Raw genomic sequence first — 42,553 nt, 5'->3', positions numbered from 1 at the left:
GCCGATGGTACTGCGACCGGGAGGTCGTGGGAGAGTAGGACGCCGCCGGACATTCACACTGTTAAGGGCCACCCCAATGGGGTGGCCCTTAACATATGTCCGGATCTTTGGGCCGTGGGATCACGGTCTGCGCCACTATGTCCGCGGGAGCCCCTCGATGGGGCTGTCTGGCATCGGTGGCGGTAAGTTTGTGCGGTTGCAGCACACCATCGTTAGGAGTCACCCGTGGCGACGCCACCTCGCAATTCTCACTCCGGCTCAGGGGACCGTCGTGGTTCCTCCGGAGGCGACGGCCGTTCCGGTGGCTCCGGTGGTGGACGTTCGAACTCGGGCTCAGGCCGCTCCGGCGGGTTCAGTTCCGGTCGCGGCGGCTCGAGCGGCGGTAGTCGCGGAGGTGCCGGCGGATCTGGTCGTTCGGGGCCTGGTGGAGCCGGTCGTGGTGGGTCCGGTGGCGGTCGCGGTGGTGAAGGCGGTCGTTCGGGCTCGGGTTCGGGTTCTGGTGGATCTGGGTTCAGCGGTGGACGTTCCGGTGGAGCCGGCGGTCGGTCCGGTGGAGCTGGCGGGTCTGGCGGTGGGCCGCGGTCTTCCGGTGGTTACCGAGGGCCGTCGAGTCGCGGGGATTCGCCTCGTGCCGGTGGGCCGCGGGGTGGTTCGCGGTCTGGGTCTGGCCGGGATGGCGATCGGGACGAGACGCGTTATGACAACCGGCGTGGGTTTGCGCGCGGGGATGACAAGTCGGAGCGGGATCCGTTCGGCGGTCAGATGCCGGGTCGCGGTGAGCGCGACGACCGCGGTGACCGTGGTCGGGGCGCCGGTCGTGACGACCGGTCCGGTGGATACCGGCGCGACGATCGCGCGGGATCAGACCGTGGAGGTCCCCGCAGAGACAACCGCACCGGCTACCAGGCCGGGAACGACCGCGGCGGACCCCGACGAGACGACCGCAGTGGCTATCAGGCCGGCGGAGATCGCGGTGGACCGCGACGAGACGACCGCACCGGCGGAGACCGTGGCGGCTACCGCCGTGACGACCGCGCCGGCGGCGACGACCGTGGTGGCTACCGCCGTGATGAGCGTGCTGGCGGCGACCGCGGTGGTTACCAGCGTGACGACCGGGCTGGCAGTGGTGACCGCGGTGGTTTCCGTGGTGGCGACCGTGCTGGCGGTGGCGACCGCGGTGGTTATCAGCGTGACGACCGTGCGGGTGGTGGCGACCGCGGTGGTTTCCGTGGTGGCGACCGTTCCGGTGGAGGCGACCGTGGTGGCTACCGGCGCGATGAGCGTGCTGGCGGCGACCGCGGTGGCTATCAGCGTGACGACCGTGCTGGTGGTGGTGATCGCGGTGGTTATCGGCGCGATGATCGTGCGGGTGGTGGCGATCGCGGTGGGTTCCGTGGTGGTGAGCGGTCTGGTGGCGGTGAGCGTGGTGGGGCGCGGGGGAGTGGGCCGGCTCGTGCTGGGCGGCGGGATGAGCGTGGGGGACGGGATGAACGGCGGGGTGGGCCTCGTCGGGATGATCGGGGTGAGGAGAAGGCTGGGCCTCGGCGCGACGATCCGGTGATTCCGGAGGGGATCACCGGGGCTGAGTTGGATCGAGGGGTCAAGGCTGAGCTGCGGTCGCTGCCGCGGACCTTGGCTGATCTGGTCGCTCAGCATCTCGTGGCGTCTGGTCGGTTCCTCGACGAAGATCCGGAGCGGGCGTACGAGCATGCCCGGACGGCTCGGCGGCTGGCTGCGCGGCTTGGCGGCGTACGGGAGGCTGTGGCGATCACGGCGTACCTGGCTGAGCACTACGACGAGGCGTTGACCGAGTTCCGGGCGGTACGGCGGATGACCGGGAACCATGAGGTTCTTGCGATGATGGCCGACTGCGAGCGGGCTCTTGGGCGGCCGGACAAGGCGCTGGCGCTGACCAAGGACAAGCATGTGCATGACTTGTCGGAAGGTACGCAGGTCGAGCTGCTGATTGTGGCGGCTGGGGCGCGGCGTGACATGGGGCAGACGGCTGCGGCTATTCAGACGCTTGAGGTGCCGGAGCTGACCAAGCGGACTCGGGCTGAGTGGTTGCCTCGGTTGCGTTATGCGTACGCCGATGCACTCGAGGAGGCTGGGCGGACGGAGGACGCGCTCGTCTGGTTCCACCGGGCGGCTGGAGCGGACGCCGACGGTGAGACCGGTGCGGCTGAGCGCGCAGCCCGACTCGAGGGTCTCGAGTTCACCGACCTCGACGACGAGGACGAGGCGGACGAGGACGACGACGTCCTGGATGAGGACCTCGCAGACGACGAGCGCCTCGAACGAGAGGACGCTGCGCGCGAGGAGCTAGACGAGCGGCTCGAGCAAGAAGATGCCGCGCAGGAAGAGCGAGACGAGCGGCTCGAGCAAGAGGACGCTGCGCAGCAAGAGCGAGACGAGCGCCTTGAACGAGAAGACGCTGTGCGTGAAGAGCGAGACGAGCGCCTCGAAGAAGAGGACGCTGCGCGCGAAGAGCTAGACGAGCGCCTTGAGCAAGAGGATGCCCGCGAGGAGCAAGAAGAAGAAAAGCTTGAGGACTCCGAAGAACAGGACGAGGAGCCCGACGTAGAGCTTGAGAAGCTTGACGTAAAGCTCGAGCCTAGAGAAAGGCCCGAAGACTAAGAGAATCCCCCCGCGCCTGGCGCGGGGGGATTTTTCTTTAGGGAGAATGGCGGGATGGGCGTTCTTGGGTGGGATGGGCCGCTGACGGCCGATGCTCCGGTGGGGGTGTTGGTGGCGAGTGCCCTGGTACGTGGGGTTGGACGGTTGCGGGGCGCTGTGGGGATGGTGGAGGCGCAGAAGGATGACGCCATTCACCAGGTGCGGGTCTCTTGTCGTCGATTGCGCAGTGATCTGAAGTTGTTCCGGAAGTTGCCGGCGGGCGACTGGGCCGGTGAGTTGCGCAGTGAGCTGGCCGCGTTGGCCCAAGCCTGTGGTGAGGCTCGGGATCTGGAAGTGATTGCTGGGCTGGTTCGCGAGACGGCGAACAGCGAGGACGACGAGGAGCACGTCGAGACGATCCTGACCACGCTGACCATCGGCCTGGACCGAGCTGCTGCACGTTCCGCCGAGATTGTGCTGGGCGAGTCCACCGCTGAGCTGCTGGAGACTCTGGAAGCCGTCGCAGCGGCGCCTGACCTCAAACCTGCGGCCGGCAAGCCGTGCGGTGAGGTCCTGCCCAAGCTCCTGGACGCGGCCAACCTCAAGTTCGGCCAAGCGGCCAACAAACTCAAGCCCTGGACCCCAGACGACGACTGGCACGAGGTGCGACTGCTTGCGAAGCGCGTTCGGTACGCCGCCAGCACCAGCGCATCCGTACTGGGTGAAGAGGCCAAAGCCACCGCAACCCAAGCAGCCAAGTACCAAGAGCTACTCGGCCAGCACCAGGATCACTGCGCCGCGGCTGATGCCCTGACCGCGATGGCAGCAGACGCCGCAGCTCAGGACGACCCAGAGCTCTCCTTCACCCTCGGACGCCTGACCGAGCGGCACCGCGCCGCCCGCAAGCCCCTCCGCGAAGAGTTCCTCAGCCTGTACCACCGGCCCTAACAGCTACAGCGTCCGGAACAACAACCCCACGCGCGGCTTGGGCCCGAACGACGTCGCCTTCTGCGGCAGTACGACGCCTCTCACCGCGGATCGCAGTACCTGGTCCATCCGGGGCGCCACCAACTCCACAGCCGCCTGCTGAGGCCCAGCGAGCGCCAGTGCGTCCGGCAGCGTGTGATGGAAGCTGATGTCCGCCTCCACCACACGCCACGCCGGCAGCAGCAGGTCATGCAGCATCGAGACCGTCGGCGTCTCCTGCCCACGCGTCGACCGCAGCGTCACCCAGCTCGTCCCATCCGTCACCGCGATCCGGTCCGGCACGCGCTCGACCCGTCCAGGGAGCACCTGCCAACCCTCCGGCGTACGCGATCGCACTGTGGCGAGGTCAAGGCCCGGTACCACTCGGTGGATCGGGTCCAGCGTCAGCGGGTGCCGGTTGTAGTCGACCAGCATCGCCAGCCCCACGTCCGTACCCAGGCGGCCCGGCTCACGCCGCCGACGTTCCAGGTACGCCGCATACCGGTGATGCCCGTCGGCGATCAACGCCTCGTGCCCCGCCAGCTCGGCCTCGATCGCCGCCAATACGACCGGATCCTCGATCCGCCAGATCCGGTGCTGCGCGCCACCCGCGTCGGCCTCCAGCCACGGTTCGCCGGATCGCGCCGCGTCGACGGCATCGCTTGCCACTCCACCATCGCCGTACGCGAGCAGGATGGGCTCCAGATCAGCGTCCGTGGCCTCCATCAGCTCGAGCCGGTCGTCGACCCAGTGCGGCATCACGTCCTCGTGCGGCAGCACCACGCGCCGCTCCGGATCGAGGCCGAGTGAACCGACCAATCCGCACAGCACGGCGTCTCCCAACTGCTGCTCGTACACGTACAACGCGGGCACCTGGTCCTGCACGACCACCCCGGCCTGTTGCCACCCGGTGAGCCTGCGCGCGGGTTCGTCGTACCGGCCGGGGCCGAGCTCCGGATCGCGTGGAAGGATGAGCCTCACCATGTTGTGCAGATCAGAGTCAGTCAGCCGCCGGACGATGGCGGGTTCGAGCACGTCGTACGGCGGTGACGTGACGGCGCCGAGCCCGCTCACCTTGCCGGCCACGAACCGCCAGGCGCGCAGCGGGTCGAGCCGCAGAACGCTCGGCTCCGGCCGCGGTGATGGCATGCGCGGAATCGTACGGGGAGAAGCATGAGCACGGCACGGAAAGCGCCTTCACCGCTCTCGGCGTGTGACGAACCACTCGCCGGCCGGTACGACGTGGCCCTGCTGGACCTCGACGGCGTCGTGTACGTCGGTCCCGATCCGGTCCCGGACGCCCCGGAGAACCTCCGCAAGGCCGCCAAGGAAGGCATGCGGATCGGCTACATCACCAACAACGCGAGTCGGCCCGCGCAGGTCGTTGCCGAGCACCTCGCGTCGTTCGGGCTGGATGTGATCGCCGATGACGTGGTGACGTCCGCACAGGCGGCGGCGAAGCTGATCGCGAGCGAGTTCCCCAAGGGGTCGCCGGTGCTCGTGGTCGGCGGTGAGGGTCTGTACGCCGCTCTCGAGGAATACGGGCTGAAAGCGGTCCAGAGCAGCGATGCGCACCCGGTCGCCGTCGTACAAGGGTTTCACCCCGACGTGAACTGGGTGATGCTCGCGGACGGCGCGCACGCGATTCACGAAGGCGCGAAGTGGTTCGCGACCAACCTGGACCTCACGATCCCCACTGCGGCTGGGAAGGCGCCGGGGAACGGCACGCTGGTGCAGGCGATCCGGGCCGCCGTCGACGTGGATCCGGTCGTGGCAGGCAAGCCCGAGCCGCCGTTGCTGGAGACGAGCATCGAGCGCCTGAAAGCCAAGCAGCCGTTGATGATCGGGGACCGGTTGGACTCCGATATCGCCGGCGCGCACGCGGTCGGGATCGCGAGTCTGTGGGTGGCGACGGGTGTGAACGACGCCCATGACCTGGCCCAGGCGCCGCCGAATCAGCGACCGACGTACATCGCTCCTGACCTCAGCGCGCTGGCACAGAAGCAGCCTGGCGTCACGGTCGAGGGTGCGAAGCACACGTGTGCGGGCTGGACGGCCGAGATCGTCAACAACTCCGTGTCGGTGAAGGGCGAGGGCGAGCCGTACGACGGTCTGCGCGCGATCCTGTCCGCGGTGTGGGCCGCCGTCGATGCGCCACCGAAGCCCACGACGAAGGCGGCCAAGACCGCCGGTCGCGCCCGGCGCCCACTCCCGAAGCCCGCTCCGGCTCCCGGCACCATCACCATCGACGCCGCCCTCCACCGAGTGGGCCTGGATCAGTAAGCATTCCGGCAAGTAGGCGGTGCTGGGTGGTATTGCTGCGGTGAGGCGATACCGTTGCTGGAACGAAGCGAGGAGGCAGTCATGGTGATGGACGCACTGCGCGGCTACGTACAACTGGCGAACGGCCTGACGGAGGTCAGCCGGCAGAAGGCCCAGGCGGCGGCGAAAGCGCTGCTGCAGCAGACCGGCGCGGACGCGCTGACGAGCGGGCTGACCACCAGAGTGAGCGACCTGGCCGACGAGATCGTTGCCACCAGCAAGAGCAATCGTCAGCTCCTGGAAGCGATCGTGACGAACGAGGTCGAGGGCGCGGTCGCACGGCTCGGGTTCGTCCGCTCGGAGGAGGTCGCGGCGCTGACCCGGCGGGTGAAGACGCTGGAATCCGAGCTCGCCGACGCCCGCACTGCCGCAGCCGCTCCGGCTGCGCCCGCACCGGCCGCCGCCGCGAACCTTGCGGCCCAGGCGCCTGCCGCCACGGCGAAGAAGACCGCGCCCGCCAAGAAGTCGATTCCGGCCAAGAAGATCGCCGCGAAGAAGGCAGCGAAGAAGGCAGCAGCCAAGAAGATCGCGGCCAAGAAGGCTGCGGTCACGAAGTCGCCGGCGAAGAAGGCTGCCGCGAAGAAGACGGCGAAGAAGGCATGAAGTGACCGAGCATCCCGGCGAGCAGTTCCCACCGGACGTCGACCCTGACGTCGAGCCGTATCCGGCCGAGGAGGAGACGCCCGCGCGCCCCGACTACGACGCCGAGCCCGGGTCCCAGAACGCGCATGTGGACCCGGCCGAGGTGGAGTTCGGACCAGAGTTCGCCCGCGCACCGGGCGAGGAGCACGAACACTCCTTCGTCGCCGAGTCCGCGGAGGACCCACAAGCCGAAGCCCCACAGGACCAGCAAGCCGAAGAACCCCAGGCCGAAGAGTTCCAAGCCGAAGAGTTCCAAGCCGAAGAGTTCCAGGCCGAAGAATCCCAGGCCGAGTTCGTGGAAGAGTCTCAAGCTCGGTCCGAGGATGGGCATCCGTTGGTCGAGGAGACGATGGACCGGCTGGACAGCCTGCGGGACCGGCCCGTGAGTGATCATGCCGAGGTGTACGCGGATCTGCACGAGCGACTGCAGAGTGCCTTGGTGGAGGCGGACGCCGAGCACGGCGATCGCGCCTAGACGGAAGTGGCGAAGGGAGTCAAGCGGTCGCGGCTCGACGCCGAGCTGGTACGGCGTGGTCTGGCGCGATCTCGTGAACACGCGAGCGAGCTGATCGCGGCCGGCAAGGTGAAGGTGTCGGGGACCGTCGCCAGCAAGCCCGCGACCGGTGTCGGCGCCGACGCGCCGATCCTCGTGGACACCTCGGAGACCGACGATCCCGGGTACGCGAGCCGCGGTGCGCACAAGCTGATCGGCGCCCTCGAGGCGTTCCCCGGCGTCCAGGTCAAGGGACGCCGAGTCCTGGACGCAGGTGCGTCCACCGGCGGATTCACCGACGTACTGCTCCGGAACGACGCGGCCCACGTGATCGCGGTCGATGTCGGATACGGGCAGTTGGTGTGGGCGTTGCAGACCGATGAGCGCGTGACGGTGATGGACCGGACCAACGTCCGTACGCTCACGCTGGATGCCATCGGTGCTGAACCGGTTGATCTCGTCGTCAGCGACCTCAGTTTCATCTCGCTTACCCTGGTTCTGCCGGCGCTGATCGGGGTGGTCAAGCCGGACGGCGAGCTGGTGCTGATGGTGAAACCACAGTTCGAGGTCGGCAAGGACCGGCTCGGCAAGGGCGGCGTCGTCCGGGACCCGGAGTTGCGGGCGGACGCCGTACGTGGGGTGGCGGGTAAAGCTGCCGAGCTAGGTTGGGGAATCGAAGGCGTCGCGGCCAGTCCGTTGCCTGGTCCGTCAGGAAATGTCGAATACTTCCTGTGGATACGCCGATCTGCGCCGCCGCTCGATGAGACGATGCTCCAGGACGCCATCGAGCGTGGACCGCACTAAGAGCGCGAAGGAGGCAGGGTGGCTGAGCAGGACCCGCGCAGCGTGCTGCTGGTCACGCATACCGGCCGCGAGGAAGCGGTCGAGGTGGCCCGGAACGCGCATCGGCTGCTGACCGACGCCGGGATCCAGGTCCGCCTGCTCGGCGGCGAGGCCGAGGCCCTGAAGCTCGACCCGGTCGAGATCGTCGACGACCACGAGAAGGCGGCGCTGGACGTCGAGCTGATCATGGTGCTCGGCGGCGACGGTTCGATCCTGCGCGGTGCCGAGCTGGCCCGCCCGCACGGTACGCCGGTGCTCGGGGTGAACCTGGGGCACGTCGGGTTCCTGGCCGAGGCCGAGGTAGACGACCTTGAGCGGATCGTCCAGGTCGTGGTCGACCGCACGTACACGGTCGAGGAGCGGATGACGCTGGCCGTCGAGGTCCGGTCGGCCGGCGAGCTGATCTTCGACACCTGGGCGCTGAACGAGGCGAGCGTGGAGAAGGCCGCCCGCGAGAAGATGCTCGAGGTGCTGGTCGAGGTCGACGACCGCCCGCTGTCCCGCTGGGGCTGTGACGGCGTCGTCGTCGCGACACCCACCGGGAGCACGGCGTACGCGTTCTCCGCGGGTGGTCCGATCGTGTGGCCGGAGGTCGAGGCGATCCTGCTGGTGCCGCTGAGCGCGCACGCGCTGTTCTCGCGGCCGATCGTGGTCGCGCCGACGTCGCGGCTGTCGATCGAGCTGGTCTCGTCCTGGCACGGTCGCGGGGTGCTCTGGTGCGACGGTCGCCGGATGGTCGAGGTGCCACCCGGTGCCGAGATCGAGGTGCGGCGCGGTACGACGCCGGTCCGGCTGGCCCGGGCGCACGAGGCGCCGTTCACCGACCGGCTGGTGGCGAAGTTCGATCTCCCGGTGCTCGGCTGGCGTGGAGCCGCCGAGCGCAAACGCAACGGCAACAGCCAACAGGAGACCTGATGCTGTCCGAAATCCGCATCACCGGGCTCGGCGTGATCGAGGACGCCACCCTTGACCTCGATCCGGGATTCACCGCGGTGACCGGCGAGACCGGGGCCGGCAAGACGATGGTCGTGACGGGCGTGAACCTGTTGCTCGGTGGCCGCGCCGACAGCGGCCTGGTCCGGCACGGGACGCGGCGGGCACGGGTCGAGGGCCGGGCGAGCGCCGTACCGAAGTCGATCGTGCAGCAGGCCGAGGACCGTGGCGGTGAGCTGGATGACGACGAGTTGCTGATCGCTCGCGAGCTGTCGTCCGAGGGGCGCTCTCGTGCGTTCCTCGGTGGCGCGTCTGTTCCGGTGTCGGTGCTGGGCGAGGTGTCTGGCGACCTGGTCGCGATCCACGGGCAGGCGGATCAGTGGCGACTCCTGCAGCCCGCGCGGCAGCGCGAGACGCTGGACACGTTCGCCGGCAAGCCGGTGCTCGTTCCGCTGCAGGAGTACGCCGCCGCTTACAAGCGACACCGTGAGGTCGAGGCGGAGCTGACGGAGCTGATCACCCGGCAGCGCGATCGGCTCGCCGAGGCGGACCTGCTCCGCTTCGGTCTCAACGAGATCGCCAAGGCCGAGCCGCTGCCCGGCGAGGACACCGAGCTGGCCGCCGAAGAGGATCGCCTCTCGTACGCCGATGGCCTCCGGACCGCTGCGAGCACGGCAGGCGACGCACTGGCGTCCGAGGAAGATCGCGACACCGCGCGGCCGAACGACGTACTCGGTCTGCTGGCGTTGACCAAGCAGGTGCTGGACGGCGAGCGTGAGCACGACCCCAAGCTGGCCGAGCTGGCGGACCGCGCAGGCGAGCTCGGATACCTGGCAGCCGATTTGGCCGGCGAGCTTTCGTCGTACGCCGCCGACGTCGACACCGACCCGGCCCGGTTGGCCGTGGTCAGCGAGCGACGGGCCTTGCTGACCAGCCTCATCCGCAAGTACGGCGCTGAGCTGGGCACGGTCGATGAGGTCATCGAGTGGACCAAGCGATCGGCCGAGCGACTGGCCGACCTCGACGGCAGCGATGAGAAGGTCGAGCTGCTGACCGGTGAGCTGGCCGAGCTGGACGCGAAGATCGCTGGGCTCGGCCGGCAGATGCGTGAGGCGCGGGTCGATGCGGCTGCGCGGCTCGGTGTCGCGGTGTCGGAAGAGCTGACCGGGCTGGCGATGCCGCACGCGAAGCTGTCGGTCGAGGTGCATGAGACCACGGCTGGACCGTTCGGGATCGACGAGGTCGAGTTCTGCTTCGCGGCGAACCCGGGGAGCCCGGCTCGTCCGTTGCAGAAGGCCGCGTCCGGTGGTGAGTTGTCCCGCGTGATGCTCGCGCTCGAGGTGATCCTGTCGGACACGCATCCGGTGCCGACGCTGGTCTTCGACGAGATCGACGCCGGGATCGGCGGCCGGGCCGCGGTCGAGGTCGGCAAGCGGCTGGCGCGGTTGGCGGAGCGGACGCAGGTGATCGTGGTGACGCACCTGCCGCAGGTGGCCGCGTTCGCGGACCGGCACGCGGTGGTGCTGAAGAGCGACGACGGTTCGGTCACCACCAGCGGTCTGGTCGCGCTCGACGACGACGCCCGCCTGAAGGAACTCTCCCGGATGATGGCCGGCTTGGAGAATTCTGACGCCGCCCAGGCCCACGCCGAGGAGCTACTCGCACTGGCCGCCGAACGCCACACCAAACCCAAGCGCAAGAAACGCTGAACAACCTGCTCAGCGTTTGATTCCCGGCTTGTCGGGGCCGTTGTTCACCCTGCTCCCGGTCACTTGACGCTCGGAGTCGGACACCCGACGGTCCGCTGTCGCCGGAGCTTCCGCGGACGTGGCGGCCTGCTGCCGCTGCTGCTGCGCGAGCACGTCGCTGAAGGCATTCAACCCGCCGGGATGCGACATGATCAACTCGTGCCGGCGGCCCTCGGCGGTGGCTCCGTGCAATTCGGGCGTCGCCGCCTGCAATTGTTCGTCGTCCATCGCCAGAACCGTCTCGACATACCGTCCCGCCGACTCCCGCGGGGCTGCCGGAGGCCGGTCGGGGTCGCCCTGATGACGGACCACCGCTCCTTCCGGGCCGGCGACCCCGCTCAGACCGGCGCGCAGGATGTTGCGCAGGTCCTCGGGCCGCTCTGGTGGTGTCTCCCGAGGAGGTTGTTCCGGCATGGCTGCTCCGATCTGCTGGGTTCCGGAGACCGTAGTCCGCGCGGGGGTGCAGGGGTCGTTCGAAAGGATGAAATGGCGCGGCGTCCACGCACAGTGACCGTTAATTCATTGCGTGAACGATGGCCTGGCCGGGTAAATGGCCAGGGAAGGGGCTCTTGACATGGCAGGATGAGAGCGCGATGAAATTGCCCAGCCTGCGGAGAGCACGACCGACTGAACTGCCCGGCATCACCGGAGTGGTCCGGCTGGATCGGCGTACCAAGAATCTCACGAAACGGCTGAAGCCGGGCGAGATCGCGGTCATCGATCATGTCGATCTGGATCGGGTCAGTGCCGAGGCGCTGGTCGACTGCAAGGTGTCGGCCGTGGTGAACGTGGCCGACTCGATCAGTGGCCGGTATCCGAACCTCGGTCCGGAGATCCTCGTCGAGGCCGGGATTCCGCTGGTCGACGGGGTCGGCCGCGAGGTGTTCTCGATCCTGCACGAGGGTGAGCGGGTCCGGCTGAACGAGGGCTCGCTGTATCGGGGTGGCGAGGTCGTCGCCAAGGGGATCGTCCAGGACAGCAACTCCGTCGCGGAGCAGATGGACGAGGCCCGGTCCGGGCTGTCCACCCAGCTCGAGGCCTTCACCGCCAACACTCTCGAGTACCTGCGGCGCGAACGCGACCTGCTGCTCGACGGTGTCGGCGTACCCGCTGTGCATACGCCGATGGACGGCAAGCATGTGCTGATCGTGGTCCGCGGGTACGACTACCGCGAGGACCTGGTCGCGCTGAGGCCGTACATCCGCGAGTACCGGCCGGTCCTGATCGGGGTCGACGGCGGCGCCGACGCCCTGGTGGAGAACGGTTATGTGCCCGATCTGATCGTCGGCGACATGGACTCGGTCAAGGACGACACCTTGAAGAGCGGCGCCGAGGTGGTCGTGCATGCGTACCGCGACGGCCGCGCGCCCGGCTCCGAGCGGTTGGAGCGGCTGGGCGTGGACTCGATCGAGTTCCCGGCGGCCGGCACCAGCGAGGACGTCGCGATGCTGCTGGCCGACTCGAAGGGTGCGTCGCTGATCGTCGCAGTCGGCACCCACAACTCGCTGGTGGAGTTCCTCGACAAGGGACGCGCCGGGATGGCCAGCACCTTCATCACCCGCTTGCGCGTCGGTGCCAAGCTGGTGGACGCCAAGGGCGTCGGCCGGCTGTACCGCAGCCGGGTCTCCACCCTTCAGGTGGTCGCGCTGGCCGTGGCCGGCCTGTTCGCACTCGGCATGGCGTTGGTCGCGATCGGCGCCGACGACGTGCTCTGGTCGATCCTGCGGGCGCGCTGGAGCGACTTCGTCTACTGGATCCGGGAGCTGTTCACGTGATCGACTTTCGCTACCACATCGTCTCTATCGTGGCGATCTTCTTCGCCCTGGGTGCCGGTGTGGTGCTCGGCGCCGGACCGCTGAAGGGCACCGGCAGCGAGATCGTGCAGAACCAGGCCAAGGTGGACCGGCAGCAGCTCGCCGACGCGCGGGCCGAGATCGTCGATCTGAAGGCGCTGGACAAGTACCGCGACGACTACGTCGCCAAGGTCACCGCGGGTCTCACCGACAACAAGCTGACCGGCAAGAAGATCGCGATCGTGACGATGCCGAGCGCGGACAACGACCTGACCAACGGGATCCAGGACGAGCTGGAGAAGGCCGGCGGCCAGATCACCACCAAGGTGGCCCTGGACGCGAAGCTCTTCGACCCCGGTCAGCGCCAGCTGGTCGAGACCCTCGTCCAGCAGTTGGTGACCGCGGATATCGGCATCCCCAAGGACAGCACGACGTACGAGCGGGCCGGCATGATCCTGGCCCGCGGGATCGCGGCCAAGGAGGAAGGCAAGCCGACCGACGCCGACGCGACCAAGGCGATCGGCGGGCTGACCGGTGCGAAGTTGCTGTCGCTGAAGCCTTCGCAGCCGCCGGAGCGGGCCAGCCTGATCGTCGTGGTGGCCGCGAATCCGCCGACGCCGTTGCCGAACAACTCGACGTACAGCGACTCGGTCGACTTCCTCGAGGGCCTGGACCAGGGCAGTGCGGGCACTGTCGTCGCCGGAGTGCCGGACACTGCGAAGGACGGCGGCCTGCTCAAGGCCTTGCGGAGTGACTCGGAGGCCACCAAGATCGTTTCCTCGGTGGACGTGGCCGACCTCCCCGCCGGCCGGATGACGATCGTCTTCTCGCTGGTCGAGCAGGCGAGTGGCAAGGCGGGGCAGTACGGCGCCATCGACGCGAAGAACGGCGTCGCGCCCTCGGCCGTACAGACGAAGGACAACTGACGTGGGAATTCTCAGCGCTGCCGTCGCGGCAGCCGCCACCGCAGCACTCGAACGCGCCGCGGAGAAGCTGCCGAAGGAGACGCGGGAGCCGTTCGAGCGGACCAACCACCGCGGCGAATCGGTCACCCTGCTCGAAGGCCCGATCGCGGTGCTCGGTGCGCTCGCCGGAGTCGCGGCGTCGCGGTCCGACGGCAAGGTCAAGGCCGCCGCACTGCTGGCCGGCTCGGTCTCAGGCGCGGTCGGTGCGTACGACGATCTGCGCGGAACCACGCAGGCCAAGGGCTTCCGTGGTCACCTCACAGCCCTGAAGCGCGGTGAGGTCACCAGCGGTGCGATCAAGATCCTCGGCGTCGGCGCGGCCGGTCTCGCGGCCGCGGTCCTGCTGCCCCGCAAGTCCCACGGCGCGAAGGCGATCGCCGGAATCGTTGCCGACGGCGCCTTGATCGCCGGTACGGCGAACCTGACCAACCTGCTCGACCTGCGTCCCGGCCGCGCGCTGAAGGCCGTCGCCGCCGTGAGCGCGCCGATGGCGATCATGAACGGCCCGGCCGGCGCGGTCGTCGGTGCGGCCGCAGCCTCGGCACCGTCCGACCTGGGCGAGCGCTCGATGCTCGGCGACTGCGGTGCGAACGGCCTCGGCGCCATCACCGGTACGGCGCTCGCCGCATCCCTCCCGCGCCCGTTGAAGACGCTGGTCCTCGGTGCAGTCATCGCCCTGAACCTGGCCAGCGAGAAGGTCAGCTTCACCAAGGTCATCGCCGAGACGCCGGTCCTGGACAAGATCGACCAGTGGGGCCGACGCCCCCGATGACCCCCCAGTGACAGCCCAGTGACCGCCGGTCGGGTCGCTCGGGCGGCGTTGCTCGTCGCCGGAGTGACGGTCCTGGCCCGCGTGGTCGGGTTCGGCCGCTGGCTGGTGTTCTCGAAGACTGTCGGTGCGGGCTGTCTGGCCGAGGCCTACACGACCGCGAACCAGTTGCCGAACATCCTCTTCGAGATCGTCGCGGGTGGAGCACTGGCCGGCGCTGTCATTCCCGTGCTCGCCGGTCCGGTCGCCCGTGGCGATCGGGCCGCGCAGGGCCGGATCATCGGCGCCCTGCTGTCGTGGTCGATGCTCCTGCTGGCGCCGTTCGCCTTGCTGTCTTGGCTTCTGGCGTCCAGCTATACCGACGCGATCCTGGATCCTGGCGCGGACTGTGGTGGTTCGGCGGCGACCGCGACCCGGATGCTGATGATCTTCGTACCGCAGGTCTTCGGCTATGCGATCGCGGTGATCGCAACGGCGGTTCTTCAATCCCACAAGCGGTTTGCGGCCGGTGCCTGGGCCCCGCTGATCTCGAGCCTGGTGGTCGTTGCCACGTACTTCCTCTTCGCGGCAGCCGCTCCGGACGCGGATGCAGCCTCCCGCGGGTCGACCGATCTGCTGGCGTGGGGCACGACGGCCGGCGTCGCCGCGCTGGCGCTCACTGTGCTGGTGCCGATGCTGTTCCTGCGCCTGCCGATCAAACCCACACTGCGGCTCGACCCTGGCGTAGGCCCGGTGCTCCGACGACTCGCACTGGCCGGTCTGGCTGTGCTGATCGCTCAGCAGCTCACCTTCGTCGTCACTACCTACCTGGCCAACCACAGAGGTGTTGCAGGCAGCATCGCGGTCTACACGTGGGCCAACGCCGTATACCTGCTGCCTTATGCGGTCCTCGCCGTACCGATCACCACCGCGGTGTTTCCACGGCTCGCAGCAGCTTTTGAGGCCGGGGAGCGGTTCGACGTCTATGCGGCCGCATCCACACGCGCTGTGATGCTGGCCGGTGGCGCAGGGGCCGCATTGCTCGTTGGTACAGCGGTTCCGGTCGCCCGCATCTTCGCGTACGACGATGGCGCGGTGCAGGAGGCGCAAGCATCGTCACTGGGCAACGGACTGATCGCCTTCGCTCCGGCCGCCATCGGCTTCGCCGTACTGATGCATGTGGGTCGGGTGCTTTATGCACGGCACTCCGGTCGCGAAGTGGCGGTGGTGACGTCTGCCGCCTGGGTGCTGGTTGCTGTCGCCGGTGTGGTGCTGACAAGCCAGTGGGATGCGGTGCCCGCGCTGGCTGCTGCGATGTCAGTCGGCATGGTGGTCGGGGCCGTAGTCCTGGTGGTCGTGCTGCGACGTGAGGCCGGCTCGACTGTGCTGACCGGAGTCGCCCGTGCCACGCTGGCTGCGTTGGTCGGTGCCGTGGTCGCAGGCGCTGCGGGCTGGGTGGTCGCCCTGCCCGCCGGCAACGCCGGAGTGGGCACGGCCGTCCTGTTCTCGGTGCTCTCCGGTCTGGCCGTCGTCATCGTGTACGCCGTGATCGCGGTAGCCCTGGACCGCGCGGACACCCGCGCACTACTGCGACGCAACCTGGTGGAGGAGAAGCAATGAGGATCGGGCTGCTGCTCGCGGAATCGCGCGGCGGGATCGGGCAGCACGTCGCCTCGCTCGTGCCCCGCTACCTCGAGGCCGGACACGAGGTGGTGGTCTGCGCACCTCCGGGTACCGCGGAACACTTCGACTTCGGCGCGGCAACGGTGGTCACGCAGGCCGCGGCGTTGCGCGGATCGGACGTGGTCCATGCACACGGCTACCGGGCCGGGATGGCCGCACTCCGAGACCGGTCGAGGCTGCGGCCGCTCGTGGTCACCTGGCACAACGCAGTGATCGCTCCCGGTCCACGCGGGCTCGTGATGCGACTTGGGCAGCGCTTGGTCGCCAGGGGAGCGGACCTGACCCTGGGCGCCTCGAGCGACCTGGTGGACCTCGCGAAGAGCTTGGGCGCCCGCCACGCCGAGCTGGCCCCGGTAGCTGCTCCGGCGATCCCTGAGGCCCGTACGTCGGCCGCAGAGGTCCGGGCGACCCTCGGGCTGGACGACGAGCCGCTGGTGGTCACAGTGGGCCGCCTGGCGCCGCAGAAGGACTACCCGACCCTGCTGTCGGTGGCTGCCCGCGTGCATGAGTCCACGCCGGATGCGGTGTTCGTGGTCGTCGGCGACGGACCGCTCCGGGAGAACCTGCAGGCCCGGATCGACGCCGAACAATTGCCGGTGCGGTTGCTGGGCCACCGGGCCGACGTGGCCGACCTTCTCGGGGCAGCCGATGTGTTCTTGCTCACGTCCCACTGGGAGGCCCGGGCCCTGGTGATCCAGGAGGCGATGCAGGTCGGCGTACCGGTGGTGGCGACCGCGGTCGGCGGGGTGCCCGAGCTCGTCGACGACAGCGCTGTACTGGCGTTTCCCGGTGACGCGGACGGGCTGGCGGACGGAGTTCGCGCCGTCCTGGCGGAGCCCGACACGGCGAACGCTATGCGGACGCGGGGCCGGGAGTTGGCCGCCAGATGGCCGGATGAGGACGCGGTGGCGAAGAATCTGCTCGACCTTTATGCGGGTCTCGTCGCGACCGGCGCTTGACAACAGGTAGGCTGAAGGCCCGTGGACAGGGGATCGAACTTCCAGCAGACCAAGCACGTTTTCGTCACCGGCGGTGTGGCGTCCAGTCTCGGCAAGGGGCTGACAGCGTCAAGCCTCGGCAGTCTGCTGACGGCACGGGGCATCCGAGTCACCATGCAGAAGCTGGATCCGTATCTGAATGTGGATCCCGGCACGATGAACCCGTTCCAGCACGGCGAGGTGTTCGTCACCAACGACGGCGCCGAGACCGACCTGGACATCGGGCACTACGAGCGCTTCCTCGACCGGGACCTCTCCCAGGTCGCCAACGTCACGACCGGCCAGGTGTACTCCAGCGTGATCGCCAAGGAGCGGCGCGGTGAGTACCTCGGCGACACGGTCCAGGTGATCCCGCACATCACCAACGAGATCAAGGAACGGATGCTGGCGATGGCCGGCCCGGACGTTGATGTCGTACTGCACGAGATCGGCGGCACCGTCGGCGACATCGAGTCGCTGCCGTTCCTGGAGGCGGCCCGTCAGGTCCGGCACGACGTCGGCCGGGACAACGTCTTCTTCCTGCACATCTCGCTGGTCCCGTACCTCGCCCCGAGCGGTGAGCTGAAGACCAAGCCGACCCAGCACTCGGTCGCCGCGCTGCGGTCGATCGGTATCGCCCCGGACGCGGTCGTCTGCCGCGCCGACCGGCCGATCCCGGACGGCGTGAAGCGGAAGATCTCGCTGATGTGCGACGTCGACCAGGAGGCCGTGGTGGCCGCCGTCGACTCGCCGAGCATCTACGACATCCCGAAGGTGCTGCACACCGAGGGCCTCGACGCGTACGTCGTACGCCGGCTGAACCTGCCGTTCCGCGATGTCGACTGGACCCGCTGGGACGAGTTGCTGCGGGTCGTGCACCACCCGAAGGACAACGTCACGGTCGCGCTGGTCGGCAAGTACATCGACCTGCCGGACGCGTACCTGTCGGTTGCGGAGGCGCTGCGGGCGGGCGGTTTCGACAACGACGCGCGGGTGAATCTGCGCTGGATCGCGTCGGACGAGTGCGCGACTCCGGAGGCGGCCGCGCGGTTGCTCGGTGACGTCGACGCGATCTGCATCCCTGGCGGTTTCGGGGTCCGCGGTATCGAGGGCAAGATCGGCGCGATCCGGTTCGCCCGCGAACAGGGCATTCCGATCCTCGGCCTGTGCCTCGGCCTGCAGTGCATGGTGATCGAGGTGGCCCGTGATCTGGCCGGCCTGGTGGACGCGAACTCGAGCGAGTTCGATCCGGACGCCGAGCAGCCGGTGATCGCGACGATGGAGGAGCAGAAGCACATCGTCGACGGCACCGGTGACCTGGGCGGCACCATGCGGCTCGGCCTCTACCCGGCGAACCTGGCCGACGGCTCGATCGTCCGCAACCTGTACGGCGCTCCGTCCGTGCAGGAGCGGCACCGGCACCGCTATGAGGTCAACAACGCCTACCGGGACAAGTTGGAGACGGCCGGACTGGTGTTCAGCGGTCTGTCCCCGGACAACGAGCTGGTCGAGTTCATCGAGCTGGACCGTTCGCAGCACCCGTACTTCGTCGCCACGCAGGCGCACCCCGAGCTGCGGTCCCGGCCAACCAAGCCGCATCCGCTGTTCTCCGGCCTGATCGCGGCCGCTCTCGTTCGCCAGCGTGAGTCCCGGCTGCCCGTCGAGGAGCCGCTGGCGAAGAAGAAGACTGCGGTCAAGGCTCGATGAACGACCATCCCGAACTACGGTTCGGTTCCGGGCTGGAAGACGTCCGCGAGCAGTGGCCGGTCGCAGCCTCCGAAGTGGTGCACGAGACCGGCCGGGTGATCTCGGTACGGCGTGACACGATCGCCCCGCCTGGTCAGGACTCGTTCGTGCGGGATGTCGTCGTACATCCCGGTGCGGTTGGTGTGGTCGCGTTGGACGAGCACAACCGGATGCTGCTGGTGCGCCAGTACCGGCACCCGGTCGGCTACCGGCTGCTCGAGCCGCCGGCCGGACTTCTCGACGTACAGGGGGAGCAGTACCGCCTCGGTGGCGAGCGGGAACTGTGGGAGGAGACCGGCACCAAGGCCGCCGACTGGCGGATCCTGGTCGACGCGTTCACCTCGCCCGGCATGACGACCGAGGCGATCCGGATCTTCCTGGCCCGCGACCTGTCATCGGCGGACGAGGCGTACGAGCGTCTCCACGAGGAGGCCGACATGGAGACCGTCTGGGCGCCGCTGATCGACGTGGTCGGCGCGGTCCTGGCCGGCCACCTCCAGAACCCGATCCTGATCATGGGCGCGCTGGCCGCCTGGACCGCCCTCAACGGCCCCGGCTTCGACACCCTCCGCCCGGCCGACGCCCCGTGGCCCGCCAAGGACCAGTGAGGTTCCGGAACCTTCCGTAGTCCTTGACGTGCGCTCGGTAGCGGGGTATTTGTTGCTGACAACGATGTCACCCCGACGTCTCTCCGCCCCGAGGTTGGCCGCCCATGCGTCGTTCCGCCCTGCGTTGTTCCCTGCTCGCCGGTGTCCTGATCGCAGCCCTCGCTCCGGTCGCGCAAGCCGTTCCCTCGCCGGCGCCCCCGGCCCACGCGAATCCGACCACCGCGACACCACCTGATCCGTCGGTCGCCGGCCTCCGCACGCCGGAAGCGGTCGGATCGAGCCGGATCACTGCCAGTTCCGCGGATCCGACCGAGCACGTGGATCCGCTGATCGGTACGTCGGAGCTGGGCGACGTCTTCCCAGGGGCGGTGCTGCCGTTCGGGATGTTCTCGTTCAGCCCGGAGACGAGCCGCGGGAACGCGTACCGCACCGCCGCGCCCGGCGGGTACCTCTACTCGGCGACCAAGATCCGCGGCTTCAGCCTGACCCACATGAGCGGCACCGGATGTGCCGGTGGTTCGGGCGACATCCCGATCTTTCCGTACGTCGGTGATGTCACCACCTCACCGCAGACGGACGCGAAGGACGACGTTTACGCGAGTACGTTCGACCACGCCAACGAGATCGCCAAGCCCGGCTACTACAAGGTCGGCCTGGACTCCGGTGCGACCGCCGAGCTGGCCGCGACCACCCGCACGGGCTCGGCTGCGTTCACGTTCCCCGCGGACAAGGCCAAGAGCCTCCTGTTCCGTACGTCGAACTCTGAGGTCGGCTCCAGCGACGCGAACATCAGCATCGACCCCGCCAAGCGCACGGTCACCGGATCCGTCACCAGCGGCAACTTCTGCGGGTACCTCGCCAGCGTCGGCCGGCGCAGCTACTACACGCTGCACTTCGTCGCCGAGTTCGACCAACCCTTCAAGAACCAAGGCACCTGGACCGACACCACCGTCACCCCGGGCAGCACTAAAGCAAGCGGCGGTACGACGTATGGGACCGACGGCTGGATGCCCCCGAACAAGGGCTCCGGCGGGTACGTCGGCTTCGACAGCAGCAAGGTGACAATGCGGATCGGCATCTCTTACGTCAGTACGGCGAACGCCCTGGCCAACCTGCGCGCTGAGAACCCGCGCGGTACGTCGATCGCCACCACGACCGCGAAAGCCAAGCAGGCTTGGCGAAAGCAGCTGGACCGAATCGAGATCTCCGGCGGCAGCACGGACCAGCGCACCACCTTCTACACCGCGCTGTACCACGCGTTGCTGCACCCGAACGTGTACAGCGACGTCAACCGCCAGTACTGGGGCTTCGACCAGAAACCGCACAACCTGGCGCGCGGACAGCAAGCGCAGTACGCGACCTTCTCAGGATGGGACGTGTACCGATCACAGTTGCAACTGCTGACCCTGTTGGAACCCGACAAGGCCGGTGACATCGCGCAGTCCCTGCTCAACCAGGCGACGCAGAACGGCGGCATCTGGGACCGCTGGACCCACGCCTCCGGCAGTACGTCGGTGATGACCGGTGACCCGTCGGCGCCGGCAGTGGCCGGGATCTACGCGTTCGGTGGGACCAACTTCGATGCACGGAACGCACTGCGGTCGCTGGTGAAGGCTGCGACCGTTCCGACCGCGAAGGACCTCAGCTCGGCCGGCAAGCCGGTCATGTCGATCGGACAGCGGCCGTCACTCGACAAGTACCTCGCACTGCACTACGTCCCGACCAAGTCGAACGCCTGGGGCGGTGCGGTCGAAACACTCGAGGATGTGACCGCAGACTTCGCCCTGGCCCAACTGGCGCAGCGCACCGGTGACAAGACGACGTACAAGCGGTTCTTGACCAGGTCGCAGTACTGGCAGAACGTGTTCAATCCGGAGAACGGCGGCTACATCCAGAATCGGGACGACAACGGCGCCTGGCCGAGCTTCACGCCGTCCACGGGTGACGGGTTCGCTGAGGGCAGCAGTGCGCAGTACACGTGGATGATCCCGCACAACCGGGCCGGACTGTTCGACGCGATGGGTGGCGTGGACCAGGCGCGGCAGCGGCTGGACGCGTTCTTCAAGAATCCGGACGGCACTTGGGCGCTGACCGGTGCTGGTGAACTGCACGCCGAGATGGACAACGAGCCGTCGATCAACACGCCGTGGATCTACAACTACACCGGCCGTCCGTACCAGACGCAGGAAACGTTGCGGCAGGCAATGAACCAGCTCTGGGACACCAGCACCGGCGGGATCCCCGGCAACGACGACCTGGGCGCGATGTCGTCCTGGTACGTCTGGACCGCTCTGGGTCTCTACCCGGACGTCCCGAGCCGCGCGGAGCTCCAGGTCGCGTCCCCGCTGTTCCCGCGCGCTGTGATCCACCGGGGCAGCAAAACGATCCGGATCAACGCGCCTGGTGCGGATGCGACGTACGTCCAGTCCTTGAAGGTGAACGGGCGTACGACGACCAAGCCGTGGCTGCCGGAGTCCTTCGTGCAGCACGGCGGCACGCTGGACTTCAAGCTCGGTACGACGCCCAACACCTCGTGGGGCGCCGCACCCAAGGACGCACCGCCGTCGTGGCGTACTGGCGAGATCCCGTTCCAGACCTCGACCGACACCAGCCGGGTCGTCGTCGCACCGGGCACCACGAGTGCTCCGATTGCGGTGAAGGCGCACCGGCTCAGTGGCACACCACAACAGGTCTCGTACGTCGTGACCACACCGGCTGGTCTGACTGCGACACCAGCAAGCGGCTCGTTCGCGGTCGACACCGAGGGCAGTGCGCCCGTGACGATCACAGCCGCACCTGGTACGCCGGACGGCCGCTACTCGGTGACCGTGTCACTCAAGGCAGCAGACGGCACCCAACTGCCGCAGGTGGGCTTCACGGTGGTCGTAGGGCAGCCGAACTCGTTCTTCGTGCTGCGGGAAGGTGTGGCGATCTCCGACGACGCCGGTGACCACACCGAGGCCGACTTCGACGGTGGTGGCGTCAGCTACTCCCGCCAGGCGCTCGCGGCCGCCGGACTGACGCCGGGTGGAGTGAGCACCGTGGACGGCCTGAGCTTCACGTGGCCCGACGTACCGACCGGGGACCCGGACAACATCCCGGCCGACGGGCAGTTGCTCAACCTCAACCTGCCAGCCGGTACGACGAAGCTGTCGTTCATCGGGAGTGCGGTCAACGGCAACCAGGAGGCGACCGCGACCCTGCAGTACGCCGACGGCACGACCAGTCAGGTCGAGCTGTCTTTCAGTGACTGGACTCTGGGTGGCGGCGGCGACACCGTCCACTACGGAAACGTGATCGTTGCGACCACGCCGTACCGGAACGAGTCGGGTGGTGGCCGGGACAACGTCACCACGCACATCTTCGCCACTGCTCCCGTGGCCTTGACGAAGACCCCTGTCAGCATCATCCTGCCGAAGAATCGGGATCTGCGGATTTTCACCCTGGCCAACAGCTGATCGGAGAGGACCTCCTCATGAGAGTCACGAGTGCCATCGCGTGCGCGACGCTAACGGTTGCCAGTCTGCTGGTAGCCACGGCGCCGGCGGATGCGGCTGTTCAGGCCAAGCCTGGACCTTGTGGGTACACGGCGACGCCGGACGAACCGCCGGCCCGGCCGGTGTCGTTGCCGCCGGATCCCGCGCACACGCCGGACAAGGGGATCGTCAAGGTCCTGGTCGCGACCAACCAGGGACCGATGCTGCTGTCACTGGACCGGGCCAAGGCGCCGTGCACGGTGCAGAGCTTCCTGCATCTGGCCAAGAGCCGGTTCTACGACTTCACGACCTGTCACCGGCTGACGCTGTACCCGACGCTGAAGGTCCTGCAGTGCGGCGACCCGAGCGGCACCGGTGAAGGTGGGCCGGGCTACAAGTACAAGGACGAACTCCCGACCGACCTGCCCAACTGGCCGGCCGATCCGACCGGCGTCCGCAAGACTTACGCGCGCGGCACGCTGGCGATGGCGAACGCCGGGCCGGACACCAACGGCAGCCAGTTCTTCCTGGTCTTCGGGGACTCCGGGCTGCGTCCGGACTACACCGTCTTCGGATCGGTCGACAAGCTCGGCCTCAAGGTGCTCGACCGGGTGGCGGCCGCCGGCATCAACCCGACGCCGGACGACCCGGCGCCGGTCGACGGACCGCCGGCCCGGAAGACCGACATCCTGATCGCGCGGTCACTCGGCGTCTGGTAGCTCGACCGCTTCGCCGCCGTCCTCCGCGAGGGCGGCGGCGACCAGGCGGGCGTTGGCCGTGAACTCCGCCGCGGGGATCTTCGGCAGCAGGTCGTCCCAGGCCGCGATCATCGCGCCGCGGAGCTGCATCATGCCCAGCGGGCGGGCCAGGAACCAGACGTGGAAGTGCTCGCTGCCGTCGCCCCAGCGGTTGAAGTGGGTGCGGCCGACGCTGTCGATGCGCCTGATCGCGCCGGCGACCCGCTGGATCATCGGACCGAGCGTCGCGGTCAGCTCGGGCGGCAGGTTGTCGAGGCGATAGTGCTCGAGCGGTTCGAGCAGCGCGACGAACGGAAGCCCGCTGGCCCCGAAGGCCTTCAGCCCCCACTGGTCGTCACGCCAGATGACCGACCGGTCCGGATCCGAGCACTTCGGACAGGGCTCACCACCGGGCTCACCGCGCCGCGGGGGCTCCGGGAGTGCGGGCTGGTCCAGGGGCACGACCTGTACGTCGCCGTCGAACGGGAAGAAGGGTCCGCCCAGCACCGGGTCTGCTGACATGCGTTCGCCGTACGGAAGTCTGCGGTGATACTCCGATGGAAGCTCAGTCATGAGTTGCAGTGTGCTGCAACGCCGGTGCAACAGCATCCCCGACCATCTGATCAAGCCCCTACACCGGGAGATCAGATGAACGATGTCGTGACCGCCTTGTGCCGGCAGCTCTACACCCTCGCCCGACGCGAGGAGGAGGCCGCGGAGCACGAAGCCGCGCGTACGCCGCACTCGGGACCGACCCCCGCGTCGGTCGAGGTGCACCGGATCGCGGCCCGGCTGCTGCGGGCCGATGCCGACCGCCTCGAGTTCGAGTCCCGCCCGTGGGGCGTCCCCATCTGATGCTCGAAACCCAGCCGAGCTGGCCGAGCCTGGCGGTGCTGCGGCATGAGCAGCTCGCCGGTGAACTCACGTCTGCCGCGCTGGTCCACGAATGCCTGACCCGGATCGCTGAGTTCGACGGTCGGCTGGGAGCCATCCTCGCGCTCAACCCGAATGCCGCGCGAGACGCCGCCGCGGCCGACGAGCACCTGACGCGAACGGGCCAGCCGCTCGGTCCGCTGCACGGGATCCCGATCCTGGTGAAAGACGTGTTCGAGACGCAGGGGATCCCGACGACCTTCGGCTGCCGGGCTTTCCGCGGCTACCTGCCGGAGGCCGACGCCGAGGCGGTACGGCGACTCCGGGCGGCCGGCGCGATCATCCTCGGTAAGACCGCGACGCCGGACTTCGCCATGTCGTGGCTGTCCGACTCGTCGCTGGGAGTGCCGACGGTCAACGGGCGATCGGCGGCGCATGACGCCGGCGGATCCAGCAGCGGGTCGGCCGTGGCGGTCGCGACAGGCCTCGCGCCCGCTGCGATCGGATCCGACACGGGCGGATCCGTACGAGTCCCGGCCTCGTTCAACGGCGTGGTCGGCATGCGCCCGACGCCCGGCGTGATCCCGACCTATGGGATGTCCGCGCTGGTGTCGATTCAGGACACGCCAGGACCACTGACGAGCAGCGTCGATGATGCGGCGCTCCTGCTGGCGGTGCTGTCCGATGGGCGGTTGCCGGACAGCGAACCGCAGCGGCCGCTGGAGACCTATCGACTGGGTCGGCTGGTCCGCCCGGATTCCACGGCCGGATGGGATGGTGCCGACCAGGTCACGACGGTGATCGACAAGGCACTCGCCCGCCTTGGCGTGCGGGTCGAGACGGTCGAGGTGCCAGGGTTGGAAGGGCTGCTGCGGGACAGCTCGCCGTACCTGGTGACGGCTCGAGCGGATCTGGACGCCTTCCTCAGCTCTAGGAACAGGAGTTTCATCGACCTGTATGACTCGGGTGTCTTTCCTGAGGGGCTGGATCTCGCCGAGGTGCTGGCGACCCGCTCGACACCCGGAAGGCGGCACCGGATCGAACTGACCGCTGCTCGGCGCCGCCTGCATGAAGCGGTGGTGAACGTGATGACCAACCGTGGACTCGACGCGCTCGTCTACCCGACCGTTCGAGTGCCGGCGCCGCGACGGGATCGGGACCGGCTCCGGTTGCCGAGCGGTACGTTGCCCGTCAACACTCTGGTCGCGTCCCAGGCGGATCTGCCTGCTCTGACACTGCCCGGGGGTTGCACTGACGAGGGACTGCCGGTCGGCCTCGAACTGCTCGGCCTGCCCGCCAGGGACGCCGGGCTACTGCGCCTGGCCCGGCTGGTCGAACGTGCCTCAGACGCCTAGCCGGCGTTCGAGTGCTGCCCAGGGCGCGGTGTCCGCGGTCAGTGGCAGTCCGTTGTCCCGGGCCTGCCAGGCAGCCGAGATGACTGCCTGAAGCAACCGGTGGCGGGCGACCGGACGGCGTACCGACAACACGCCGTCGGCGGACACCTCGATGGCGTCGTCGGGTTCGTGCCGCCGGGACACGCCGGGCTGGAGCAGGCCAGGCAGACCGAACCCGAAGTAGGTCGGTCGAGCGGGCGCAGATGCGAACGCGAGGTCGCGCAGGGTGCTGGCGCCGCCCAGGACGAACATCGAGTCGAGGCCCGCCGCACGGGCGCCGGCGATGTCGGTGTCCAGTCGGTCGCCGACCATGATCGTCTCCTCGCGGTCGCATCCGAGCCGGGAGCGGGCCAGGTCGAACAGCGCCGTCCCCGGCTTACCCGTCACGTGCGGGATCTCCGGGGTTGTGGCCCGGACGGCACCGACGAAGGCACCATTGCCCGGGGCGAGTCCACGGGAAGTCGGTACGGTCTCGTCCAGGTTCGTCGCCACCCACAGTGCGCCCGCCTGGACGAGGTAGCCGACCTCGGCCAGCTCGCGCCAGGTCACGTCCTGCCCGGCTCCCTGGACCACGGCCTCCACCGATCGACCGTCGAGGTCGGCGACCCGGAGCGGGGTCAGCCCAGCCTCCGCGAGCGCTTCGGCGACGCCGAATCCACCAACGGCCAGGACCTGCGCCCCCGGTCCGAGACGGTCGACGACGTACGCCGCAGCCGCTTGCGAACTCGTGACGACGGACCACCCGTCGGCACTGATCCCCAACTGGCACAGATGATTCCGGGTAGCGATCGGCGAGCGGGAGGCGTTGTTGGTCGCGAACACCAACCCCACCTGACCGGCGATCATCGCGTTGAGACTCGGTACGGCTCCCTCGACGGCGTGCGCGCCGCGGTAGACCACGCCGTCGAGGTCGCAGATGACTCCTCGATATCCGGCCAGGACCGGCTGGGACCGGTCGACGAGATCCGTCGTGTGGAGGTGGTTCACGAACCAGCTCCACCGGCGACCAGCGCGGCCGCTACGGATTCGCCGGCCTGCCGGCAGTTCTGCAGCAGCACCCGAGCGCTTTCGGCATCGTCATGCTCGGACCCCCAGGCCTGGGCGGCCGTGGCGACCAGTGGCCGCGAGAACCCGAAGGTCACCTGCCACGGCTGCTGTTCGTGCGATGCCAGCACGGCGATCTCCCGCAGATGCGCGCAGGCTTGATCGAGCGGCTGACCCCCGGAGAGCAGGAGTACGCCGGGCATCCCGGGCAGCAAGCCCTTCGCCAGCAGGTCCACCGTCAAACGTGCCACCTGCGAGGAGTCCACGGCCACCGGGTTCGATCGCCCGGGCGTGATCATGTTGATCCGGAGCAGCAACCGTCCGGCATCGACGCCGACCCGCTCGAGCTCGTTGCGCAGGGCAAATAATGCGTTGCTCGTGACAGCCTGACTGACCGCGATACCAGAAGCACCAAGGTCCGGCATCGCGATGGTCAGAACGGGCAGAAGCCCTTCCGCCTGCGCAGCCACCGCACCCCGCGCGAGCGTCTGTACGCCGACGTGCACGGCCCCGCGGGGAACATCGAGCGGCGACAGATTCTCCCGCCACTCCACAAACGCGGCCCCACTCTCCGCCAGCGCAGTCAGCCGCCGGCGCGGGACCGACGACTCACCTGCCGGAGTGCTCATCCGTACGCCGATCAACGGCCGCCGGCCCGTCGGACGCAAAGCGGCAAAGGCCTTGGCCGTCAGTAGGACCGCGGAGATGTCGGTCTCCAGTCCCGGTGTGGCCAGCAACGCCTCGGTGAACCTGTGGGCACGATCGGTCCGTGCGACGAGGGCTTCGGCGTACTCGTCCACGACCAGCATTCCCTTGGGCGGGTGGAGGATCGCGGCGGCGGTGGCATCGATGGTGCGCATGTTCGGCCTCCTGCAAAGGAATGTGCGACGTTCCGTCGAAGCTAACGAGCCGCGCGCCCGGGCGACTCACCCATCGGGTTGAGCCTGCGGGTGATCGGCGTACTGGCCGTCCACCCCTGTGGTCACCCCTGGGGTGGATGTCGCACGGGCGCGGGACTGGTGTGCTCGGAGGGCCTACCCCCGCCGCGAGGAGTGCACATGCTGACCGAACGCCCCACGCTGACGCAGTTCCTCACCGAGGACCGGCGCCGTCACCCCGGCCCGCGCGCCGAGATCGATGCGTTGATCGGAGACGTCGCGCTCGCCTGCAAGGCAATCTCGCGGCGGATCGCGTCCGGCGCGCTGTCCGGAGTGCTTGGCGCGGCCGGGGCCACGAACGTGCACGGTGAGCAGCAGCAGAAGCTGGATGTGCTGGCCAACGACATCTTCCTGCGCTCGACCGAGCGGAGTGGGCTGCTGGCGGGGATGGCATCGGAGGAGCTCGAGGCGCCGTACCAACTGCCGGCCGGCTACACGCGGGGCAACTATCTGCTCGTGTTCGACCCGCTGGACGGCTCGTCCAACATCGACGTCAATGTGTCGGTGGGCAGCATCTTCTCGATCCTCCGCGCACCGGTCAGCGGTCCCGACGCACAGGTCAGTGACTTCCTCCAGCCGGGCACCGAACAGGTCGCCGCCGGCTTCGCGATCTACGGTCCGTCGACGATCCTGATGCTCACGGTCGGCAACGGCGTGCACGCCTTCACGCTCGACTCCGAGCTGGGCGAGTTCGTGCTGACCCGGTCGGACGTCACCGTGCCGGAAGCGACCGCCGAGTTCGCGATCAACACCTCGAACCACCGGTTCTGGGAGCCCGCCGTACAGCGCTATGTCGACGAGTGCCTGGCCGGTACGACGGGTCCGCGCGGGAAGGACTTCAACATGCGCTGGGTCGCCTCCCTGGTGGCCGAGGCGCACCGGATCCTGACCCGCGGTGGCGTGTTCCTCTACCCGCGCGACGCCAAGCAGAACGGCCGGCTCCGGCTGCTCTACGAGGCGAACCCGATCGCCTTCCTGATCGAGCAAGCCGGCGGTCGCGCGACGACCGGACGGGAGCGTGTGCTCGAGGTCGCGCCACAGGACCTGCACCAGCGGATCGGGTTCGTCTTCGGCTCCCGCGAGGAGGTCGAGCGGATCGAGCGCTACCACCGCGATGAGCCGGAGCAGCAGACCCACCCGCTGTACGCCTTCCGCGGTCTCTACCGCGCGACCGCCTGAGGAGCCGACCGATGTCAGCCAAGCACCCCGTTGTCGCGATCACAGGCTCGTCCGGCGCCGGCACCACCTCGGTGATGCGGACGTTCGAGCAGATCTTCCGGCGCGAGCAGGTGAACGCCGCGTTCGTCGAGGGCGACAGTTTCCACCGCTACGACCGGATGGGGATGAAGGACGAGATGACCCGGGCGCTGGCCGAGGGCGATCACACCTTCAGCCACTTCGGGCCGGACGCCAATCTGTTCGACGAGCTCGAGTCCCTGTTCCGCGAGTACGGCGAACGCGGCGGCGGTCAGGTCCGTCGATATCTCCACGACGACCAGGAGGCAGCGCCGTACGGGCAGGATCCGGGCACGTTCACGCCCTGGGAGGATCTCCCGGACAGCACGGATCTCTTGTTCTACGAGGGTTTGCACGGTGCCGTCGTGACCGAGAAGGTCGATGTCGCCCAGTATGCCGACCTGCTGATCGGCGTCGTACCGGTGATCAACCTGGAGTGGACGCAGAAGCTGCACCGGGACAAGGGCATGCGCGGCTACTCCACCGAGGCGGTGACCGAGACGATCCTGCGCCGGATGCACGACTACGTGAACTACATGTGCCCGCAGTTCTCCCGGACCGACGTCAACTTCCAGCGCGTGCCGGTGGTCGACACGTCCAACCCGTTCATCGCGAGGACGATTCCGACGCCGGACGAGTCGATGCTGGTGATCCGGTTCAAGGATCCGCGCGGGATCGACTTCCCGTACCTGCTGTCGATGCTGCACGACTCGTTCATGTCGCGGCCCAATACCATCGTCTGCCCCGGCGGAAAGATGGACCTGGCCATGCAGCTGATCTTCACCCCGATGCTGTGGCGTCTCCTCGAGCGCCGCAACAGCACGCGCTGATCGCTCAGCGAGCGTTGAGCGCCCGGCGGTAGACCTCGAGGTGCTGCTCGGCGGTGGCGGACCACGGATAGCGTGCCGCGACCGTCGGGCCGTGCTGGGCGAGCCGGCGCCGCGTTTCCTCGTCGTCCACCAGGCGCGCGAGCCCTTGGGCGAGGGAGGCCGCGTCGCCGGCGTTGGTCATGAGCGCGTCGTCTTCGTCGGTCAGGAACTCGTGGAACACGTCGATGTCGGACGTGACAACCGGCAGGCCGGCCGCCATCGCCTCCAGGACCACCAGACCCCAGCCCTCCTTCATCGACGGGAACGCGAACCCGTCCGCGGCACTGAACCACTCCGGCAGCTCCGCGTCCGAGACGGTCCCGAGCAGTACGACGTCCTTGCCGAGCTCCAGCCCACTCGGCTCGAGCGAGTCGAGCACGCTCTCGCGGTAGGCCCGGTAGTCCTGGAACGAATGACCGCCGATGATCGCCAGCATCGGCGGATTCGGATGCGTCGCCTTCAACCGTGCCAGCGCCTCGACGAGGTACGCCGTACCCTTGCGCGGCTCGATTCCGCCCACGGTCAGGTAGACGAACCGATCGTCCACACCGAGCTTCTGCCGCAGCTCCTTGCGTCGCAGCTCGCTGATGCCGGCGCTGAACCGCTCGGCGCGGATCCCGTTCGTGACGATGCCCGCGTGGACGCCGTAGTCCTTCAGCAGTAGGTCCTGCCAGAGCTTGCTCACCACCAGTACGTCGTCCGGCTCGAGGATCGCGTTTCGCTGGCAGTCCATCAGCGCCTGCGTGGTGAAGTCGTCGACGTGGTGAACCGTCCGGATCACGCGGTACGACGTCCCAGCGTCACGGATCCGGGCTGCGGCGCGGGCCGAGATGCAATCCTGGCTGTGCACGATGTCGAACTGATCGCCGATCTCGCCCAGATACTCGGTCAGCGTCGCGATCGACTGGAACACCCGCTCCTCGAGCGTCGGCGCGGGCGCAGGCGCATCGATCAACCGCACCGGTACGCCGACCTCCCGGAAGAACCCCTTGCCCTGGTCGGACAACGCCACCACGGTGACGAGGACCCCGGCCGCCTGCAGTGCCTCCGCAAGCTCCAGGGTGTGTACGACGCCACCTCGAGGGTTGACCGAGTACGTCGTGAGCGCCAAGCGCAGGCCATCTCCCACAGCCGTCCCTCCCACAGCCGTCCTCCTACAGTTCCGCCGCGACCAGCGCGGGGTCCCGCAGCGCGATCGCGGCCGCGGCGAGTGCGGCCCGGGCAGCCGTCTCGGTGACGATGCAGCCGGCCCGCCGAAGCGTCTCCTGCTGGGCCGCGAACCCTTGCGGATCGAGCTCGGTGCCGAGCACATAGGCCACGACGATCGCGCCGGAGCCGGTCACCTTCTCGATCGCGGGCGCGAGCATGCCGGCCGGGTCGTCGTGAGCGCCGTCACCGATCACCACGTCGAGCAGGACCGCGGCGACACCGTCGTCGTCGACCTGCCGTTCGAGGAACTCGATCCGCGCCTGCGGATCGATCATCGGATGCGGGCGGCCGACCGTGTACTCCTCTTCACCGAGGTCGAGGAACAGATGCGAGTCGGGCTTGGCCGTGTCGACAGTGAGCGACTTGTCCAGCGGGACGTTGGAGTGGATCGGGCCGAGGTGATCGGTCGCGATCGTCAGCGCCTCGTAGCAGAGTGTCCCGCCGCTGTAGAGGCCGACGACCTTGCGTCGCGTCGGTGCCAGCCCGGTGATCAGGCCCGCCACGTCTTCGGCCAGTCCCTGCACGAGATCGGGAGCCGATCCGCCGACCAGCGCGATGGTCTCGGCGGCGCCACGTTCGAGGGTGTTGACCACTGTCACGTGATCCGGGGTCGAGAGGCTGTCGCGCAGGCCCATGAGGGCGGCGACCGTGGGCTTGGACGGCACCTTCAGCAGCCGCTCGGCAACCTCACGCGATGGTGGTTTCGACACCAACAGGATCGCCTTGGTCCGCTCGTCGGCGTCGAGTGCACGCAGCGCCGACTCGGCCATCAGGCCGCCGACCTCGGGGGAGAGGTCGCGACCGCCCACGCCGATCACATGAGAGACGCCGATGCCCCAGCGGTCCAGCAGGCTCATCACCTCTTGCGCGCCGGTCCCGGCGGCCGCGACGATGCCGACCGGTCCCGCGCTGACGCGGTTCGCGAACCCGAGGCCGGCGCCCGCGATCATCGCCGTACCGGCGCCGGGCCCCATCACGAGCAGGCCGAGGTCGCGGGCGCGTTCCTTGAGCTGGATCTCGTCCTCGAGCGGGACGTTGTCGCTGAACAGCAGGACGTTGAGACCGGCCGTCAGGGCCTTGTGTGTCTCGAGTGCGGCGTATGAGCCGGGCACCGAGATGATCGCGACGTTCGCGTCCGGCCGCTCGACCAGGGCCTCGCCGAGATCGGTCGCGTTCTGTACGGCGTCGTCGCCGTCCGCCGTGGTCGCGGCGAAGAGTGCGGCTTCGGCGGTCTCGAGGGCGGCCGTCGCCGCATCGTCGTCGTCGGCCCGGACAGCCAGCACGAGGTCGTTGGCCGCAGCGGTGTCGACATCGCCGGAAACCCCTTGTTCCGCGAGCGTTTCGAGGTTCGCCGGGGTCGCCATCAGCGCCCAGCCCCAGGACACACCGGGGGACCCGAGGATCGCGCGGGTCGCCTCGAGCAGGCGGACGCTGTCCTTGTAGGAGTTCTTGCGTACGGCGACGCGCGTGCTCATCCGACCAGCTCCTTGGTGGTGGCGGGGGTGGAAAGGTCCTCGGGCAGGATCCGGGTGCCACGGCCGCCTTCGACGACGCCGTGTGGCTCGTCGAGGGTCGCGTAGACGAGCTCCGGGGTGGTGATGGCCGCGAACCGCGGCCGGTCGATCGACGCCGGTCCCTCGACGAACTTGATCGCCGCGCTCATCTTCGGGCCCATGCTGCCGGGCGGGAACTGGCCGTCGGCCAGGTGCCGGCGGGCTTCGCTCACCGTCAGCTCCTGCACCGACCGCTCCCGCGGCGTACCGAAGTCGAGCTTGACCGAGGGGACGCCGGTGACCATGACGAGGGCGTTCGCGTTCGCCGAGGCCGCGATCCGTTCGGCGGCGAAGTCCTTGTCGATCACCGCGTCGACGCCGTGGAAGGCGCCGTTCTCCTCGATCACGGGGATCCCGCCCCCGCCGGCGGCGACCACGATGTGACCGGACTGCGCGAGTGTGGTGACGGCGTTCGCTTCGAGAATCGCCTGGGGCGTGGGGGAGGGGACGACCCGGCGGTAGCCCCGGCCGGCGTCCGGGATCATCGTCCAGCCGCGGGTTGCCGCGAACTGCTCGGCCTCTTCCTTGCCGAAGAACGGACCGATCGGCTTGGTCGGGTTGGTGAACGCGGGGTCGTCGCGGTCGACGACGATGTGGGTGATCACGGACACCGCACCGGGGATCTCGTGGCCGCAGACTTCGTGCAGGGCCAGACAGATCAGGCTGCCCAACGCGCCCTGGGTCATCGCGCCGAGGGAGAACAGCGGCTGGGCCGGCACCAGCCGGGCACCTTCTTCGTGCTGGATGGCGAGGTTGCCGACCTGCGGCCCGTTGCCGTGCACGATGATGACCTGCCAGCCGCGCCGCAGCAGCGACCGGACCGACTTGGCCATCGCGAGGGCGTTCGCGTACTGCTCCTCGAGGGTGCCCCGCTGGTCCTCGCGGGTGAGTGCGTTGCCGCCGAGGGCGATGACCGCGATATCGCTCATGTCCGGGCTCCCACTGTTCATGCACGTGCGCTGTGCGTAGCCTGCTGCGGAGGGCACAACATAGCAGATGGACGTGTCGTATAGTAGACGTCGAGACCGATCCGGGAGATGCGCGATGACTGACGAGATGACCGCCCGAGCCCTTCGATCCTCCTGGCGGGCGTCGGAACAGTCGCTGTACTCGATCGGTGGTGGCGACGTCGAGCGCTATCAGCGCGCCATCCGGCTGGTTCGTGCGATCGTCGACGATCTGCACGACGTGACCTCGACCGATGAGTTGGTCGATCGCTGGCCGGAGGCCGGCGGGATTGTGGTCGCGGCCGCGGAGCGTGCCGGACTGACCCTCGGTGCGTTGCCGGTGGATCAGGTCGCGGGTGCGGCCTTCGCCTTGCGCCAGACCGTCCTGCAGTCGGAGGAGACGCGGCGGGCTCGCACTGTGCTCATTGAGACGGCCAGGGCGGAAGGCGCCGATTGGGTCGTCCTGCATGAGTCAGGCGATCCGCTGGCCGGGTTCGCGGATCCCTATGGCTCGACCCGGATGCATGTCACGTCCGGGCTCGCCATCGTGGCTGCGGTGCAGCCCGATCTCGGCACGGGCGCCGCGGTCTGCACGCTGACCGTCATCCGGCTCGACCTGACTACCGGTGACCTGGTGGACGACGATCCGGGTATCGCCGACCTGACCTACTCCGACAGTTCGACCTTCCGCAGTGGCCAGGCCGCGTTGCAGGAGGTCGTCGAGGAGTTGGCTGCCGCCGATCGTATCGGATGATAGACGGATATCTCTGTTAAGAGATACATTGTGGCAATGACTCAGACCGCGCAGACCCGAACCCCCATCGCCACGGTCGACGACGGCAGTCGGCTGAGTGACCTGATCCTCGAACTCCAGGAGAAGGGCCTCGCGGTCAAGGGCCCACTGGAGCGTCGGCCCGGTGGCGCCGGTCCGTCGGACGCGGGCATGATCTGGGTCGAAGGCACCCCGGTCACCGTCCCCGTCGACGCCGCCTACGTCGCGGACACGCCGTATTCGCTCGAGTCGGAGGACTCCGGGCACGGGATCTACCGCGACGGGGTGCGGCTGGCGTCCGCGACTCCGGCTGGGCGGCCGCGCTTCTATGACATGGAAACCGCGGACGGTACGCCGTACTGGAAGCTCGCGTTGATGCATCTGGACTCGCTGGCGAGCACCGTGCTGCAGACCTGCGCGTACTGGGGTAATGACGACCAGTGCAAGTTCTGCGGCATCGGAGTGTCGCTCGCGTCGGGGAACACGGTCAAGGTGAAGCGGCCCGAGCAGCTCGCCGAAGTGGCGGTTGCTGCTCGCGATCTCGATGGCGCTGTGGACATCACGCTGACCACGGGCTCGACCTGGGGCAAGGATCGCGGTGCGTACTACGTGAGCAAGTGCGGACATGCGATGAAAGAGGCCTCGGGGTTGCCGGTCGAGGTGCAGTTCGAGCCGCCGACCGACCTCACCGTGATCGACAAGGTGCACGGCCTTGGCATCGACTCGCTCGGGATCCACGTCGAGTCGTTCGATCCCGACGTACTGGCTCGGGTCGCGCCGCCGAAGGCCCGGACCGGGATCGAGCGGTACTTCGAGACCTGGGAGTACGCCGTCGAGCGGTTCGGCGAGGGGCAGGTGTCGACGTACGTCATCCTCGGGATGGGCGAGGACCCCGAGCTCACGATCGCCGGGTGCAAGCGGGCGGTCGACATCGGTGTGTACCCGTTCATCGTGCCGCTGCGGCCGGTGCCGGGCAGCCTGATGGCCGACTCGGTGCCGCCGAGCCGCGCCTACACCGAGAGCATCGCCCGGCAGATCGCGCCCGAACTCGTGAAGCGAGGGCTGACCGCCGACAAGGTGACGGCCGGTTGTGCGCGATGCCAGGCCTGTTCGGCGCTGGGTTCGCTCGAACGAACCATCCAGCTGGGTATGCCCGGTGGCCTACCAGTGCGTAGTGCGTCATGACCGACATCGGTGTCTGGCGCGCGGCCGGCCGGGATCTCGCCAAGCACTATGCGATCCGCCAGCGGGTCTTCGTGCTCGAGCAACGAATCATGGAGTTCACCGATCTCGACCCGCACGACCGCGATCCGGAAACCGTTCATGTCCTGTCCGCGCAGGGTTCCAACGCGGCCGGCACGGTGCGGCTGTATCCGCTGGACGGTCAGCTCTGGCAGGGCGATCGCCTGGCGGTCCTGCCCTCACATCGGTCGTCGATGGTCGGGGCCGAGTTGGTGCGGTTCGCGGTCGCGACCGCCAAGTCGCTGGGTGGAGCGCAGATGCTCGCGCAGATCCAGCTGCCGAACGTCCGCTTCTTCGAACGGCTGGGCTGGACCCGGGCGGGCGCACCCGGCCCGTACTGCGGTCTGGATCATCAGCCGATGGTGTACGACGTGACCCAGGCCGCCGACCTGGACTGGCCCGGTCGTCCGGAGGAACTCGTACTCGAACCGCTCGTCGAGGTGCAGGACCTGCGCGCCGGTTAAGCCCACAGGCCGGTGATCGTCTCGGTGGCCAGATCCATCAGGACCGCCGTACTGTCGCCGTTCTTCACGATCAGCTGACTCTCCTCGGTCACCCGACCAACCTCTACACAGGCCAACCCGTGTCGCTCGAATACGGCCGCGCAGTCCGCAGCCCGATCCGCCGGAGTCGTCAACCAGAACGCGTACGTCGGGAACGCGATCAGCCAGCGCAATGGGTCGGTGTCGGCCGGAATGGGCATCCGGGCGAGATCGACCGTAGTGCCGTAGCGCGTGAACTCCAGCAGCATCGCAAGCGACCCCAGTGCGCCGGCCATCGACACATCCTTCGCCGCGAAGACCAGCCCGTCCTCGGCGACCTGCGCGAGCAGCCGCACATCACGAGCCAGCGTCGCGGACTGCTCGGTGATCGACGTGAAGAACGGGAAGTCCGGCCGCATCGTGCCGTTCAGGCAAGCCACGAACAACACCGCCTGCCCCGGCCGTACGTGCGCCATCGACAAAGGTGATCGCACTTGCCCGAGCGCGAACGCCGACAACGACGTGTCCGCGTCCGCGCGGGTCAGGTGGCCGCCGACGATCGGTACGTCGTACATCTTTGCGGCATCCGACATCCCGCGGAGCACCTCGGTCAGGTCGGCGTCGCGGCCGACCACCGTGTTCACGATGGCCTTCGGGATCCCGCCCATCGCGGCGACATCGTTGACGTTGGCAAGAACGCTGGCAACGCCTGCGCCATAAGGGTCTTGCCGGACGAAGCCAGGGGCGATCGCCTCACCACAGGCGATCACGCGGGCGCCATCGAGCTCGACCACGGCGCCGTCGTCACCCGGACCGTGCAGGGGATCGGAGGTGTCGAAGAAGGCGCTGACCTGAGCGATCGCGCCCTTCCCCGAGACGCCGGCGTGCTGGCGAACGATCGCCACGACGTCGTCCACGGATGGTGCGCTGGTCAGGGCTGGCCCGGTCATGATCCGTATCCTATAGTAGATGCTCATATCGGTCGAGAGATTTCCGTCCCGGCCGCCACCGCGTGAAAGGCCACCTGATGAGTCAGACTCCCGTCGTCGAGCTGCCGGCCGCCGTTGAGGTGGTCAACATCGGGCTTCCGCTGTTCGAGAGCGCGTTGCGCGACCAGGGGTGGCCGGTCATCGGCGTGGACTGGCGGATCCCCGGGGGTGGTGACGCCCGGACCGTGGCGGCGCTGGCCCGGCTGCTCGGTCCGCAGGCGGCGAGGGTCGACGAGGCCAACGCCGAGGTGGTCCGCCGGCTCAACGAGGGCGTGCCGTTGCTGGTCGGCATCGACACCGCGGGCACTGTCGTCCCGGGCATGGGAGAGCGCGACATCCTGCACTGCGGTCCGTCGATCGCGTTCGACCAGATGCCGAACCCGCTGCAGCGCTCGGTGCGGGCAGCCGTGGTGGCCGAGGGTTGGGCTCCCGACGTCGAAGCGGCCGGCCGGTTGGTCGAGTCGGGGGAGGTTCGGCTCAGGCCGGCCAACGAGCATCGGACGGTGGTCCCGATGGCGACGTCGATCGGACCGTCGGCGCCGGTGTACGTCGTACAGAACGAGCTTGGCGGGACGACGGCGTACTCGAGTATCAACCAGGGGTCCGGGCCGGTGCAGTGGTTCGGCGTCGACAGTGACGCGGCGATCGAACGGATCGTGTTCGTCCGGGACAAGGTTGGGCCGGTGCTGGCCGAGGCGTTGTCCAACCACGGGCCGGTCGACGCGTTTGCCCTTGCCGCACAGGGTGTTCCGATGGGTGACGACGTACACATGCGGGTGCAGGCGACCACGAACCTGTTCCTGCGTGACCTGCTGCCGTATCTGGTTCGCGGTACGCATCCGGCGACCGCTGAGGTGGCGACCTTCCTGAGTGGCAACCACCTGATGTTCCTGAACGTGGCCATGGCTGCGGCGAAGTCGCTGGTGGAGTGGGCGGGACAGGTGCCCGACTCGAGCATCGTGACCACGATGGCGCGCAACGGTACGACGTACGGCGTCCGGCTGGCCGGGGGAGGGGACGACTGGTTCCTCGCGCCTTCGCCGCCGATCCAGGATGCCTTGTACTACCCAGGTTTCGGCCCGGAGACCAGCGCGCCCGACATCGGTGACAGCGCCGTCCTGGAGCTCGTCGGACTAGGCGGGCCGGCGGCGGCGAACTCTCCTGCGGTAGCCGGCTTCCTTGGTGGCCGGATGTCCCATGCCATCGCCGCCACGCGCAGCATGCAGCGCATCTGTGCGGGTGAGAGCCCGCGGTTCCGGCTGCCGATCCTCGACAACGTCGGTACGCCGGTCGGTGTCGACGTACGCAAGGTGGTCGAGCTCGGCATCACACCCGCGGTGAACACCGGCATCATCCATGCGACCGACGGCACCGGACAGGTCGGTGCCGGGGTGGCCTGGGCGCCGATCGACTGCTTCACCGAAGCCCTGCTCGATCTCGACCGACGCCTGACGTGACTACCCAGCTCGCGCCGGTTGTCGCCGGGCAAGGCGTCGCCGCGGCTCATGCCGACGGCGCGTACGGGACTGTCGTAGGTACCTTCCGACACGGTTGCTACGTGCAGGTTGACGGTGAGATGTACGCCGTGGCCGGGCCGGCCGTGTCGCCCGGGCCGATCCATCTGATCGTCGAGCAGTTTCCGGCGCACCTGCCGGAAGGACTCGCGGTGTGGCGGGACGGCGGGCGGCTGCGCTCGACGGACTGGCAGATCGACCTCACCCGGGCGGCCGTCTATGCGCCCCGGCTGCCCGGTCCGTCCGAGCTGCAGCTGGCGGCCCCGGTCCTGCGGGCCATGCGCGAGCGCCTGGAGATCCCGGAGGATCTCAGTCGCTACTGGGAGCCGGTACGACGTGCTGTGGCGGCCGGTGAACTCACGGCCGCTCGGGAGCTGCTCGAGGGTCGCGGTGGTGGCCTGACCCCGACCGGCGACGACGTACTTGCGGGCATCTTGCTCGTGCACGCCTGGCGTGGGGACGATCCGGGTGAGCTGGCCGAGGTCGCGCACGCGGCGGCCACGACGAATCTCAGCCGGTCGTTCCTGGCCTGGGCCGCGCGCGGTCAGAGTCTGGCGCCGGTGCATGACCTGGTCGATCGAGCGGCGGCGGGTGATCGGTTCGGGTTCGATCGGGCCGCGGCCACGGTGTCGGCGATCGGTGGGTCGTCCGGTGTGGCATTGCTGTGGGGTATCGGTCTGGCTGCCACCGCCACGGGCGGGGGTGCTGCCATCACGCGATGGCGCGCGGGAGCCGGCCCGCCTGTGCGAAGCAGGCCCTGAGCTGGCGGGGGAGCGTCGCCTCCAGGCGGCGCAAGGCCTCGTGGGCCTCGTCGGGTGCACCGACCTCACCGAGCAGCAGGAGCGAACCGGTCCGCCGGGCGACGGTCGCGGCCTCTTCGCCTCGGCCGAGCAGATGCAGCGCCAATGCCTGGTACTTGAGTGAACTGGCCGCCCGCGCGGCTTCGAGCAGTGCGTCCGGATCGTCGAGCCCGATCCGGCAACGCACCTCGCGGACCCGGAGGTCGGCGCGCCACCGGAACGGCAGCCAGTGCTCGATCAGCTTGCTGGCCGCGTCCAGGCGTTCGGCCGCGCGGTCGAGTTGCCCGTCCAAGCGCTCGCTGTCCGCGAGTGAGCACAGGGCATGCAGCTCCTGCTCGATCTGCAGACTGCCCGCCTCCACCTCGCGCGACTGGCTCAGGGCCAGCTCGGACAGATCGTGTGCCCGAGTCGGCTCACCCAGTTCGCGCCACACCCAGGCCAGGGTCGTGTTCGTCCGGGCGCGATAGAAGGAAACGTCGTACCGCTCCAAAATCGCGGCCTTCGTCTGCAGGACGGTCAGGGCGCCGGACAGGTCTCCGGCATTGCCGCGGGCCAGGCCGGCGAAGAACAGTGCGCGCAGCAACGGATGGAACGCGCCGATGTTGTTCGAGATCGCGACCGCGTCGTCGAGCACCTCGATGGCCTCGCCGTACCGGTCGGCGTGGGCGAGCAGGGCGCCGAGACAACTCGACACCGACGCCTTCACGGCACCGTCCTCGTCACCGTTCTCGTTCAGAGCACGTTCGTACGCGCGGTTGGCGGCAACGAAATCGCCCGCCCAATGCTTGGTCCGGCCGAGCAGATTCCACGCGCTCGGCCGGGCACCGGGCATCCGGGACGCCTCGTCGGCTCGCGCCACCGCCTCCTCGACATCACGACGGTAGTACGCCGTCCAGCCGAGCCGCTCGACCGCAGTGGCTCGCAACGAGCGGTCGCCGCGGGCCAGAGCCAGCGCCTCGGCCTCTTGATGGTCCTCGATCGCCGCATCGAAGCGGCCGAGCTCCTCTTGGGCGGCGCCGCGGCCGATCAAGGCGAGGCCCTCAAGCTCTTGATCGCCTGCTGTTCGGGCCGTGTCCAGCGCTGAGGTGAACAGGCGGACGGCGTCGGCGTTTGCGAAGGACCGGCGCGCCAGCGTGGCTGCCTCGTACCAAGACCTTGCGGCCGCGGCGGTCAGGCCGGCGCGTTCCTGATGGTGAGCCCGCAGCTCCGGCCGGGCCGAGAAGATCTCGGCCAGCTGACGATGCCGTAGGACCCGGACCGGGCCGGGCAGGTTGTCGTACAGCGCCTGACCCAGGATCGGTGGCGAGGAGACGAACAACTCGTTGCGTGAGGCAAGTAGTCCGGCGGCCATCGCCTTCTGCAGCGTGGGCATCAGGTCGACGGCCGGGCGACCGACGAGCTGCTCGAGGGTCTCGAGATCGAAGGCGGTCCCGATCACCGCGGCGGACTGGAGTAGTTCCTCGACGTCGTTGCCACTGCGTCGTACCCGGCCTAGCACCATCGAGCGCAGGGTGGCCGGGATCGCCGACTCGTTCTCGCCGCGGGTGAGAGCGGCGAGCACCTCGACGACGAACATCAGGTGGCCCTGCGTCAGTTCCCAGACGAACGCGGCCTTGGTGGCATTACCCGCCTGCTTCGCGAGCAGGGCCACGTCGGACTCGACGAGCGGGCCGAGCTCGATCAGCTGACCGTTGTCCGCGAGTGCGCGCAGCTCGGCATCGAGGCGGTCCGACGGTACGGTCGCCACGACGAGGAGCGGCACGTCCTGACTGCTGTGCAGCAGCCACTGCGCCGCCTCGACCGTGGCAGTCCCGGCCAGATGTAGGTCGTCGAAGAACAGCAGCAACGGCTGGTCGGCCGCGGTCGTCGCGAACACGTGCCGCAGTGTGTTGAGGATCCGCCGGTGCTCGATCTCCGGGCTCGCACGCCGGTACTCGGTCGTCTCGATCACGTCCCGCAAATCGGGAACCAGTTCGACCGCGGTGTCGGTCCAGGAACCGAGCAGCGCGGGCAAGGCATCGGGGGCGGTGGACAGCAGGATTCGGCCGAGCACGGTGACGAGCGGCTGGAGTGGTGACGAGCGCTCGCCCTCGAAGCAGTCGACCCGGATCGCGCGGGCGCCGCCACGTTCGGCGTAGTCGGCCAGGTCTTGGGCCAGCGATGAGCAGCCGGACCCGGGGCTTCCGGTGACGACGATCGCGCCGGCGTGCCCGGCGGTCGCGTGGTGCCAGCGTTCGACCATTGCGGCGTACTCGTCCTGCCGTCCGATCAGCGCCGGAGAGCCCGCCACGGCAGATGGCCGTCGAACGCTGACCGGTCCGGGGTCGGCACCGCTCACGATCGCGCTGAACAGGGCATCGGTCTCCGGGCTGGGCTCGACCTCCAGTTCGTTGCGCAGTTCGAGACGGAGTTCGTCGTACGTGCGCAGTGCGGACGCGCGGTCGCCGAGATGCCACTGGGCGTTCATCAGGGCGCGGCCGGCCTGTTCGTCGTGGTGGGAGTGGGACAGCACGGACTCGGCCTGGTTCGCGATGTCGCTCCAGAGGCCGAGTTGCGCTTGGGCCTCCCAGCTGGCTCGGTTCAGCCGGCGGGACAGCGCGTCGACGTGCCGCTGCTGGTCCTCGGCCCAGCTGCGTTGGGCGAAGGTGGGTGGGAGCTCCGGGTGGCCGCGGGTGAGGAGGCCGAAGGCGCGTCGAGCAGCGGTCACCGTCACGGCTGGGCTCAAGGTGGCGCGGGCCTGCGCTGACTTGGTCAGCTCCTCGAGCAGGGCGAGGTCGCTGGTCCAGGAGCGACCTTGGTTGAAGCGGTAGCCGGTGGAGGAGGAGCCGGTGATGACGTCGGATCCGATGGCTCGGCGGACCCGGCTGACCAAGGATGCGATCACGCGGTCGGGGGTGTGGGGGGCCTCGTCACCCCAGAGGGCGTCGACCAGTACGTCGATCTCTACCAGTGCGCCGCCTCCGGCTACCAGTCGGCGGAGTAGTACGCCGGCTCTGCCTGCGGGCACTGGCCCGAGCGGGCGTCCGTTCGCGTCGGTGACCTCGAGAGGACCGAGCACGAACACGGTCGAGAGCGTCGTAGCACTGGACATCTGACGCTCCCCTCCGCCTGCCTGTCATCGTTTCCGGCGGGACTCTCTCCGCCGGCCTCGTTCGTTTCCTATGATATAAATACATCACTGATAGTGGAGGGCGGGAGTCCTCCTGGCGAGTCGGCTGGAGAGGCGGGCGTCATGGCTGGTGCTGGTCCGAGCTTCCTCACGTTGCCGGAGCGCCCCGCCAAACCCCGGTCGAGCGGGCTCACTCACGTGTTGGACAAAGGGTATTCCCTGGATCGCGTGGTGTCCGTGCTCTCGGCCTACCCGGATTGGATCGACGTCTGGAAGCTGGGCTGGG

Annotated in this window: 38 protein-coding genes (1 of these 38 cut by a window edge); 28 read left to right on the top strand and 10 right to left on the bottom strand. The window is 68.6% G+C overall.

The window, feature by feature from the left end; genetic code table 11:
* Window positions 1-313: 313 nt before the first annotated feature.
* From AB0L70_RS31865 to AB0L70_RS31855, 3 genes are read left to right on the top strand one after another with little or no spacing between them, the layout of a single operon-like run.
* A complete protein-coding gene (locus tag AB0L70_RS31865) occupies window positions 314-1,561 on the top strand; it encodes a hypothetical protein (protein ID WP_363690477.1) in 1,248 nt (415 codons plus the stop codon).
* Window positions 1,558-2,637 carry a hypothetical protein gene (locus AB0L70_RS31860; protein WP_363690476.1) on the top strand — a complete coding sequence of 360 codons (1,080 nt, stop codon included), beginning with the start codon at window positions 1,558-1,560 and terminating at the stop codon, window positions 2,635-2,637. The genes AB0L70_RS31865 and AB0L70_RS31860 overlap by 4 nt, the downstream gene beginning before the upstream one ends.
* Window positions 2,638-2,691: 54 nt before the next feature.
* Complete coding sequence (locus AB0L70_RS31855) at window positions 2,692-3,564, top strand: CHAD domain-containing protein (RefSeq protein ID WP_363690475.1); 873 nt, start codon at window positions 2,692-2,694, stop codon at window positions 3,562-3,564.
* Between the two features lie 3 nt (window positions 3,565-3,567).
* On the opposite strand, the gene AB0L70_RS31850 is transcribed toward AB0L70_RS31855, so the two are convergent.
* A complete protein-coding gene (locus AB0L70_RS31850; RefSeq protein WP_363690474.1) occupies window positions 3,568-4,731 on the bottom strand; it encodes a DUF1015 domain-containing protein in 1,164 nt (387 codons plus the stop codon).
* 24 nt (window positions 4,732-4,755) lie between these two features.
* Here AB0L70_RS31850 and AB0L70_RS31845 point away from each other — a divergent pair, with 24 nt between their 5' ends.
* The 6 genes from AB0L70_RS31845 (at window position 4,756) to recN (ending at window position 10,524) form a co-directional block, all read left to right on the top strand.
* The gene (locus tag AB0L70_RS31845; RefSeq protein WP_363690473.1) at window positions 4,756-5,865 is read left to right on the top strand and encodes an HAD-IIA family hydrolase; all 1,110 of its coding nucleotides are present in this window, start codon (window positions 4,756-4,758) and stop codon (window positions 5,863-5,865) included.
* An 81-nt stretch (window positions 5,866-5,946) separates the two neighbouring features.
* Window positions 5,947-6,507 (top strand): polyhydroxyalkanoate synthesis protein PhaF, encoded by a 561-nt coding sequence (locus AB0L70_RS31840; protein ID WP_363690472.1) that lies wholly within the window; start codon window positions 5,947-5,949, stop codon window positions 6,505-6,507.
* 1 nt (window position 6,508) lies between these two features.
* The gene (locus AB0L70_RS31835; protein ID WP_363690471.1) at window positions 6,509-7,021 is read left to right on the top strand and encodes a hypothetical protein; all 513 of its coding nucleotides are present in this window, start codon (window positions 6,509-6,511) and stop codon (window positions 7,019-7,021) included.
* Window positions 7,022-7,027: 6 nt separating this feature from the next.
* Entirely contained in the window at window positions 7,028-7,843 is an 816-nt protein-coding gene (locus AB0L70_RS31830) for a TlyA family RNA methyltransferase (protein WP_363690470.1), read from the top strand.
* Window positions 7,844-7,861: 18 nt separating this feature from the next.
* Complete coding sequence (locus tag AB0L70_RS31825; protein WP_363690469.1) at window positions 7,862-8,797, top strand: NAD kinase; 936 nt, start codon at window positions 7,862-7,864, stop codon at window positions 8,795-8,797.
* Window positions 8,797-10,524: a DNA repair protein RecN gene (recN, locus tag AB0L70_RS31820; protein WP_363690468.1), complete on the top strand. Its 1,728-nt coding sequence runs from the start codon at window positions 8,797-8,799 to the stop codon at window positions 10,522-10,524. Before AB0L70_RS31825 ends, recN begins: the two co-directional genes overlap by 1 nt.
* Window positions 10,525-10,533: 9 nt before the next feature.
* Here the strand turns inward: recN and AB0L70_RS31815 are convergent, their stop codons facing one another.
* Window positions 10,534-10,977 (bottom strand): hypothetical protein, encoded by a 444-nt coding sequence (locus AB0L70_RS31815; RefSeq protein WP_363690467.1) that lies wholly within the window; start codon window positions 10,975-10,977, stop codon window positions 10,534-10,536.
* A 179-nt stretch (window positions 10,978-11,156) separates the two neighbouring features.
* Between AB0L70_RS31815 and steA the strand changes: the two genes are divergently transcribed.
* The 9 genes from steA to AB0L70_RS31770 all read left to right on the top strand — a co-directional run bounded on the left by steA (window position 11,157) and on the right by AB0L70_RS31770 (window position 23,278).
* Entirely contained in the window at window positions 11,157-12,338 is a 1,182-nt protein-coding gene (gene steA, locus AB0L70_RS31810) for a putative cytokinetic ring protein SteA (RefSeq protein ID WP_363690466.1), read from the top strand.
* Complete coding sequence (locus AB0L70_RS31805; RefSeq protein WP_363690465.1) at window positions 12,335-13,282, top strand: copper transporter; 948 nt, start codon at window positions 12,335-12,337, stop codon at window positions 13,280-13,282. Before steA ends, AB0L70_RS31805 begins: the two co-directional genes overlap by 4 nt.
* Before the next feature lies 1 nt (window position 13,283).
* Window positions 13,284-14,093, top strand: a complete 810-nt coding sequence (locus AB0L70_RS31800; protein WP_363690464.1) for a hypothetical protein — start codon at window positions 13,284-13,286, stop codon at window positions 14,091-14,093.
* Between the two features lie 18 nt (window positions 14,094-14,111).
* Window positions 14,112-15,689: a lipid II flippase MurJ gene (locus AB0L70_RS31795; RefSeq protein ID WP_363690463.1), complete on the top strand. Its 1,578-nt coding sequence runs from the start codon at window positions 14,112-14,114 to the stop codon at window positions 15,687-15,689.
* Complete coding sequence (locus AB0L70_RS31790) at window positions 15,686-16,711, top strand: glycosyltransferase family 4 protein (protein ID WP_363690462.1); 1,026 nt, start codon at window positions 15,686-15,688, stop codon at window positions 16,709-16,711. The genes AB0L70_RS31795 and AB0L70_RS31790 overlap by 4 nt, the downstream gene beginning before the upstream one ends.
* Window positions 16,712-16,732: 21 nt before the next feature.
* On the top strand, window positions 16,733-18,436 hold the full coding sequence (locus tag AB0L70_RS31785) for a CTP synthase (RefSeq protein WP_363690461.1): 1,704 nt from the start codon (window positions 16,733-16,735) through the stop codon (window positions 18,434-18,436).
* Window positions 18,433-19,083, top strand: a complete 651-nt coding sequence (locus AB0L70_RS31780; protein WP_363690460.1) for an NUDIX hydrolase — start codon at window positions 18,433-18,435, stop codon at window positions 19,081-19,083. Before AB0L70_RS31785 ends, AB0L70_RS31780 begins: the two co-directional genes overlap by 4 nt.
* Before the next feature lie 104 nt (window positions 19,084-19,187).
* Window positions 19,188-22,541, top strand: a complete 3,354-nt coding sequence (locus AB0L70_RS31775) for a GH92 family glycosyl hydrolase (RefSeq protein ID WP_363690459.1) — start codon at window positions 19,188-19,190, stop codon at window positions 22,539-22,541.
* Between the two features lie 17 nt (window positions 22,542-22,558).
* On the top strand, window positions 22,559-23,278 hold the full coding sequence (locus tag AB0L70_RS31770) for a peptidylprolyl isomerase (protein ID WP_363690458.1): 720 nt from the start codon (window positions 22,559-22,561) through the stop codon (window positions 23,276-23,278).
* Here AB0L70_RS31770 and AB0L70_RS31765 read toward each other — a convergent pair.
* The gene (locus tag AB0L70_RS31765; RefSeq protein WP_363690457.1) at window positions 23,261-23,869 is read right to left on the bottom strand and encodes a hypothetical protein; all 609 of its coding nucleotides are present in this window, start codon (window positions 23,867-23,869) and stop codon (window positions 23,261-23,263) included. The genes AB0L70_RS31770 and AB0L70_RS31765 overlap by 18 nt on opposite strands.
* Window positions 23,870-23,944: 75 nt before the next feature.
* Between AB0L70_RS31765 and AB0L70_RS31760 the strand changes: the two genes are divergently transcribed.
* Window positions 23,945-24,151 carry a hypothetical protein gene (locus AB0L70_RS31760; RefSeq protein WP_363690456.1) on the top strand — a complete coding sequence of 69 codons (207 nt, stop codon included), beginning with the start codon at window positions 23,945-23,947 and terminating at the stop codon, window positions 24,149-24,151.
* Entirely contained in the window at window positions 24,133-25,524 is a 1,392-nt protein-coding gene (locus AB0L70_RS31755; protein ID WP_363690455.1) for an amidase, read from the top strand. The genes AB0L70_RS31760 and AB0L70_RS31755 overlap by 19 nt, the downstream gene beginning before the upstream one ends.
* Here AB0L70_RS31755 and AB0L70_RS31750 read toward each other — a convergent pair.
* Both AB0L70_RS31750 and AB0L70_RS31745 read right to left on the bottom strand, forming a co-directional pair.
* Window positions 25,513-26,550 (bottom strand): HAD-IIA family hydrolase, encoded by a 1,038-nt coding sequence (locus AB0L70_RS31750; protein ID WP_363690454.1) that lies wholly within the window; start codon window positions 26,548-26,550, stop codon window positions 25,513-25,515. The genes AB0L70_RS31755 and AB0L70_RS31750 overlap by 12 nt on opposite strands.
* The gene (locus AB0L70_RS31745; protein WP_363690453.1) at window positions 26,547-27,467 is read right to left on the bottom strand and encodes a class I fructose-bisphosphate aldolase; all 921 of its coding nucleotides are present in this window, start codon (window positions 27,465-27,467) and stop codon (window positions 26,547-26,549) included. Before AB0L70_RS31745 ends, AB0L70_RS31750 begins: the two co-directional genes overlap by 4 nt.
* Window positions 27,468-27,665: 198 nt before the next feature.
* Between AB0L70_RS31745 and AB0L70_RS31740 the strand changes: the two genes are divergently transcribed.
* Both AB0L70_RS31740 and AB0L70_RS31735 read left to right on the top strand, forming a co-directional pair.
* Window positions 27,666-28,724, top strand: a complete 1,059-nt coding sequence (locus tag AB0L70_RS31740; RefSeq protein ID WP_363690452.1) for a class 1 fructose-bisphosphatase — start codon at window positions 27,666-27,668, stop codon at window positions 28,722-28,724.
* Between the two features lie 11 nt (window positions 28,725-28,735).
* Window positions 28,736-29,611: a phosphoribulokinase gene (locus AB0L70_RS31735; RefSeq protein WP_363690451.1), complete on the top strand. Its 876-nt coding sequence runs from the start codon at window positions 28,736-28,738 to the stop codon at window positions 29,609-29,611.
* A 4-nt stretch (window positions 29,612-29,615) separates the two neighbouring features.
* Here the strand turns inward: AB0L70_RS31735 and AB0L70_RS31730 are convergent, their stop codons facing one another.
* From AB0L70_RS31730 to AB0L70_RS31720, 3 genes are read right to left on the bottom strand one after another with little or no spacing between them, the layout of a single operon-like run.
* Window positions 29,616-30,779 carry an MSMEG_0565 family glycosyltransferase gene (locus AB0L70_RS31730; RefSeq protein ID WP_363690450.1) on the bottom strand — a complete coding sequence of 388 codons (1,164 nt, stop codon included), beginning with the start codon at window positions 30,777-30,779 and terminating at the stop codon, window positions 29,616-29,618.
* A gap of 25 nt (window positions 30,780-30,804) precedes the next feature.
* Complete coding sequence (locus tag AB0L70_RS31725) at window positions 30,805-32,334, bottom strand: hypothetical protein (protein ID WP_363690449.1); 1,530 nt, start codon at window positions 32,332-32,334, stop codon at window positions 30,805-30,807.
* A complete protein-coding gene (locus AB0L70_RS31720; protein WP_363690448.1) occupies window positions 32,331-33,341 on the bottom strand; it encodes a carbamate kinase in 1,011 nt (336 codons plus the stop codon). Before AB0L70_RS31720 ends, AB0L70_RS31725 begins: the two co-directional genes overlap by 4 nt.
* Window positions 33,342-33,456: 115 nt before the next feature.
* Here AB0L70_RS31720 and AB0L70_RS31715 point away from each other — a divergent pair, with 115 nt between their 5' ends.
* Genes AB0L70_RS31715 through AB0L70_RS31705 form a run of 3 tightly spaced genes read left to right on the top strand, consistent with a single transcriptional unit; the run spans window position 33,457 to window position 35,837 of the window.
* Window positions 33,457-34,113, top strand: coding sequence for a hypothetical protein (locus AB0L70_RS31715; protein WP_363690447.1), 657 nt, complete (start codon window positions 33,457-33,459; stop codon window positions 34,111-34,113).
* 36 nt (window positions 34,114-34,149) lie between these two features.
* Window positions 34,150-35,316: an MSMEG_0568 family radical SAM protein gene (locus tag AB0L70_RS31710; RefSeq protein WP_363690446.1), complete on the top strand. Its 1,167-nt coding sequence runs from the start codon at window positions 34,150-34,152 to the stop codon at window positions 35,314-35,316.
* Complete coding sequence (locus tag AB0L70_RS31705; RefSeq protein WP_363690445.1) at window positions 35,313-35,837, top strand: MSMEG_0567/Sll0786 family nitrogen starvation N-acetyltransferase; 525 nt, start codon at window positions 35,313-35,315, stop codon at window positions 35,835-35,837. Before AB0L70_RS31710 ends, AB0L70_RS31705 begins: the two co-directional genes overlap by 4 nt.
* Here the strand turns inward: AB0L70_RS31705 and AB0L70_RS31700 are convergent.
* Window positions 35,834-36,805: an AIR synthase related protein gene (locus AB0L70_RS31700; protein WP_363690444.1), complete on the bottom strand. Its 972-nt coding sequence runs from the start codon at window positions 36,803-36,805 to the stop codon at window positions 35,834-35,836. The genes AB0L70_RS31705 and AB0L70_RS31700 overlap by 4 nt on opposite strands.
* A 77-nt stretch (window positions 36,806-36,882) precedes the next feature.
* Between AB0L70_RS31700 and AB0L70_RS31695 the strand changes: the two genes are divergently transcribed.
* On the top strand, window positions 36,883-38,301 hold the full coding sequence (locus AB0L70_RS31695) for a DUF1116 domain-containing protein (protein ID WP_363690443.1): 1,419 nt from the start codon (window positions 36,883-36,885) through the stop codon (window positions 38,299-38,301).
* A 101-nt stretch (window positions 38,302-38,402) separates the two neighbouring features.
* Window positions 38,403-39,119, top strand: a complete 717-nt coding sequence (locus AB0L70_RS31690; protein ID WP_363690442.1) for a DUF2877 domain-containing protein — start codon at window positions 38,403-38,405, stop codon at window positions 39,117-39,119.
* Here the strand turns inward: AB0L70_RS31690 and AB0L70_RS31685 are convergent.
* Entirely contained in the window at window positions 39,070-42,249 is a 3,180-nt protein-coding gene (locus AB0L70_RS31685; RefSeq protein ID WP_363690441.1) for an AAA family ATPase, read from the bottom strand. The genes AB0L70_RS31690 and AB0L70_RS31685 overlap by 50 nt on opposite strands.
* Before the next feature lie 141 nt (window positions 42,250-42,390).
* On the opposite strand from AB0L70_RS31685, the gene AB0L70_RS31680 reads away from it, so the two are divergent.
* Window positions 42,391-42,553: the start of a phosphosulfolactate synthase gene (locus tag AB0L70_RS31680; RefSeq protein WP_363690440.1), read on the top strand. Its footprint extends 632 nt past the window's final position; only the first 163 of its 795 coding nucleotides appear in the window; it begins with the start codon at window positions 42,391-42,393; its stop codon lies off the right edge, out of view.

The sequence above is a fragment of the Kribbella sp. NPDC051952 genome, assembly GCF_040680855.1.
Taxonomy (GTDB): domain Bacteria; phylum Actinomycetota; class Actinomycetes; order Propionibacteriales; family Kribbellaceae; genus Kribbella.
This window is presented reverse-complemented; position numbering and strand designations above follow the sequence as displayed.

Coding starts and splice junctions, on each gene's coding strand:
- AB0L70_RS31780 (WP_363690460.1), top strand. CDS start 18,433: ATGAACGACCATCCCGAACTACGGTTCGGTTCCGGGCTGGAAGACGTC.
- AB0L70_RS31685 (WP_363690441.1), bottom strand. CDS start 42,249: ATGTCCAGTGCTACGACGCTCTCGACCGTGTTCGTGCTCGGTCCTCTC.
- AB0L70_RS31715 (WP_363690447.1), top strand. CDS start 33,457: ATGACTGACGAGATGACCGCCCGAGCCCTTCGATCCTCCTGGCGGGCG.
- AB0L70_RS31710 (WP_363690446.1), top strand. CDS start 34,150: ATGACTCAGACCGCGCAGACCCGAACCCCCATCGCCACGGTCGACGAC.
- AB0L70_RS31845 (WP_363690473.1), top strand. CDS start 4,756: ATGAGCACGGCACGGAAAGCGCCTTCACCGCTCTCGGCGTGTGACGAA.
- recN (WP_363690468.1), top strand. CDS start 8,797: ATGCTGTCCGAAATCCGCATCACCGGGCTCGGCGTGATCGAGGACGCC.
- AB0L70_RS31850 (WP_363690474.1), bottom strand. CDS start 4,731: ATGCCATCACCGCGGCCGGAGCCGAGCGTTCTGCGGCTCGACCCGCTG.
- AB0L70_RS31815 (WP_363690467.1), bottom strand. CDS start 10,977: ATGCCGGAACAACCTCCTCGGGAGACACCACCAGAGCGGCCCGAGGAC.
- AB0L70_RS31855 (WP_363690475.1), top strand. CDS start 2,692: ATGGGCGTTCTTGGGTGGGATGGGCCGCTGACGGCCGATGCTCCGGTG.
- steA (WP_363690466.1), top strand. CDS start 11,157: ATGAAATTGCCCAGCCTGCGGAGAGCACGACCGACTGAACTGCCCGGC.
- AB0L70_RS31840 (WP_363690472.1), top strand. CDS start 5,947: ATGGTGATGGACGCACTGCGCGGCTACGTACAACTGGCGAACGGCCTG.
- AB0L70_RS31745 (WP_363690453.1), bottom strand. CDS start 27,467: ATGCGCACCATCGATGCCACCGCCGCCGCGATCCTCCACCCGCCCAAG.
- AB0L70_RS31760 (WP_363690456.1), top strand. CDS start 23,945: ATGAACGATGTCGTGACCGCCTTGTGCCGGCAGCTCTACACCCTCGCC.
- AB0L70_RS31790 (WP_363690462.1), top strand. CDS start 15,686: ATGAGGATCGGGCTGCTGCTCGCGGAATCGCGCGGCGGGATCGGGCAG.
- AB0L70_RS31720 (WP_363690448.1), bottom strand. CDS start 33,341: ATGAGCGATATCGCGGTCATCGCCCTCGGCGGCAACGCACTCACCCGC.
- AB0L70_RS31765 (WP_363690457.1), bottom strand. CDS start 23,869: ATGACTGAGCTTCCATCGGAGTATCACCGCAGACTTCCGTACGGCGAA.
- AB0L70_RS31770 (WP_363690458.1), top strand. CDS start 22,559: ATGAGAGTCACGAGTGCCATCGCGTGCGCGACGCTAACGGTTGCCAGT.
- AB0L70_RS31740 (WP_363690452.1), top strand. CDS start 27,666: ATGCTGACCGAACGCCCCACGCTGACGCAGTTCCTCACCGAGGACCGG.
- AB0L70_RS31695 (WP_363690443.1), top strand. CDS start 36,883: ATGAGTCAGACTCCCGTCGTCGAGCTGCCGGCCGCCGTTGAGGTGGTC.
- AB0L70_RS31725 (WP_363690449.1), bottom strand. CDS start 32,334: ATGAGCACGCGCGTCGCCGTACGCAAGAACTCCTACAAGGACAGCGTC.
- AB0L70_RS31700 (WP_363690444.1), bottom strand. CDS start 36,805: ATGACCGGGCCAGCCCTGACCAGCGCACCATCCGTGGACGACGTCGTG.
- AB0L70_RS31735 (WP_363690451.1), top strand. CDS start 28,736: ATGTCAGCCAAGCACCCCGTTGTCGCGATCACAGGCTCGTCCGGCGCC.
- AB0L70_RS31775 (WP_363690459.1), top strand. CDS start 19,188: ATGCGTCGTTCCGCCCTGCGTTGTTCCCTGCTCGCCGGTGTCCTGATC.
- AB0L70_RS31705 (WP_363690445.1), top strand. CDS start 35,313: ATGACCGACATCGGTGTCTGGCGCGCGGCCGGCCGGGATCTCGCCAAG.